51 protein-coding genes, 1 tRNA gene and 1 pseudogene are annotated in these 57,311 nt (G+C 62.8%); 19 read left to right on the top strand and 34 right to left on the bottom strand.

The annotated features are described in order from the left end of the window. Window positions 1–66 precede the first annotated feature (66 nt). The 3 genes from mraZ to dinB all read right to left on the bottom strand — a co-directional run bounded on the left by mraZ (window position 67) and on the right by dinB (window position 2,899). Complete coding sequence (gene mraZ / locus AC1RJY_RS22565) at window positions 67–498, bottom strand: division/cell wall cluster transcriptional repressor MraZ (RefSeq protein ID WP_011774407.1); 432 nt, start codon at window positions 496–498, stop codon at window positions 67–69. 531 nt (window positions 499–1,029) lie between these two features. Beyond that, entirely contained in the window at window positions 1,030–1,398 is a 369-nt protein-coding gene (locus AC1RJY_RS22560) for an SCO2097 family morphological protein (RefSeq protein ID WP_011774406.1), read from the bottom strand. A 238-nt stretch (window positions 1,399–1,636) separates the two neighbouring features. Then, on the bottom strand, window positions 1,637–2,899 hold the full coding sequence (dinB, locus tag AC1RJY_RS22555; protein ID WP_014921364.1) for a DNA polymerase IV: 1,263 nt from the start codon (window positions 2,897–2,899) through the stop codon (window positions 1,637–1,639). A gap of 72 nt (window positions 2,900–2,971) precedes the next feature. Here dinB and AC1RJY_RS22550 point away from each other — a divergent pair, with 72 nt between their 5' ends. Both AC1RJY_RS22550 and AC1RJY_RS22545 read left to right on the top strand, forming a co-directional pair. Next, a complete protein-coding gene (locus tag AC1RJY_RS22550) occupies window positions 2,972–3,547 on the top strand; it encodes a hypothetical protein (protein WP_014921363.1) in 576 nt (191 codons plus the stop codon). Further along, complete coding sequence (locus AC1RJY_RS22545; RefSeq protein WP_011774403.1) at window positions 3,544–4,638, top strand: polyprenyl synthetase family protein; 1,095 nt, start codon at window positions 3,544–3,546, stop codon at window positions 4,636–4,638. The genes AC1RJY_RS22550 and AC1RJY_RS22545 overlap by 4 nt, the downstream gene beginning before the upstream one ends. A 137-nt stretch (window positions 4,639–4,775) precedes the next feature. Here the strand turns inward: AC1RJY_RS22545 and AC1RJY_RS22540 are convergent, their stop codons facing one another. After that, window positions 4,776–5,129, bottom strand: coding sequence for an Rv2175c family DNA-binding protein (locus tag AC1RJY_RS22540; protein ID WP_011774402.1), 354 nt, complete (start codon window positions 5,127–5,129; stop codon window positions 4,776–4,778). A gap of 258 nt (window positions 5,130–5,387) precedes the next feature. On the opposite strand from AC1RJY_RS22540, the gene AC1RJY_RS22535 reads away from it, so the two are divergent. Together AC1RJY_RS22535 and pknB are read left to right on the top strand one after the other, a co-directional pair. Next, window positions 5,388–6,731 (top strand): LysM peptidoglycan-binding domain-containing protein, encoded by a 1,344-nt coding sequence (locus AC1RJY_RS22535; protein WP_014921360.1) that lies wholly within the window; start codon window positions 5,388–5,390, stop codon window positions 6,729–6,731. A gap of 75 nt (window positions 6,732–6,806) precedes the next feature. Next, window positions 6,807–8,873: a Stk1 family PASTA domain-containing Ser/Thr kinase gene (pknB, locus tag AC1RJY_RS22530; protein WP_210064217.1), complete on the top strand. Its 2,067-nt coding sequence runs from the start codon at window positions 6,807–6,809 to the stop codon at window positions 8,871–8,873. A gap of 71 nt (window positions 8,874–8,944) precedes the next feature. Here the strand turns inward: pknB and AC1RJY_RS22525 are convergent, their stop codons facing one another. Together AC1RJY_RS22525 and AC1RJY_RS22520 are read right to left on the bottom strand one after the other, a co-directional pair. After that, a complete protein-coding gene (locus AC1RJY_RS22525; RefSeq protein WP_011774399.1) occupies window positions 8,945–10,348 on the bottom strand; it encodes a class II 3-deoxy-7-phosphoheptulonate synthase in 1,404 nt (467 codons plus the stop codon). A 66-nt stretch (window positions 10,349–10,414) separates the two neighbouring features. Beyond that, on the bottom strand, window positions 10,415–11,206 hold the full coding sequence (locus AC1RJY_RS22520; RefSeq protein WP_210064218.1) for a lysophospholipid acyltransferase family protein: 792 nt from the start codon (window positions 11,204–11,206) through the stop codon (window positions 10,415–10,417). 110 nt (window positions 11,207–11,316) lie between these two features. Between AC1RJY_RS22520 and AC1RJY_RS22515 the strand changes: the two genes are divergently transcribed. Genes AC1RJY_RS22515 through AC1RJY_RS22505 form a run of 3 tightly spaced genes read left to right on the top strand, consistent with a single transcriptional unit; the run spans window position 11,317 to window position 13,446 of the window. Continuing rightward, complete coding sequence (locus AC1RJY_RS22515) at window positions 11,317–12,105, top strand: alpha/beta hydrolase (RefSeq protein WP_210064219.1); 789 nt, start codon at window positions 11,317–11,319, stop codon at window positions 12,103–12,105. Continuing rightward, window positions 12,102–12,905 (top strand): alpha/beta hydrolase, encoded by an 804-nt coding sequence (locus AC1RJY_RS22510; RefSeq protein ID WP_498603578.1) that lies wholly within the window; start codon window positions 12,102–12,104, stop codon window positions 12,903–12,905. Before AC1RJY_RS22515 ends, AC1RJY_RS22510 begins: the two co-directional genes overlap by 4 nt. Continuing rightward, window positions 12,892–13,446: a hypothetical protein gene (locus tag AC1RJY_RS22505; protein ID WP_498603576.1), complete on the top strand. Its 555-nt coding sequence runs from the start codon at window positions 12,892–12,894 to the stop codon at window positions 13,444–13,446. The genes AC1RJY_RS22510 and AC1RJY_RS22505 overlap by 14 nt, the downstream gene beginning before the upstream one ends. A 29-nt stretch (window positions 13,447–13,475) precedes the next feature. On the opposite strand, the gene AC1RJY_RS22500 is transcribed toward AC1RJY_RS22505, so the two are convergent. Then, window positions 13,476–14,534, bottom strand: coding sequence for an ROK family protein (locus AC1RJY_RS22500; RefSeq protein WP_011774395.1), 1,059 nt, complete (start codon window positions 14,532–14,534; stop codon window positions 13,476–13,478). Between the two features lie 187 nt (window positions 14,535–14,721). On the opposite strand from AC1RJY_RS22500, the gene AC1RJY_RS22495 reads away from it, so the two are divergent. Then, window positions 14,722–16,533: an AMP-dependent synthetase/ligase gene (locus tag AC1RJY_RS22495; protein ID WP_043470017.1), complete on the top strand. Its 1,812-nt coding sequence runs from the start codon at window positions 14,722–14,724 to the stop codon at window positions 16,531–16,533. A 68-nt stretch (window positions 16,534–16,601) separates the two neighbouring features. Here the strand turns inward: AC1RJY_RS22495 and AC1RJY_RS22490 are convergent, their stop codons facing one another. After that, window positions 16,602–19,997, bottom strand: coding sequence for a pyruvate carboxylase (locus tag AC1RJY_RS22490; RefSeq protein WP_014921352.1), 3,396 nt, complete (start codon window positions 19,995–19,997; stop codon window positions 16,602–16,604). Window positions 19,998–20,300: 303 nt separating this feature from the next. Here AC1RJY_RS22490 and AC1RJY_RS22485 point away from each other — a divergent pair, with 303 nt between their 5' ends. Then, complete coding sequence (locus AC1RJY_RS22485; RefSeq protein ID WP_014921351.1) at window positions 20,301–21,110, top strand: ParA family protein; 810 nt, start codon at window positions 20,301–20,303, stop codon at window positions 21,108–21,110. Window positions 21,111–21,232: 122 nt separating this feature from the next. Here AC1RJY_RS22485 and AC1RJY_RS22480 read toward each other — a convergent pair whose 3' ends face one another. The 6 genes from AC1RJY_RS22480 to AC1RJY_RS22455 all read right to left on the bottom strand — a co-directional run bounded on the left by AC1RJY_RS22480 (window position 21,233) and on the right by AC1RJY_RS22455 (window position 26,041). Further along, on the bottom strand, window positions 21,233–21,826 hold the full coding sequence (locus AC1RJY_RS22480; RefSeq protein WP_011774391.1) for a MerR family transcriptional regulator: 594 nt from the start codon (window positions 21,824–21,826) through the stop codon (window positions 21,233–21,235). 235 nt (window positions 21,827–22,061) lie between these two features. After that, window positions 22,062–22,565 carry a bifunctional nuclease family protein gene (locus AC1RJY_RS22475; RefSeq protein ID WP_011774390.1) on the bottom strand — a complete coding sequence of 168 codons (504 nt, stop codon included), beginning with the start codon at window positions 22,563–22,565 and terminating at the stop codon, window positions 22,062–22,064. Next, window positions 22,565–23,281 (bottom strand): transcriptional regulator FtsR, encoded by a 717-nt coding sequence (gene ftsR, locus AC1RJY_RS22470; RefSeq protein WP_011774389.1) that lies wholly within the window; start codon window positions 23,279–23,281, stop codon window positions 22,565–22,567. The genes AC1RJY_RS22475 and ftsR overlap by 1 nt, the downstream gene beginning before the upstream one ends. Before the next feature lie 20 nt (window positions 23,282–23,301). Continuing rightward, a complete protein-coding gene (locus AC1RJY_RS22465) occupies window positions 23,302–23,778 on the bottom strand; it encodes an FHA domain-containing protein (protein ID WP_011774388.1) in 477 nt (158 codons plus the stop codon). Window positions 23,779–23,915: 137 nt separating this feature from the next. Continuing rightward, window positions 23,916–24,302, bottom strand: a complete 387-nt coding sequence (gcvH, locus tag AC1RJY_RS22460; RefSeq protein WP_011774387.1) for a glycine cleavage system protein GcvH — start codon at window positions 24,300–24,302, stop codon at window positions 23,916–23,918. Between the two features lie 311 nt (window positions 24,303–24,613). After that, a complete protein-coding gene (locus AC1RJY_RS22455) occupies window positions 24,614–26,041 on the bottom strand; it encodes an MFS transporter (protein WP_498603572.1) in 1,428 nt (475 codons plus the stop codon). A 167-nt stretch (window positions 26,042–26,208) separates the two neighbouring features. Here AC1RJY_RS22455 and AC1RJY_RS22450 point away from each other — a divergent pair, with 167 nt between their 5' ends. Then, window positions 26,209–26,655 (top strand): MarR family winged helix-turn-helix transcriptional regulator, encoded by a 447-nt coding sequence (locus AC1RJY_RS22450; protein WP_014921349.1) that lies wholly within the window; start codon window positions 26,209–26,211, stop codon window positions 26,653–26,655. A gap of 126 nt (window positions 26,656–26,781) precedes the next feature. On the opposite strand, the gene AC1RJY_RS22445 is transcribed toward AC1RJY_RS22450, so the two are convergent. The 10 genes from AC1RJY_RS22445 to AC1RJY_RS22400 form a co-directional block, all read right to left on the bottom strand. Further along, window positions 26,782–26,858 (bottom strand) — tRNA-Pro (locus tag AC1RJY_RS22445). 141 nt (window positions 26,859–26,999) lie between these two features. Beyond that, window positions 27,000–28,550 carry a ribosome biogenesis GTPase Der gene (gene der / locus AC1RJY_RS22440; RefSeq protein WP_014921348.1) on the bottom strand — a complete coding sequence of 517 codons (1,551 nt, stop codon included), beginning with the start codon at window positions 28,548–28,550 and terminating at the stop codon, window positions 27,000–27,002. A 10-nt stretch (window positions 28,551–28,560) separates the two neighbouring features. Further along, window positions 28,561–29,256 (bottom strand): lysophospholipid acyltransferase family protein, encoded by a 696-nt coding sequence (locus AC1RJY_RS22435; protein ID WP_498603597.1) that lies wholly within the window; start codon window positions 29,254–29,256, stop codon window positions 28,561–28,563. Between the two features lie 28 nt (window positions 29,257–29,284). Continuing rightward, entirely contained in the window at window positions 29,285–29,998 is a 714-nt protein-coding gene (cmk, locus tag AC1RJY_RS22430) for a (d)CMP kinase (RefSeq protein ID WP_011774383.1), read from the bottom strand. Next, complete coding sequence (locus AC1RJY_RS22425; RefSeq protein WP_014921345.1) at window positions 29,998–31,104, bottom strand: prephenate dehydrogenase; 1,107 nt, start codon at window positions 31,102–31,104, stop codon at window positions 29,998–30,000. The genes cmk and AC1RJY_RS22425 overlap by 1 nt, the downstream gene beginning before the upstream one ends. A 3-nt stretch (window positions 31,105–31,107) precedes the next feature. Next, complete coding sequence (locus tag AC1RJY_RS22420) at window positions 31,108–32,322, bottom strand: pseudouridine synthase (RefSeq protein WP_498603570.1); 1,215 nt, start codon at window positions 32,320–32,322, stop codon at window positions 31,108–31,110. Window positions 32,323–32,473: 151 nt separating this feature from the next. Further along, window positions 32,474–33,130 (bottom strand): SMC-Scp complex subunit ScpB, encoded by a 657-nt coding sequence (gene scpB, locus AC1RJY_RS22415; protein WP_011774380.1) that lies wholly within the window; start codon window positions 33,128–33,130, stop codon window positions 32,474–32,476. Beyond that, on the bottom strand, window positions 33,123–34,046 hold the full coding sequence (locus AC1RJY_RS22410) for a segregation and condensation protein A (RefSeq protein ID WP_011774378.1): 924 nt from the start codon (window positions 34,044–34,046) through the stop codon (window positions 33,123–33,125). The genes scpB and AC1RJY_RS22410 overlap by 8 nt, the downstream gene beginning before the upstream one ends. Before the next feature lie 6 nt (window positions 34,047–34,052). Further along, on the bottom strand, window positions 34,053–34,952 hold the full coding sequence (locus AC1RJY_RS22405; RefSeq protein WP_011774377.1) for a ParA family protein: 900 nt from the start codon (window positions 34,950–34,952) through the stop codon (window positions 34,053–34,055). Window positions 34,953–35,205: 253 nt separating this feature from the next. Further along, window positions 35,206–36,552, bottom strand: coding sequence for a C4-dicarboxylate transporter DctA (locus AC1RJY_RS22400; RefSeq protein ID WP_011774376.1), 1,347 nt, complete (start codon window positions 36,550–36,552; stop codon window positions 35,206–35,208). A 139-nt stretch (window positions 36,553–36,691) separates the two neighbouring features. Between AC1RJY_RS22400 and AC1RJY_RS22395 the strand changes: the two genes are divergently transcribed. The 8 genes from AC1RJY_RS22395 (at window position 36,692) to AC1RJY_RS22360 (ending at window position 46,356) form a co-directional block, all read left to right on the top strand. Beyond that, window positions 36,692–38,338, top strand: coding sequence for a sensor histidine kinase (locus AC1RJY_RS22395; protein ID WP_210064224.1), 1,647 nt, complete (start codon window positions 36,692–36,694; stop codon window positions 38,336–38,338). Beyond that, window positions 38,335–39,048, top strand: a complete 714-nt coding sequence (locus AC1RJY_RS22390) for a response regulator (RefSeq protein ID WP_011774374.1) — start codon at window positions 38,335–38,337, stop codon at window positions 39,046–39,048. Before AC1RJY_RS22395 ends, AC1RJY_RS22390 begins: the two co-directional genes overlap by 4 nt. A gap of 57 nt (window positions 39,049–39,105) precedes the next feature. Continuing rightward, window positions 39,106–40,761: a LuxR C-terminal-related transcriptional regulator gene (locus AC1RJY_RS22385; RefSeq protein ID WP_498603569.1), complete on the top strand. Its 1,656-nt coding sequence runs from the start codon at window positions 39,106–39,108 to the stop codon at window positions 40,759–40,761. Window positions 40,762–40,903: 142 nt separating this feature from the next. Further along, window positions 40,904–41,992 carry a class I SAM-dependent methyltransferase gene (locus AC1RJY_RS22380; RefSeq protein WP_210064226.1) on the top strand — a complete coding sequence of 363 codons (1,089 nt, stop codon included), beginning with the start codon at window positions 40,904–40,906 and terminating at the stop codon, window positions 41,990–41,992. A gap of 68 nt (window positions 41,993–42,060) precedes the next feature. Beyond that, window positions 42,061–42,702, top strand: a complete 642-nt coding sequence (locus tag AC1RJY_RS22375; RefSeq protein ID WP_014921338.1) for a GntR family transcriptional regulator — start codon at window positions 42,061–42,063, stop codon at window positions 42,700–42,702. 10 nt (window positions 42,703–42,712) lie between these two features. Beyond that, complete coding sequence (locus tag AC1RJY_RS22370) at window positions 42,713–44,233, top strand: MmgE/PrpD family protein (RefSeq protein WP_210064227.1); 1,521 nt, start codon at window positions 42,713–42,715, stop codon at window positions 44,231–44,233. Next, window positions 44,234–45,139, top strand: a complete 906-nt coding sequence (gene prpB / locus AC1RJY_RS22365; RefSeq protein ID WP_498603568.1) for a methylisocitrate lyase — start codon at window positions 44,234–44,236, stop codon at window positions 45,137–45,139. 77 nt (window positions 45,140–45,216) lie between these two features. Next, window positions 45,217–46,356 (top strand): bifunctional 2-methylcitrate synthase/citrate synthase, encoded by a 1,140-nt coding sequence (locus AC1RJY_RS22360; protein WP_498603567.1) that lies wholly within the window; start codon window positions 45,217–45,219, stop codon window positions 46,354–46,356. Between the two features lie 73 nt (window positions 46,357–46,429). Here AC1RJY_RS22360 and AC1RJY_RS22355 read toward each other — a convergent pair whose 3' ends face one another. Further along, the gene (locus AC1RJY_RS22355) at window positions 46,430–46,927 is read right to left on the bottom strand and encodes an 8-oxo-dGTP diphosphatase (RefSeq protein WP_014921334.1); all 498 of its coding nucleotides are present in this window, start codon (window positions 46,925–46,927) and stop codon (window positions 46,430–46,432) included. 56 nt (window positions 46,928–46,983) lie between these two features. Here AC1RJY_RS22355 and AC1RJY_RS22350 point away from each other — a divergent pair, with 56 nt between their 5' ends. Then, window positions 46,984–47,742, top strand: a complete 759-nt coding sequence (locus AC1RJY_RS22350) for a hypothetical protein (protein WP_014921333.1) — start codon at window positions 46,984–46,986, stop codon at window positions 47,740–47,742. A gap of 23 nt (window positions 47,743–47,765) precedes the next feature. Here the strand turns inward: AC1RJY_RS22350 and xerD are convergent, their stop codons facing one another. The 9 genes and pseudogenes from xerD to AC1RJY_RS22305 all read right to left on the bottom strand — a co-directional run. Further along, on the bottom strand, window positions 47,766–48,725 hold the full coding sequence (xerD, locus tag AC1RJY_RS22345) for a site-specific tyrosine recombinase XerD (RefSeq protein WP_011774365.1): 960 nt from the start codon (window positions 48,723–48,725) through the stop codon (window positions 47,766–47,768). Between the two features lie 2 nt (window positions 48,726–48,727). After that, window positions 48,728–49,390: an NUDIX domain-containing protein gene (locus tag AC1RJY_RS22340; protein ID WP_043805979.1), complete on the bottom strand. Its 663-nt coding sequence runs from the start codon at window positions 49,388–49,390 to the stop codon at window positions 48,728–48,730. A gap of 27 nt (window positions 49,391–49,417) precedes the next feature. Beyond that, window positions 49,418–51,163: a CTP synthase gene (pyrG, locus tag AC1RJY_RS22335; RefSeq protein ID WP_011774363.1), complete on the bottom strand. Its 1,746-nt coding sequence runs from the start codon at window positions 51,161–51,163 to the stop codon at window positions 49,418–49,420. Between the two features lie 127 nt (window positions 51,164–51,290). Beyond that, window positions 51,291–53,030, bottom strand: a complete 1,740-nt coding sequence (recN, locus tag AC1RJY_RS22330; protein ID WP_210064229.1) for a DNA repair protein RecN — start codon at window positions 53,028–53,030, stop codon at window positions 51,291–51,293. Between the two features lie 3 nt (window positions 53,031–53,033). Beyond that, entirely contained in the window at window positions 53,034–54,074 is a 1,041-nt protein-coding gene (locus AC1RJY_RS22325; protein WP_498603565.1) for an NAD kinase, read from the bottom strand. A gap of 13 nt (window positions 54,075–54,087) precedes the next feature. Further along, on the bottom strand, window positions 54,088–54,900 hold the full coding sequence (locus tag AC1RJY_RS22320; protein ID WP_011774360.1) for a TlyA family RNA methyltransferase: 813 nt from the start codon (window positions 54,898–54,900) through the stop codon (window positions 54,088–54,090). 3 nt (window positions 54,901–54,903) lie between these two features. Continuing rightward, window positions 54,904–55,164 carry a hypothetical protein gene (locus AC1RJY_RS22315; RefSeq protein WP_498603564.1) on the bottom strand — a complete coding sequence of 87 codons (261 nt, stop codon included), beginning with the start codon at window positions 55,162–55,164 and terminating at the stop codon, window positions 54,904–54,906. Window positions 55,165–55,173: 9 nt separating this feature from the next. After that, entirely contained in the window at window positions 55,174–56,160 is a 987-nt protein-coding gene (locus AC1RJY_RS22310; RefSeq protein WP_210064231.1) for an HAD-IIA family hydrolase, read from the bottom strand. Further along, a pseudogene (locus AC1RJY_RS22305) lies at window positions 56,153–57,311 on the bottom strand (hypothetical protein); the annotation flags it as partial. The pseudogene AC1RJY_RS22305 and the gene AC1RJY_RS22310, both read right to left, overlap by 8 nt.

Here is a 57,311-nt window from a genome sequence, read left to right as displayed (position 1 = left end):
AGACAGTTCGATGGGCGGCTGGAGATCCCATTCAAGAAGCTGGACTGCCGCTTCCTCCAACCGGGGTCAGATGAACCCCGGAAGATTGTCGTCATCCGTTTCAGAGAAGGCTGCTTCCTTCTCATTGAGGTACTCGTTCCAAGCGTCGGCGTCCCAGATCTCTGCCCGGGTACCGGCGCCGATGACCGCCAGTTCCCGGCCAAGCCCTGCGTAAGCGCGGAGCGCCGGCGGAATCGTCACGCGCCCCTGCTTGTCCGGTACCTCATCAGAGGCTCCAGACAGGAAAACCCGAATGTAGTCACGTGCCTGCTTGGAGGACAGTGGTGCCTCCCGCATCGACTCGTGAATGCGCTCGAATTCCTTCTGACTAAAGACGTAGATGCAGCGTTCCTGGCCTCTGGTGAGAACCAATCCGTCGGCAAGTTCCTCGCGGAACTTGGCGGGAAGGATGATCCGGCCCTTTTCATCGAGACGCGGAGAGTGAGTACCCAGAAACACTGGCCCACCGCCCCTCAATCAAGGTGCCCGCACATGCCCAACACTGCCACTACCCTCTTATGCTCTCCACTTTACTCCACAACGCACCACAGTCAACGCACTGCGGGGCGTTTCTCCACCACTTTGAGAATCACCAAGCCTGAAATCACGCGGTTTTCTGGGTGTAGCGGAAAGTGGAGGGCGCATACCAAAGAGCCACGGCTCCGGGGCGTGGGATGCCAGTTTCTGGCCCCTGCACCTGAAACGCCAGGCATGATCCGGGCTAATGGGGGTGAAAAATGCCGGCAAGGGTGGAAAGTGGGGCTAGTGGTGCGAAGTGGAGCAAGCTCCCTTACTTGAGGATCGCTCCGTTGTTGAGGACGGCTTCCTCGTTGAGGACGGCTTCCTTGTTGAGGACGGCTTCCTTGTTGAGGACGGCCCTTAAATGCGAAAAGACCCGCATCGCGGGTCTTTCGATGCCCCTAAGAATCTCCGGGGCGTGGATGATTCAGGAGAGGCCTCGGCTGACGTCCTCGAACCCGGAAGGGTCTGTCAATTGTCGTCGCGACGCCGTTCGTCCCAGCGTTCTTCCAAGCTGCTCATGAACGAACTCTTTGGCTTGGCCTTGCCGGGTTTCCCCTTGCTTGCCTTGCCGAAGGCCGCGCCACGCAACGTAGCGAAGTACACGCCGGCGCCCATGACGACGAAGCCAAGGACACCCACAGGTATCGCCTGCAGTGATACGCCAACGAGAAGAAGGAGGATTCCGGCGATGGCGCCAAGCACACCGATAATGACGTGCCGGGTGGACCAGCTGCGGATGGGATCCGAACCCATGGTGTTGGCGAACTTCGGATCGTCCTCATGAAGTTGCTTCTCGAGTTGCTCAAGCAGCTTCTGTTCGTGCTCCGAGAGGGGCATCGCGACCTCCTTTAGTCAGCCAGCGTCCGGACATGACGCGTTCTGTGCGTCTGTTTCCAAAACGATCGGACCAAGAAAATCGTTCCCCAAAATTCCCTTTTGGTTCAGCGGGCATCTCGGGGCCGACTGTTCAGGAAACAGTTTGTCCAGACGATCTAAATCTCTGTAATAAATAGGATAGTTTGTCCGACGCCGTTCTGAAAGACGCCCGGAGTGCCGCCGGGCAACCGGGTGGGCCTCATGCGTCCGCCGGGGGCTTCCCAGGCTCCAGGAGCCGGGCCGGCAGAAGCGTTTTGGACCCGAAGCGCTCGGAGACACGATCCAAGGCCTGTTCGGCTGCCCGCCAGTTGTCGTCCCGCCGGTCAAGGCTCAACTGCAGCGACGTCTGGCCCGCTGGTTCCAATTGCTCAGCCCGCACCCCTACCAACCGCACACTCATGGATCGGGTGCCCAAGGACTCAAGCAGCTGCACGGCTACCTGGTAAATCAGCTGCGCGCTGTCCACAGGGGTCTGCACGGTGCGGCTGCGCGTGACCGTAGAGAAATCCGAGTACCGCAGCTTCAATGCCACAGTCCTTGCCAGCATGCCTGAGCTCCTGAGCCGGATGGCGGTGCGGTGTGAAAGACGCAGCAATTCCCGGTGCAGCAAGGCCTGGTCCGCGGTATCCACGGAGAAGGTCTCCTCCGCCCCTATGCTCTTCTCAAGCCTGGTTGGAGTTACCGGCCGCGGGTCTATACCCATGGACAACCGGTGAACGTGCTCGCCACTGGCTCCCAGAACCTTTTTAAGCGACGCCAAGGGGGTTGCTGCGACATCCGCCACAGTGCGAATGCCCAAACGGGACAACACTTCGGCAGTCTTTCCACCCACACCCCACAGGGCTCCGACAGGAAGGCTGTGGAGATAAGGGACGGAGTCCTCGGCATCGATTTGGAGGATGCCGTCAGGCTTGCACCGAGTGGATGCGATCTTAGCCACAAACTTGGTGCTTGCGATCCCCACGGAGGCCGTGATTCCAAGTTCCGAATGGACCCTGCGGCGGATGAGGTGGCCGATGTCCATCGGCGACCCAAGACGACGAATCGCGCCGCCCACGTCCAGGAAGGCTTCGTCCACGCTCAGCGGCTCCACGAGATCGGTAATGGAGGCGAAAATCTCCATGAGCCGGCCGGAAACCTCGTAGTACTCGGTATGCCGGGGATTAATGATCACCGCAGATGGGCACCGCCTCATGGCAATGGACATCGGCATGGCGGACTTCACACCCGTGGCCCGCGCCTCGTAGGAAGCGGAAAGCACCACGGACCGTTCTGCAGGGAATCCAACAATGACCGGCTTTCCCCGAAGTTCGGGACGGGTCCGCAGTTCCACGGAGACGAAAAAAGCATCCATATCCACGTGAAGTATGCTGGTTCGCCGCTGTTCCCGCAGGGCATCTCCGGCGCTGCGGGCGGGCTTGCTGCCGGCACTTGGGGCGCCACCGAATGCTTCCTGCCTCACAACGGCAATACTATGCCCCACCACTGACTAAACTGGAGGCACAGTCCGGCTCAGCCCCAGGAAGGATACCCTGTGAAGCTCTTTGGAACTCCTCAATCGCGAGGGTTTGCCCTGCTCGCAGTCAGTGTCGCTTTGGCGGCCTCGGCATGCACACCATCCCCCGGCGGCACGGCAGCGCCGTCCGAAACAAGCGCTTCCTCGGCATCGTCCACGGCGGTGCCAACCCCGTCATCGCCTTCCGGCTCCACAGCCTCGCCTGAAACCACCGCATTCACGGAGACACCCCAACCGGCACCGGACGCCACGGCAACGGTGAATGCTCTTGTTCCTGGTTTTCCTGAGCAACTCATTCCGGTCATGCCCAAGACCTCCGTGCGCTCGAGCAGCGTGGACAAGAGCGATTCAGTAGCCACGGTGGCGCTCGTCGGGACAATCAAAGCTCCACCGGAGGGTGTTGTGGACTACTACAAGACCTCCATGGAGGCGCAGGGCTTTAAGCTTGTCCCCGGCCCGTCGGCTGTTGGCAATGTCACCTCCCTGGACTTCATCCGCGGTGATGGCGAAACGGTGAACGTATCGGTCAGGCAAAAGGAGGGCGTCTCAACGTTCACCATTGGCGCCAACGTGGCGGCCGGGTCCGTCAAGTGACGGCAACTTCCCACGTCACCGCGGAGCAGACGCAGTTCATTAATGGTGTTGCCGGCAAATTGAGCGGGTTCCTGTCAGAGCAGCAGGACCTCATGGCTACGGTTTCTCCCGACGTCGAGCCGCTCATTGGATCGATTTCGAATCTTGTCACCGGAGGCAAACGCCTCCGGGCCCTCATGTGCTACTGGGGCTGGAGGGGCGCTGGCGGCCCTGCCGGCGACCCGGACATCATCACCGCCGGGTGTGCTCTTGAGCTTTTCCAGGCAGCGGCCCTGATCCACGATGACATTATTGATCGGTCTGACACCCGTCGCGGCGGCCCAAGCGTGCACAAACGGTTCAACCAGCTCCATGAAATGAACGGCTGGGCACTGGACAGCGGGCGTTTTGGCGATGCGGCAGCGATCCTGACCGGCGACCTCTGCCTTTCCTTCAGCGAGGAGTCCTTTACGGAGATCGGCCACCGGGCAGCAGCGGGAAGTCCAGCACGGCGAATTTTCAACGTGATGCGCGCAGAAGTAATGGCAGGTCAGTACCTCGACATTCTGGAAGAGGTGGCTGGTCCCGTACGTGACCGGGCCGGATCTGTGGAGCGTGCAAAATCCATCATTCGGTACAAATCCGCAAAATACTCCACTGAGCATCCACTGGCGTTGGGTGGGGCACTGGCCGGAGCCCCCGAAGGGTTGCTTAAGGGTTACTCGGAGTTCTCGTTGCCCCTGGGCGAGGCATTCCAAATGCGGGATGACGTCCTGGGGGTCTTTGGCGATCCCGAAACGACCGGCAAACCCGCTGGCGATGACCTTCGGGAAGGCAAACGTACGGTTCTGGTGGGCTTTGCCATCAACCAAGCACCCCCGGCGGAGGCAGACTACCTAGACCGTATGCTCGGCAATCCCGGCCTCGGCGAAGTCGAGGTAGCCGAAATACGGCGCGTCATTGTTGAATGCGGCGCCTTGGACGCCACGGAATCGCTGATCGCTGAGCTCAGCAACAGAGCTTTCGAAGCTCTTGAACGCCTACCCCTTGAGGACCTGCCGCTGGTGGCATTACGTCAGCTGGCCGAAGCCGCTGTGAGCCGGGCGGCCTGACTCAAGGGAATTTGTGCAGCCCACAATCCTTGAGGCCGGCATAAAGACGACATGCAGAGACGACGGCGGTGAATCACCGCCGTCGTCCGCGTTTATGCCGGTCTCCTGCTGAGGCGTCCCAGTTAGAGGAGGGGCAGTTACCAGGCCAAAGACTGGGCGCGACGCCTGATCTCTGTCTTACGCCCCTCGCGAAGTGCGTCTATGGGGCGCCCGCGCAAAGACTCATCCGCGGTGAAAAGCCAGATGATCAGTTCTTCGTCGTTGTAGCCGGCGTCGCTGAGAACCGCAATGGTTCCCTTCAAGCTGTCTACAACATGCCCGTCCTGGACAAAAAGGGCCGGGATTGAGCGGATGTTCCGTTCTCCCCGCCTGATGGCGACAAGCGCACGCTCATCCAGAAGTCCGTGGACTTTGGTGATGGAAACTTCCAACATTTCGGCAACATCCGGCAGCGGCAGCCAGTCGGAAACAAGGCTTTCTACATTACTCACGGATCAAGGTTGCCACGCCGCCCCGCCCGGCGCCTAGCCGGAGTCCCCCGCCGGTTCCCGCAGACCGCTCTTCAGTAGCGATTTCCTGCGCATCAATTGTGGTCTTTTGCCCGGTTTGACAGGAATTGTTGTGTGGATCGACTAAGTATGAGAGATTCACACTGATCACATTTGCATCATTGATAACATCAGCACCACTGGTAACACTGACAACAGCGTCAACAATCACTCCCGCTGTTCGAGATGAGGACAAATTTCATGACGACGCCCCGTTCGCCGAAACGAACCATGAGCATGCCGGTAATCGCGGCAACCACGGCCGCGCTTCCCGCCGTGGTTTTGTCCTCGCTTGCTTTGGCCCAACCGTCCATGGCAACACCGGCACCGCAAGCTCGAAAAATCCCCGCAACACTCGCGGCGGCCATGAAAGCCCAGCCGGTCAACGTGGGCTCCGTCATTCCCGCACAGGCGGTCGCAGCCACGATCCCTGCAGCGCTGAGGCCCATGGCCCCGTCCGTCCCGGACAGCTACACGGTGGTCCGCGGCGATACCATCAGCGCCATCGCGCGCCGCTTCAACCTGGACACTGCGGCAGTTCTTCAGCTGAACAAGCTCTCTCCCACCACGCTGATCTACCCGGGACAGACCATCAAGCTCACGGGCACAGCCGCAGCAGCGCCCTCGCAGCCGGCTCCGGCCGCACCCACCACGCCCAGTGCCCCCGGCACCGCAAAGATCTACACCGTGGTTCCCGGGGATACCCTGGGCGCCATCGCAGCCAAACATGGGGTAGCGCTGTCCAGCATTTTCAGCTGGAACGGGCTCAACGGAAGCTCCATCATCTATCCCGGACAGAAGATCAAGGTCAGTGGCGGATCCGCCCCATCAGCACCAACAGCACCGGCACCTGCACCTGCTCCCGCACCACTGGCCGGCACAGGTTCCTACACCATCAAGGCAGGCGACACCCTCAGTTCCATCGCTTCCCGCCACGGAGTTTCCCTTGCTGCGTTGATGGCCGCCAACAACAACGTGACAGCCACCACTGTCATCTATCCCGGCCAGAAGCTCACCATTCCCGGTGCCGGCCTTCAGCCTGTGGGCGATACCAAGCCACTGGTCCCCAGCACTTTCCTGGGCTTCACATATCCGCCTGCAGTTGTCAGTTCGGCCAACGAGAACAAGGCCTTGCTCAACGCTTCACCGGTGCCCAGCCGGGCCGAAATGAAGAGCATCGTGGCTGACACAGCTCGGCGCATGGGCGTCAGCCCGTCCTTGGCTTTGGCCTTCGCCGAACAAGAATCGGGCTTTGACCAGCGGGCAGTCTCGCCCGCCAATGCCATCGGCACCATGCAGGTTATTCCTTCTTCAGGCCAGTGGGCGTCCGACTTGGTGGGCAGGAAGCTCAATCTCCTGGACCCGTACGATAACGCCACGGCAGGTGTCGCTATCATTCGGACCCTCATTGCTACCAGCAAGGACCTGGACACGGCGATTGCCGGCTACTACCAGGGCCAGTACTCGGTCAGCAAGTACGGCATGTACGACGACACCAAGCGGTACGTCGAATCGATCAAGGCCCGCCAGCGCACCTTTGGCTAGGCCCTCAACTGCACCTCTGAAGGGGCCCGGATCCTGCACGGATTCGGGCCCCTTCCCTGCCTCGTTTAGGATCGTATGGTGCAAGAACCAACGCAGGACCACCTCATCGGGACCACCGTGGACGGCCGATACACGGTTCGTTCCCGCCTTGCGAGTGGCGGAATGTCCACTGTTTACCTTGCCACGGACCAGCGTTTGGAGCGCGACGTGGCCCTCAAAGTCCTGCACCCGCATCTGGCCAACGATCCCACCTTCCTGGAGCGCCTGAGCCGTGAAGCAAAGGCGGCCGCGAGTCTCTCGCACCCGCACATCGTTGGCGTGCTCGACCAAGGCGAGGACGGCCCCATCGCCTATCTGGTCATGGAATACGTCAAGGGGCACACCCTTCGTGACACCCTGAACGAACAGGGTGCCTTGCCGCCACGCCTTGCCCTGGCGCTGATCGATCCTGTCATTGAGGGCTTGGCCGCCGCCCACCGCTCAGGCCTGATCCACCGTGACGTCAAGCCGGAGAACGTCCTCATTGCGGACGACGGACGCATCAAGGTGGGCGATTTTGGATTGGCCCGGGCCATCTCGGCCAACACCAGCACCGGCGCCCTCATTGGCACAGTGGCTTATTTAGCTCCCGAACTGGTGCTTGGCCAGCCTGCGGATGCCCGCAGCGACATCTACTCGGCCGGCATCATGCTCTACGAGATGCTGACGGGCAAACAGCCCTACGCGGGAGACTCCCCCATCCAAGTTGCTTACCAGCACGTCAATGCAGCGGTGGGACGCCCCTCGGACGCCGCTCCCGGCCTCGCAGAGGACCTGGATGAGCTGGTGCAGTGGTGCACCGCGGTAGATGCGGAGAACAGGCCCGTCGACGGCACTGCTTTGCTGACCGAACTCCGCCACATCCGCACCACGCTGACTGACGAAGACCTGGACCGCAGGCAAGCGCCGTCCCAACCCCCTGGCTCCCCTGCGGCAGCGACGTCCGCCGCAGCTCTTGGCGGCCCGGGCGGGAACCCCACAGAGGCCATCCCTGCCACGGCCTCACCCACGGAAATGATCTCCCACCAGAGCAACCCCACCACCATCATGGCGGCAGCTGGTTCGGGCAGACCGCAAACCGCCGCTGTTGGTGCAGTCAACCATGAGGTCGTGCGCCAGCCCGGCAAGCGGGAGCTGAAGAGACTCGAACGACAAGAGATCAAAGACCGCGCCCGAGCCGCAGCCACGCCAAGTCGCCCGCTACGCGAGGGCAATCCCCGACGCCGTGGCATCATCTGGACCATCGTGATCGTCATCCTTGCAACGCTTGCGGCATCGGCAGGTTGGTTCTTCGGAATGGGACCCGGATCGCCGGGGACCGTGCCCGACGTCAAAAACAAGACCGTTGCGGAAGCGCAGCAGCTTCTCCGCACCGCCGGCTTCCAGTCTGAGCCTAAAGACGTTTTTGACGACGACATCCTGGCAGGGCTGGCCGTTGGGACCGAGCCGGAGTCCGGCGCCGAGGTTCGCAAGTTTCAACCCATCACGCTCTTCGTCTCCAAGGGTGCCCAGCTTTTCGCCCTGCCAACTTTGACCGGCGGCAGCCTGGATGAGGCAAAAACAGCGCTCAACGCAGCCGAAATGGCTCTCGGCAACGTCACGCAGGCTTTCGACGAAAAGGTTCCTGCCGGCGTCGTGATCTCCCAGGATCCGGCCAAAGGCACTGAAGTCAGGCATGGCACGCCGGTGTCGCTGGTGGTCTCCAAAGGACCCCAACCCATCCCCGTTCCCGATGTGCGCGGACTGGCGCAGGACGCAGCCGTCAAGGCCCTCCAAGACGCCGGTCTGACAGCTGTGATCGCTCCGGAGACCGTCAACGACAAGACTGTCCCCAAGGGTGCCGTTGTCTCCCAAGTACCGGCGAACGGCACACTTGTCCGGGGCGAAGCGGTGACACTCACTGTGTCCAAGGGACCCAAGTTGGTGAAGGTCCCCAGTTTCATCGGCAAGCAAGCCGACGAGGCCGAAAAGGAACTGAAGAAGCTCGGTTTCAAAGTTCAGGTCAACAAGGTTTTGGGTGGCTTTTTCGGCACCGTCCGGGACCAGAACCCGGTGAATACCGAGATACCGGAAGACTCAGTGGTCACACTGACTGTCGTCTAGCAATCGGATCCGGATCATTTCAACGACAACAAAGCGCGGTCCGGGAATCCGGACCGCGCTTTGTTGTATCTCTACCTCTTGGAGAGGGCTCCGGCTACCAGGAAGGCCATCTCAAGGGACTGCATGTGATTCAGGCGGGGATCGCACACTGACTCGTAACGGTCCAGGAAGGCATCCTGGTCGATCGGGTCAGCACCACCCAAGCACTCAGCAACGTCATCGCCGGTCATTTCAACGTGAAGTCCGCCCGGGACCGTGCCCAGGGCGTGGTGGACCTCGAAGAATCCACGTACTTCGTCAATGACGTCATCGAAGTTCCGCGTCTTGTAGCCGTTCGGCGACGTGACCGTGTTGCCGTGCATCGGGTCGGTCACCCACAGCACCTGCGCACCGGATGCAGTGACGCGCTCGACGACGGCCGGCAGCTTTTCGCGGATGTTGCCGGCGCCCATGCGGGTAATGAAAGTGAGACGGCCAGGTTCGCGGTTGGGGTCCAGTTTGTCGATCAGGCGCAGGGCGTCGTCGCCGCTGGTAGTGGGGCCGAGCTTGACGCCGATGGGGTTCCGCACGCGGGACAGGAAATCAACGTGGGCATGGTCCAGTTCACGGGTCCGCTCGCCGATCCACAGGAAGTGCGCGGAGGTGTCGTAGGGCAAGCCGGTCCGCGAATCGATGCGTGTCAGTGCGCGCTCGTAGTCAAGCAGCAGTGCTTCGTGGCTGGCAAAGAACTCCACGCGCTTGAGTGCCTCGAAGTCAGCGCCGCAGGAGTCCATGAAACTAATGGCACGGTCGATGTCCCGCGCCAGCGATTCGTAGCGCGCGTGTGCCGGGTTTTCGGTGAACCCCTTGTTCCACTGGTGAACCAGGCGGAGATCCGCGAAGCCGCCCTGGGTGAAGGCCCGGATAAGGTTCAGTGTGGATGCGGACGTGTGGTACGCCTGGAGCATCCGGCCGGCGTCATGAGCACGGGATTCCGGCGTGAAATCGTAGCCGTTCACGATGTCGCCGCGGTAAGCGGGAAGCGTCACGCCGTCGCGGGTCTCGTCGTTGGAGGAGCGTGGCTTCGCGAACTGGCCGGCCATCCGCCCCATCTTGATGACGGGCATGGCAGCGCCGTAGGTGAGGACCACTGCCATCTGGAGGATCGTTTTGACCCGGGCGCTGATCTTGTCCGCTGTTGCGGCCTCGAAGGTTTCAGCGCAGTCGCCGCCCTGCAGGAGGAAGGCCTTACCCTGGGCAGCAGCGGCGAGGCGCTCCCTCAGGACGTCCACTTCACCGGCGAAGACCAGGGGCGGCACGACGGAGAGTTCCTTGACCGAAGCCTTGAAGACATCAGAGTTCGACCACGTGGGCTGCTGGGAAATTGGCAGGTCCCGCCAAGCGTCGAGCCCGGGATAGTTTGCTGCCCCGCTCTGGGCGGTGCTGGCGAGAGGATCTGCTGCGGAGGGTGCGGTGTTCGCGGTTAGCTCAGTCACCCTTCAAGAGTAGTAGCCTGCGGCAAGGTTGCGGGACTGCAGCCGTAACCGATGCTGCCGCTTACGTCACAGTTTCTCCGCTGGTCCGTTCCCGTCACTCCGGGGTTCGTCCCTGTCCTCTGCAATGTCTGCTGTGGCGTCTTCAGCAACCTCGATCTTATGGACGGGCTCGGGGCCTTTGCCGGCCAACTGGGCCTTGACCACTGCTGCGTACTCGTCAACATATTCCTGGCCGGAGAGCCGCATCAACTCGTACATGATTTCGTCGGTCACTGCCCTTTGGATCAGGCGGTCGTCTTCCATCCCGTAGTAGCGGCTGAAGTCCAAAGGCTGCCCGAAAATAAGGCCGATCCTGCGGATGTTCGGCAGTCGCTTGCCGATAGGCTGGACCTTCTCCGTCCCGATCATGGCCACGGGCACCACGGGAACACGGGTTTGCAGCGCAAGCTTGGCCACGCCTACTTTGCCGCGGTAGAGCCGGGCATCCGGGCTCCGGGTGCCTTCCGGATAAATCCCCAGCAGGCCCCCCGAGTTCAGGACGTCTTTGCCCGCCTGCAGTGACATCTCCGATGCCGCGCCGCCGGACCGGTCCATCGGCAGTTGGTTGCTCAGCCTGAAGAACAGTGCAGTGAGCCGTCCCTTGAGACCTTTACCTGTGAAGTACTCGGACTTGGCCAGGAAGATCACAGGGCGATGGACCATCAGCGGCAGGAAAATGGAATCCGAGAAGGACAAATGATTGGAGGCCAAAATGGCGGCTCCGCTTTCAGGAACGTTGTCCAGCCCCTTCACCCAGGGGCGGAACAGGAGCTTGAGAATGGGACCGAGAAAGATCCTCTTCATGACCCAATAGAACACGTTTGTCCTCTCACGGCCGATTGGTTGGCATGCACCCGGGCAACCCGGTCGGCACTCAACAGCAACCCTACTCCAGTGAGATTTGTCAGGAACAGTGACACGATGGACGCATGACGGAACGCCTTATACCCGCCGCGCCGCTCGCATTCCACCATGCCGGACACGGAGCCAACGCATCCATAGGAGTGGCCATCTGCCACGGCTTCACCGGAAGCCCCCTCAGCGTCCTCCCCTGGGCCGAGTATCTCGCAAAGCAGGGCTTTGCGGTGTCCGTGCCCCTGCTCCCCGGACACGGCACCAGCTGGCAGGACCTCGCCACTACAAGGTGGCAGGACTGGTACCGGACCTTCGAGAGGAGCTACCTGGACCTGGCGGCGAACACCGAAACGTGTTTTGTGGCAGGCCTGTCCATGGGCGGAGCCGTGGCTCTGCGGGTGGCCTCCCGCCATGAAGTTCCCGGGCTGGTCCTGGTGAACCCGGGGCTGAGCTTCTATGACCGCCGCGTGAGGTATGTCGGAGCGCTGAAGTACGTCATGCGCACCACCACCCCCATAGTGGAGGACACTCCCGCGCCGGTAACAACCGAGGACGGAGACTACTCCAAGACACCGCTGAAGTCTGTCCACGAACTCAAGAAACTCTTCCGCGCTGCTACCCGGGGCCTCCCGCACGTTGAGGCTCCGGCCCTGGTCTTCAAATCCTCGGTTGACGACGTCATCCCTCCGAGCTCTGTGGCCACTATCAGTAAGTCAATCGGCTCTTCCCGCCTGAAAGTAGTGGCGCTTCCGCACAGCGGGCACGTAGCCACCCTGGATGTGGATGCACCCACCATTTTTGAAGAATCAGCCGGCTTTTTCCGCCAGCATGCCGGGGACAGAGTAGCCTCAGAGTCATCATGAAAATGTTCCCCGACTTTTCGCCGTTCCACAGCAGCTGGACGGGTGCCGGGCCGCGCGTCGGTGTTGTCATGTCCCACGGGTTCACTGGTAGCCCGCACAGTGTCAGGCCGTGGGCCCAACACCTTGCCGAGGCAGGCTATGCCGTCAGGCTACCGCTGCTACCCGGTCACGGCACCTCCTGGCAGGACATGGCCACCCGCTCGTGGAGGGAGTGGCACCGCGCGGTGGATGATGCTTACCTTGAGCTGGCTTCCGAGTGTGATTACGTTTTCTCTGCCGGGCTGTCCATGGGCGGAACCTTGGCGTTGCGGATAGCAGCCACGCGTCCTGTTGCCGGGACGGTGGTGGTTAACCCCGGGCTGGTCCTCGACGATCCCCGGGCCGTCATCGTCGCTGCCCTCAAGTATGTGGTGAGGACCACTCCGGCCATCGCCAACGACATCCTCAAGCCCGACCAGGATGAAGGTGCCTACGCCCGCACACCCGTTGCGGCAGCTCACCAACTCAAGAAGATGTACAAGGACACAGCGGCCATCCTGCCGCGCATCAGCTCACCGGTTCGGGTCTACAAGTCCACGGTGGACAACGTCATCTCGAACGCGAGCCTGGAGTTCCTCCGTTCCAGGGTCCAGGCACCGGTGGATGTCAGATACCTCCACAACAGCCGCCACGTGGCCACCCTTGACAATGACGCGCCCGAGATTTTTTCCGGGACTGTCGACTTCATTCAAAAGACCGTAGCGGCCTTGGCCGGGCACGGGCTTTCTCCCGAAAAGGACACAGCCCATGAACAGGCCTGATCCCAATTCCGCTGATCAAAGCGCCAACAAGGACGACGACGCCGTGTGGCTGGATCTGGTGGCCAGGCTGGAGGCCACACAGTCGGCCCCGGAAAGGGAGCTGCCGCAGGACGCCGACAAGGACCCGGACGGTGAAGCCGGACATTTGCAGGCAGAGCCCGGCAGGACCTTCAAGGATTTCGATCCACTGGGGTTGTCCGCCCCGGCCCGGGAACCGGTTGGTGATGCGGCGGCAGTCCCTGCGGACGCCGAAGCCGCTGGCCGGCCTGTCGGTCCGCGTGACTTCGACGTCGAGGACGAGGACCACACGTTCGTCCCCGAAGAGCCACCAAGCCTGGCGGGAACTGAGCCGCTGATCATGCTCGCGTGGGTGGGCGCTGTCGGTGGACCACTCGCGCTCCTCTTCACCGCCATGTTTTGGCGGTCCGCGCCGTTGACGGCAATTCTGGGCATTGTGGCCGCTTTCGTCGCATCCGTGGTGTACCTCATCATGCGGCTTCCGCAGGAAAAGAATGAGGACGACGACGGCGCACGCATCTAGGTGCCGGCGCCCCGTTTGGCAAGGAAAACTCAGCTGCGCGCCCGGCCGCTGACCCGTGAAAGGTCGGCGGCGCCGATCATGCCGGCTCGCGGGCCCAAGGCCGCGAGTTCTATCCTCGCCATGGGGCGGAACCCCCTGCCCGTCAGGTTCTTGGCGAACGACTCCCGTGCTGGTGCGGCGAGCAACTCCCCCGCATCACACAGGCCCCCGCCGATCACGAACATTCCAGGGTCCAACGCCGCTGCGAGGTTGGCCAACCCCAGCCCCAACCAGTCACCTTGGTCGGCAAGGAGTTCACGGGAGGTGGCATCTCCCGCAAGCGCCAGCGAGGTCACGGCCGCCCCGGACAGGTTCTCCGCGGTCCCGCCTGCCTTCTCCAGCAAAGCGCGGCCAGCCGGGGAATTGGTCCGCACCAACTGCCGGGCTTCACGCCCCAGCGCATTGCCGGAGGCGTACTGCTCCCAGCACCCGCGGTTACCGCATTCGCAACGGTGTCCACCGGGAAAGATGATCTGGTGCCCGAACTCCCCGGCGACGCCAAAGCGTCCCCGCTCCACCCGGCCATCCATGACCATGGCGCCGCCTATGCCCGTGCCCAGTGTGATGCAGACCAGGCGGCTTTCACCCTGTCCTGCGCCAAAGCGCCACTCCGCCCAGGCCGCGGCATCGGCGTCATTGGTGAGCAGCACGGGACGCCTCAGTAACTTCTGCAGGCTCTCCCTCAGGGGCTCGTTACGCCAGGCAAGGTGTGGGCTGAACAGGACCGTGCCGCCGTCGAGGTCCATCCATCCTGCGGCACCAATCCCTACCGATGCGATGCGGTGTCCTGCGCTCAGCTCGTCCACGAGTTCCACGATGGTCTGCTCGACAGCCCTGGGGTCGGCACCGGGTGTGGACCTGCGGGCCTCGGCGAGGACCCGCCCGTCGGCATCCACCACACCGGCGGCCACTTTGGTGCCGCCGATGTCGATCCCTATTGCCAGGCCCCTGCGGCCCAAATGGCTGCGGCGGGCAGCCCACGGGACCTCCTTCCAGGCAGAGGCCGGTGGCTTGGTTCTGACCAGGGAACTGGACCGTAGTGCAGGCATCCCATCATCCTATTCCGCAGGGCGGAGCAGCACCCGCATCGGACGGCACGGATGGAGCCGAGTTGCTTGAAATGACGGTGGATCCGTAAAGTTACTCGCCAGTAGGTGAAATAGAACACACCTCCGCGAGCGGGCATACTAGAGTGGAAGCAGCCCCTCGTGGCCCGTGGATATCAAAGGAGCTACCGTGCGTGAAATCAGTGTTCCTCCCCTCGTCAACATCGCCCCGGAAACCAACATCACGGACCTCGTGATCCGAGAGGCAGAAAAAGCATCCAACCCTGCGCTTTTCTCCAAGCTGGACGGAAATGGGCAGTGGCAGGACATCCGTGCCAAGGACTTCCTCGAGGACGTGAGGGCCTTGGCGAAGGGCCTCATTGCCAGTGGTGTTGCCGCCGGCGACCGCGTGGGCATCATGTCCCGCACGCGGTACGAATGGTCCCTTGTGGACTTTGCCATCTGGTTTGCCGGAGCCGTCTCCGTCCCGATCTACGAAACGTCGTCGCCTTCCCAGGTGGCATGGAACCTGGGTGACTCAGGTGCTGTGGCCGCCTTCGGCGAAGCAGCGCACCACGAAGACGTGATTCGGCAGGCTGTCGCCGCAGAGGACATCACGTCAGTTGCCAACGTCTGGCAGCTTGAGGGCGCCGGACTGGACGCCCTGCGGGCAGCAGGCGCCGGTGTCCCCGACGACGAGCTCGAGTCCCGCCGTTCCTCGGCCGGCCTGAAGGATCTCGCCACAATCATCTACACCTCCGGCACCACGGGCAGGCCCAAAGGCTGCGAACTGACCCACGGCAACTTCGTGGAACTCTCCGAAAACGCCCGCGCATCCTTGCCTGAGATCATCAACGAGTCCGGCAAGACCATCATGTTCCTCCCCCTGGCGCACGTTTTCGCACGCTTCATTTCCGTGCTGGCCGTGGCCGGCGGCGTCAAGGTGGCACACACCCCGGATATCAAGCATCTGTTGGCCGACCTCCAGAGCTTCCAGCCGACGTTCATTCTGGCCGTACCCCGGGTCTTCGAGAAGGTGTACAACTCTGCACTGACCAAGGCTGAGGACGGCGGCAAGGGCGCCATTTTCCACCGGGCAGTGGACACTGCGATCGCCTACTCCAAGGCACGCGAGTCCGGTTCCCTGGGGCTTGGCCTCAAGCTCAAGCATGCCGTGTTCGACAAACTTGTCTACGGGAAGCTCCGTGCGGCCATGGGCGGCCATGTTGCCCATGCCGTCTCCGGAGGCGGTCCGTTGGGCGAACGCCTGGGCCACTTCTTCCAAGGCATTGGCCTGCAGATTCTGGAGGGCTATGGCCTGACAGAGACCACAGCGCCCATTACCGTGAACACCCCGTCCATGATCAGGATCGGCACGGTAGGCGCCCCCCTTCCGGGAAACTCAGTCAAGATTGCCGACGACGGAGAAATCCTCGCCAAGGGTGTCTGCGTCATGCGTGGCTACTACAAGCGGGAAGACCTCACAGACGAAACGTTCGTTGACGGATGGTTCCGCACGGGGGATATCGGCGAACTCGACAGCAACGGATTCCTCAAGATCACTGGCCGCAAGAAGGAAATCATCGTCACCGCAGGCGGAAAGAATGTGGTTCCTGCCCTGTTGGAGGACCAGATCCGCGCGGATGCGTTGGTTTCCCAGGTGCTGGTGGTGGGCGATAACCGTCCGTTTATCGGCGCCCTGGTCACGCTGGACGAAGAAGCGCTTCCGGGCTGGCTGGACCGCCACGGACTGCCCGCCAGCACAACGCTTGCCGAGGCCACGGACCATGCCGTGGTCAAGGCTGCAGTCCAGGAGCTCATCAGCAAGGCCAACCAGACCGTGTCCCAGGCGGAGGCCATCAAGTCCTTCAGGATTGTCCCTGCGGACTTTACTGAAGCCTCCGGTCATCTGACGCCATCCCTCAAGGTCAAGCGTGCACAAGTCATGAAGGACTTCGACGCAGTCATCGAGGAAATGTACTCCGCACCCCGCGCTTCGTAGCCACCAATAATCACAAAAAAGTACCCCGTCCGGATTCTTCCGGACGGGGTACTTCTTTATGTGGATGGCTAGCCGATCACCAGCAGCAAATCGCCGCCCTGGACCTGCTCTACCGAGGAAATGGCGAGGCGCGAAACCGTGCCCGCAACCGGCGTCGTGATGGAAGCTTCCATCTTCATCGCCTCAATGGTGGCAACGGTATCGCCGGCGTTGACGGTATCGCCCACCTTGACCGTGACGGTAACTGCGCCGGCAAACGGCGCGGCAACCTGGCCAGGCTGTGCCGGGTCTGCCTTCTCCGCTGCCTTGACGTTGCTGACCACCGAGCGATCACGGACAACCACGGGCCGGGACTGCCCGTTGAGCGTGCACATGACCGTGCGCATGCCCTTCTCGTCGGCTTCCGAGACAGCCTCAAGCTGGGCAATGAGGCGGACGCCCTTCTCCAACTCGATGACGTGCTCTGCGCCCTGCTGCAGGCCGTAGAGGTAGTCACGGGTGTCCAGCACGGAAATGTTGCCGTACGTATCAACGCTCTTCAGGTAGTCCTTGGTGGGTCCGGCGAACAGCAAACGGTTCAGCGTGTGCTGTCGTGTCTTGGAGTCACCCTTGAGCGCTGCGCTGTCCTCGGCGCTGATGTCGACGTCGCGCACCTTGACGCTGCGGCCCTGAAGGGCCTTAGTGCGGAACGGCTCGGGCCAGCCTCCGGGAGGATCTCCGAGTTCGCCGGAGAGGAAGCCGATGACGGAGTCCGGGATGTCATAGTTCTGCGGGTTCTCGTTGAAGTCCGCGGGATCAGCGTTAAGTCCCACCAGGTGCAAAGCGAGATCGCCCACCACCTTGGAGGACGGCGTGACCTTCACCAGGCGACCCAGGATGCGGTCAGCCGCGGTGTACATGTCCTCGATGGCCTCGAACTGCTCCCCGAGTCCCAAGGCGATGGCCTGCTGGCGAAGGTTCGACAACTGGCCGCCCGGGATTTCGTGCTGGTAGACGCGCCCTGTGGGGCCCGGCAGACCGGATTCGAAGGGAGCGTAGACACGCCGCACAGCTTCCCAGTAAGGCTCCAGTGCGCCAACGTTGGCCAAGCTAAGGCCGGTATCGCGGGGCGTGTTGGCCAAGGCTGCGACCAATGCAGACGCGGCAGGTTGGCTTGTGGTGCCGGCCAGGGACGCGGCTGCCACGTCAACGGCGTCCACCCCGGCGTCAACAGCTGCCAGCAAGGTGGCCAGCTGCCCACCCGCGGTGTCGTGCGTGTGCAGGTGCACGGGCAGGTCGAAGCGCTCGCGCAGGGCAGCCACCAGCTTCGCAGCAGCAGCCGGACGCAGGAGGCCAGCCATGTCCTTGATGGCAAGGATGTGGGCACCGGCGTCGACGATCTTCTGGGCCAGGTCCAGGTAGTAGTCGAGGGTGTACAGGTCCTCGTTCGGATCCAGGAGGTTGCCCGTGTAGCAGAGGGCCACTTCTGCGACGGCAGTCCCGGTTGCACGCACGGCCCGAATGGCGGGGGCCATCTGGTTGACGTCGTTGAGGGCGTCGAAAATACGGAAGATGTCGATGCCCGTAGCGGCGGCCTCGTTGACGAAGGCCTCCGTCACTTCTTCCGGGTATGGGGTGTATCCGACGGTGTTGCGTCCGCGGAGCAGCATCTGGATACAGGTATTCGGCAGGGCCTTGCGAAGGGCAGCCAGACGGTCCCACGGGTCCTCACCGAGGAAGCGGAGCGCGACGTCGTACGTTGCACCGCCCCAGGCCTCCACGGAAAGCAGCTCCGGCATCAGCGCCGTCACTGCCGGGCCTGCTGCTACGAGATCGCGGGTACGGACGCGCGTTGCCAGCAGTGACTGGTGGGCGTCGCGGAACGTGGTGTCAGTGACTGCCAGTGCCTGCTGCTCCCGCAGCGCCTTGGCGAAGCCCTCCGGCCCCAGTTCGATCAGCTTCTGGCGCGAACCCGAGGTGGGAACCGGGCCATCGATCGCGGGCAGCTTGCTGGCAGGGTCCGAATGAACTGTGAGTTCGCCGTTTGGCTTGTTCACGGTGACCTCGGCCAACCATGTGAGCAACTTGGTGCCGCGGTCTGCAGAGATGTGCGATTTCAGCAGTTCAGGGCGCTTGTCGATGAAGTCCGTGGCCACGTTGCCGGCATTGAAGTCCGGATCCGCAAGAACCGCCTGCAGGAAGGGGATGTTGGTGGACACGCCACGGATACGGAACTCAGCCAAACCACGACGTGCGCGGGCTACGGCTGCAGGGTAGTCACGGCCACGGCAGGTCAGCTTCACCAGCATGGAGTCGAAGTGCGGGCTGATCTCGGCACCCGAGTAGACCGTACCGCCGTCGAGCCTGACACCGGCGCCGCCGGCAGAACGGTAGCCGGTGATCTTTCCAACGTCAGGGCGGAAGCCGTTGGAGGGGTCCTCGGTGGTGATACGGCACTGCAGCGCAGCACCCTTAATGAACACCGAGTCCTGGCTCAGCCCCAAGTCCGCGAGGGTTTCCCCTGAAGCGATGCGCATCTGTGCCTGCACGAGGTCGACATCGGTGATTTCCTCCGTGACGGTGTGCTCGACCTGGATGCGGGGGTTCATTTCGATGAAGACGTGCTGTCCGGCCCGCTCCCCTTCCGTGTCCACCAGGAACTCCACGGTTCCGGCGTTGACATAGTTCAAGGCCTTGGCGAACGCAACGGCATCGCGGTAAAGAGCCTGGCGGATGTTCTCATCCAGGTTCGGCGCGGGAGCGATCTCCACCACTTTCTGGTGGCGGCGCTGCAGTGAACAGTCACGCTCGAAGAGATGCATGACGTTCCCTTCGGCGTCCGCCAGGATCTGCACTTCGATGTGACGGGGACGCAGCACTGCCTGCTCAAGGAACATGGTGGGATCGCCGAAGGCAGCATCAGCTTCGCGCATGGCGGACTGCAACGCCTCGGGGAGGGCTTCGCGCGTCTCCACGCGCCGCATACCGCGACCGCCACCGCCGGCGACGGCCTTGGCGAAGATCGGGAAGCCGATCTCGTCGGCTGCTGCGATGAGCTCGTCAAGATCCTTGGAAGGCTTGCTCGACTTCAGGACAGGAACGCCGGCCTTGCGGGCAGCTTCCAAGGCGGCAACCTTGTTTCCTGCCAGCTCCAGGACCTCAGCGGGCGGTCCCACAAAGGTAATGCCTGCTGCCTTGGCTGCACGGGCCAGGTCCGGGTTCTCGGAGAGGAAGCCATAGCCGGGGTAGATGGCGTCAGCGCCGGCTTCTTTGGCGACGCGGACAACCTCCTCTACGTCCAGGTAGGCGCGGACGGGATGGCCCACCTCGCCGATCAGGTAAGCTTCGTCGGCCTTCTGCCGGTGGATCGAGTTACGGTCCTCATGCGGAAAGACGGCTACGGTCTTGGCGCCCAGTTCATAACCAGCGCGAAACGCCCTGATCGCGATTTCGCCGCGATTGGCCACCAGAATTTTCGAAAACATACTTCTCCTGCATCATTGCGGGTGGATCGGTCGGTGGTCACAGTGTGTAGTGCCGCCAGCATCAAACACAAATCTTTGTGGCAACCATCACAAAGGAATCGTCATCTGCACTGTATATACGTGCGCGCGATCCGACGGCATGCTATTGCCCGGGGCTTATCCTCAGCGGTCGGGCGCGTAGAAAGCGGGAATCGACCGCGATGCACCATATGATGTTGAGGGGGCTTCGGCAAGCCCCGGCTCCGGCGCTTCCGGAGCGAATCAGCGCGATACGGCAACCGGCGTTAGGTTTTGGGTTTTCAAGTGCAAGTAGTCAGCATCAGCAGCCTCAAGGGTGGAGTGGGAAAGACGTCCGTGACCACCGGTCTGGCGTCCGCGGCCCTCGCAGCCGGTATTTCCACGTTGGTAGTGGACCTCGATCCTCACGCCGACGCCACCACGGCACTCGGCGTTCAGCCAGGCGGGAAACTCGACATCGGCCGGATGCTGAAAAGCCCCCGGAAAGCCAACCTGGCGGGCAATGTGGCCGGCAGCAGCTGGGTTTCCAACGGCTCAAGCAACGGCACCCTGGACGTCGCGGTGGGTTCGGCCTTCACCGGAATCTATGACCGCCCGGATTTGGGCCGGCGTGACCTTCGCCGGCTTTCAGCCGTATTGTCAGGCACCACTAACTACGAGCTCGTCCTGGTGGACTGCCCACCGTCCTTGAACGGACTAACGCGCATGGCGTGGAGCGCAAGCGACCGCGTTGTCCTCGTAGCCGAGCCCGGCCTCTTCTCCGTAGCCGGCACTGAACGCACCATGCGGGCCATCCAGCTGTTTCGGCAGGAGTTCGCCCCTAACCTGGCTCCGGCAGGGATCGTGGCCAACCGGGTACGCACCGGGTCTGCGGAGCACACCTTCCGTTTGGCTGAAATGGAGTCCATGTTCGGCGAACTACTGCTCACACCGCACATTCCGGAGCAGGCCAACTGGCAGCAGATCCAAGGTGCAGCGCACTCGGTCCACCACTGGCCCGGAGACTCGGCCAAGAACGCAGCCAAACTCTTTGATGCCCTGCTCGAGAGCCTCTTGGCTGGACAGTCCTCGTTGCGGGACCGCCGCCAGCGCTGAAAGACTCAACAACCGGGAGCCTCAACAGCCTGCGCGTAAGCACGGATAGAAGAAGAGGAAAGGCTTCGACCCCTGGAGGGTCGAAGCCTTTCCTCTTTGGTTCAGATTCCGTGGTGCGGCGTTTAGCCGATGCGGCGCGCAACGCGCCGTTTGCTCAGTTCGTCGTCGGGAAAGGACTGCTCCGCGGCATGCTCGCTCGGAAGCGCGGCCAGGCTCCCCTCCACTTCCCGCCATACGCGTCCGACAGCGATGCCGAAGACGCCTTGTCCGCCTTGAACGAGGTCGATGACCTCGTCCGCGGATGTACATTCGTAGACACTGGCGCCATCGCTCATCAGCGTGATCTGTGCCAGGTCTTCGACGCCCCGCTCGCGTAGATGTTCCACGGCCGTGCGGATCTGCTGGAGGGATACGCCGGTATCAAGGAGCCGCTTGACGACTTTCAGAACCAGGATGTCACGGAAGCCGTAGAGACGCTGGGAGCCGGAGCCGGCAGCGCCACGGACAGCAGGCTCAACCAAGCCTGTACGTGCCCAGTAGTCGAGCTGGCGATAGGTGATGCCCGCAGCCTTGCATGCGGTGGGACCGCGGTAGCCCGCGTCCTCGTCCAGCACAGGAAGGTCCTCCGTGAAGAGCAAACCTTGGGCGCCGGATGCGGGCGCAGCAATGCCGGCAGAGGACTGCTTCAGCTCGCCTGCTTCGCCTTTCGGACTCACGTGACCTCCTTGTTCTCAGTTCCCTTGGGGACGGTGCATACCCTGATACAACGGCGAAATGCAGCAGTGTAATTCCCGCAAGTCCGCACCTTCCAGTGTGACTTGCGCAGGCAGTGTATGCAACGGGAACTTGATAACTTCGACGTTAGGCCCGTGAGGCTCCGAGGTCAAAGACCTTGGCCCCAAAATACAGCCGTGTCGAAAGTTTCACCCTCAACTTTAGGCTTAGGGTGCCTCAGCCTTCGAAATCTTCCGGTTCAACGTCGTCCAGGAACTCACGGAACCGGCGCATCTCGCGCTCTTCGTCCACGGCGGGATCCGGCTCCGAGTCTTCGCCTTCATCATGCTCGGTAATGCGAACGCCGGCCTCCTCCATGACAGCGTCGGCACACCAGATGCGGCACTTGGCGCGCAATGCCAGCGCCAACGCGTCCGAGGCGCGCGAACTTACTACCGTGCCGTCGTCCAACTGCAGCTGCCCGTAAAAGATGTTGTCCTCCACAGCGACGATGTTCACGCTGATGATGGAATGGCCCAGGGATTCAACAACATCCACCAGGAGGTCGTGCGTCATGGGCCGGGGCGGGACAACGCCCTGCTGTGCCAAGGCGATGGCGCTGGCTTCAGGAGTGCCGATCCAGATCGGAACATGCCGCTCGCCGTTGATCTCCCGAAGGAGTACCAGCGGTTGATTGGACGGCAGTTCAATCCGGACACCGACGATTTCAACTTCGATCATCAGCTGTCCATCCGGGAGATACGGTCGTGCACCAAGGCCCTGTGCAGGGTGAGGCAGAGGTCGCTGATCTCACGGGCAGCTTCCGCGGCCCGCGCCTGCGACGCTGCATCCCGACGCGATGTCAACGGCGCAACGGCCCTCTCCACCAGGCCGAACTCCCGCTCAGCTGCAGCTTGGAACGGGCGAAGATGCCGGGGCTCAAGGCCGTGGCCTTCCAACTGAACACAGGCCCGCGCCACCTGGAGGGCGTGTTCGTCGAACTTGCCGCCCACGTGGCTGATCAGCCCGAAACTCAGCAGTGATTCGAGCAAAGGAACGCTGGCACCCGATTCGGCACGAAGTTGGTCTTCGGTGAGTGCGCGGGCACGCCCTTGCACCTCTGCTGCCATTTCCGCCGAGACCACCCTGGGTGACACCGTGACACCCGGAGGGAGATTTTCAGGCCTCTCACCGCGGTCGATGGCATCCAGATAGTCCTTGATGACCTTCAGCGGCAGGTACTGATCGCGCTGGAGCGCAAGGACGAAACGGAGCCGCTCGACATCACCGTCTGCGTACTGCCTGTAGCCGGCAGGAGTCCTCTTGGGGTTGATGAGTCCTTTTTCCTCAAGGAAACGGATCTTGGACGCCGTCATACCTGGGAAGTCGTCGCTCAGCTGGGCAAGGACCTCCCCGATATTCAGGACCTGCGGTCCGCGACGGTCCTGCTGGGCCATAGCCACAGGCAGATACCCCGTCAGACTTGGCCTGCTGCGCGAACAGGGCTCAGGTAGTAGGTCAACCGGAACTTGCCGATCTGTACCTCGTTGCCGCTCTTCAGCTGCACGCGGTCGACGCGGTCGTGGTTGACGTACGTTCCGTTGAGGCTCCCCATGTCCACCAGCTCGAAGCCCGAGGCAGTCCGGATGAACTGAACATGCTTGCGGGACACTGTGACGTCATCCAGGAAGATGTCGGCATCCGGGTGCCGCCCAGCTGTTGTGGTGTCCGCGTCCAGCAGGAAACGAGCTCCGGCGTTGGGACCGCTGTGCGCAATGAGCAACGCTGAGTTCGGCGGAAGGGCGTCTACGGATGCACGTTCTTCAGGAGCCAACTTGGGAGCAATGCTCGGCTCGTCCCACGTTGGCGTGATGCTGATCGAGGTGGTCTCCGACGTCGGCTGTTCCTCCGCGCCGTTCCCGACATTGGCTTGATTCTGTTCGCCGCCAACCATGGAATTTCCTCCTCATCCGCCGGCAGTTCCAAACCCTGCCGGCCACTTCCGCCTCCCGGTACCGCCGGGCAAATCGGTTGCTGGCCCGCCGTCCCGCTTTCCGGTTTAAGGAAAGCAGCCTGACGGGCCAGATAACTTTAGCCTACCTGTTGTTCGTACTCCGATGCACTGAGCAGGGAATCCACTGCATCAGCTTCTGCAAGCTTTACTTCAATGAGCCATCCCTCGCCGTACGGGTCGGAGTTAATCAAAGCCGGATCAGTGTCCAGGGCGTCATTTCGATTGGTGACTTCACCGGTCACCGGAGCGTAGATGTCACTGACGCTTTTGGTGGATTCCACTTCGCCGACAACCTCGTTGCCCGTGATTTTTGTGCCAGGCTCGGGCATCTGGGCGTAGACGACGTCGCCCAAGGCGTCCTGGGCGAAGTCGGTGATGCCAATGCGCACTACGCCGTCGGCATCTGGAGCGGTCACCCATTCGTGTTCTGCGGTGTAGGAAAGTTCTTCCGGAATATTGCTCACTGGTGGCCTTTCATCGGGACATTTACGAACCTCGACGGCGGCCTGTGCTGATGGCCACCGCTGAAAGTATAGGCACATTTCCCCTGCACCTGATGGGGTCTCTGCCATGATTGACCCATGACCGAACAAGTACAAGTACCAGCTCAGAAAAAGCGCAATTGGGGCGTAAAAATAATCCTGATCCTGGTGGCAGTACTTGTCGCTGTGGCCGCATACTTCATTCTCGGGGCCATCCTCCCCCGCTGGTGGTCCGATGTCATCGCCGGACAGATCCGGCGCGACCTTGGAGCCAGCGTCCTGGTGGGTATGTTTTACGGCTTCGTCTTCACGTTCGTTCCGCTCCTCGTAGCGTGGCAAGCCACCCGCAAAGCAGTGTCCTGGCCCTGGAAAATTGTTATCGTCCTGGTGGCCGTCGCCATCGCCGTGCCCAACCTGCTCACGGCCGGGATCGCCTTCGGCAGCACGGAGTCAGCCCACGCAGGCCAGCGGACCTTGAGCGTGGATGCGGGATTCTTCACCACGTGGACGGCTATTTCCGCCGTCGCCGCCGTGGTGGTCTTCATTGCGGTCACTATTCTCTGGGCCCTGTGGCGACGCAGGGGCAAGCAAATGAAAGTGCTCAGGCAAGCAGAGAACCAACGCGTCAGAGCTGCCAAGAGCGCCGAAGCGGCAAAGCAGGACACTGCACCCAACGCATAAGGCGCGAAGAAGCCCGCCACGGAAAATCCGTGGCGGGCTTCTTCGATTTTGAAGACCGGCTTGTAGCCCGGCCTCAGGCGACGGTCGCCTCGCGCGGTTCGCGTTCGACGTCGGGAGTTACAGCAGGTGCCGCCACTCCCCCACGTTTGGCCGCTGCGGCCGCCGGATGCCAGCGTTGGAGCTGTGGAGGCAAAGTGCATCACGCGCAGCTGGAGTCCCGGAACGGTGGCAAAGCCGAAGCCGCCCATGAGCGCCAGTGACACCAGGGTGGCGACGCTGTTCGAAGTTGTGAGGGCGAAGAAGATCAGCACCGCCACCAGCCCGACAAGGATGACGATGAGTGACTTGTCCAGGGCTTTGTCGGCGGCTTTTCCCCCGAGGCATTTGCCAACGAACATGCCGCCAAACCCCAGGATGGTCACGATGATGGAGAGCCAGACTTGACCGGATGTGAAGGCTCCCAGCCCGCTGCGAAGGCCCTTGGCGGCCCCAGTGGCGGCTTTGGGAACCATCAGGGCAATACCCAACAGCGCCACAACTCCGAGGGCAGTGATCGCCCAGAAGGTTGACCGCCAGCCGAAATGCTGGCCCAGCAGCGTTCCGAAGGGAACGCCCAGAACGTTGGCCGCCGTGAGTCCGGTGAACATGATGGCGATGGCCCCGGCTTTCTTGTGGGCAGGCACAAGGCGCGCTGCCACCACGGAACCGATACCGAAGAACGCGCCGTGGCAGAGCGCTGCAATGATCCGGCCGATCATCATGGCCATGTAACTGTCAGCAACCGCAGACAAGAAGTTGCCGGCGATGAACAGGACGAGCAGACCAATGAGGACGGGTTTGCGCGGCAGCCTGGTGACTGCTGCCGTCACCAGGAGTGCGCCGACGGTAACGCTGAGGGCATAGCCGGAGATAAACCAGCCGGCCGAAGCCTCGCTGACCTGGAAGTCGGCGGCAACTTCCGGCAAGAGGCACATGATCACGAATTCGGTCAGTCCGATGCCGAATCCGCCGAGGGCAAGGGCAATCAACCCTGCGGGCATGTGGAGCTCCTTCAATGGGCGGTTCCGACTGGAAGTGCGTCGTCGGGAACCGTAGAATAATAGTTGCAGACGCTCTATATATAGTTGCCCACGCTAGATACTTGCGCGAGTAACTACTTTGCAGTGCGTCGCGTTTCACACGACATCAAGGCAGGAGCACAGCAGACATGGGCATCAAGGATGACGCCGTAGAAGTACGGGCACAGGGTTGGCGAACCCTTGCCGCCCTGCACGGAAGCATCGAGGCGGAGCTGGAGAAGGCACTCCAGGCCTCGAGTGACCTGTCGGTAGTGGAGTACACGGTGCTGGATGCGCTGAGCCGACAGGATGGCTGGCACATGCGGATGCAGCAGCTGGCCCGCGCCACGGCGCTATCCAGCAGTGCCACCACTCGCTTGGTCAATCGCCTCGAGGATCGGGGTTTGCTCACGCGCATCCTGTGCGCCGACGACCGCCGAGGCATTTACACCGAGCTGACACTGGCCGGCCAGAAGCTTCTCGAGGCGGCAACGCCGGTCCACGACGAGACTCTGGCCTCCGCCCTTGAGGCCGCGGAGTCGGTGCCTGAGCTTGAACCGCTGGTGAGGGCACTCGGCGCGCTGCAGAAGATCTAACCAGTTCCCGGTCTTGTACGTATCCCCCGGGCTTCAACGGCGGGCACAGCGAACGAGACCGGGAGCTGGTCAGGCGTTAACGACCAAAGGCCGGAATCCCGTGTTTCCACGTGATTCCGGCCTTTATGGTCGGGCTGACAGGATTTGAACCTGCGACCCCTTGACCCCCAGTCAAGTGCGCTACCAAGCTGCGCTACAGCCCGCTGGTTCCACCGTTCTCCGCCTAAGTTTTCCTCCGAGGAGTCCCACCTAAGCAGTCCGGCCGAACCACCTCCAAAAGCTTACACGAAGTTGGAGGTCGGAGACGCCATCACAGCCAAAGTGGGCTGTGATGCCCGTCTCACTTAGCGCTTCTTGCCACGCTTCTCACGTACGCGCATGTTGACCTCGATGGGCGTGCCCTCAAAGCCGAACGTTTCGCGGAGGCGACGCGTGATGAAGCGACGGTATCCGGGATCCAGGAAGCCGGTGGTGAACAGCACGAACTTCGGCGGGCGGCTGGATGCCTGCGTGCCGAACAGGATACGCGGCTGCTTTCCGCCACGGACCGGGTGCGGGTGCGCTGCCACGAGTTCGCCCAGGAACGCGTTGAGGCGTCCTGTGGGGATGCGACGGTCCCAGCTCTCCAGCGCGATGTCCAAGGCGGGGACCAGGCGGTCTTTGTGCCAGCCGGTCTTTGCCGAGATGTTCACGCGCGGAGCCCACTCCACGTGGGCAAGGTCCTGCTCGATTTCACGCTCCAGGTAACGGCGGCGTTCGTCGTCCAGCAGGTCCCACTTATTGAACGCGAGCACCAGCGCACGGCCGGACTCAATGGCCAGCTGCAGGATGCGGACATCCTGCTCGCTGAGGACCTCGTCCACGGCAAGAAGAACGACGGCGACCTCCGCCTTTTCGAGCGCGGCCTGCGTACGCAGCGACGCGTAGAAGTCGGCACCCTGTGCCATGTGCTGGCGGCGGCGGATACCTGCGGTATCCACGAAGCGCCACGTGCGGTCGCCAAGTTCGATGAACTCGTCAACCGGGTCACGCGTGGTGCCGGCCAGCGGATCCACCACAACTCGCTCGGAGCCGGCGAGCTTGTTCAGCAACGAGGACTTACCCACATTCGGGCGACCGATCAGGGCGATACGGCGCGGGCCGCCTGAACGCTCCACACCGTCCACCAAGGAGTACTCGGGCAGGGTGTCCATGACGTGGTCCAAGAGGTCCGCGACGCCGCGACCGTGGAGGGCAGAAACCGGGTACGGTTCGCCGAAGCCCAGGCCCCAAAGGGTTGCGGAATCGGCCTCCTGGGCGAAGTCATCCACCTTGTTGGCCACCATGATGACCGGCTTCTTGCTCTTGCGGAGCATTTTCATGACGCCCTCGTCAGTGGCGGTCGCGCCGACGGCGGAGTCCACTACAAAGAGAACGGCGTCAGCAAGCTCAACGGCCATCTCAGCCTGCTCGGCAACCCGTGCGTGAATGCCCTTGGCGTCGTGCTCCCAACCACCGGTGTCCACCAGGGTGAAGTTGCGGCCATTCCACCGGGCCGAGTACATGACGCGGTCGCGGGTAACACCAGGGGTGTCCTCCACTACGGCTTCACGGCGGCCCAAGATGCGGTTCACCAACGTGGACTTGCCCACATTGGGGCGGCCGATGATGGCCAGAACCGGATCCAGCTTCAGGGGACCTTCGTCGCCTTCGTCGCCGTACTCGCCACTAAGCAGCGCGGCATCTTCTTCGTCGAGATCGTAATCGTCCAGGCCGGCCCGGAGGGTGGCCGCGCGGAGCTCGGCCTCGTCATCGTCCAGGGCCGCCAGGTTTTCCGCCACCTGGTCGGTGCCGGTGGGCGTGTATTCGTCGTCGCCGGCTCCGTGGAGGCCGGATTTTTGAGTCGTATCGCTCATTGCACTTTCCTTAGTGGTGGTCTGCCGGCGTCCCGGCTACTGCTGAATGGCGGTGCTGCGAAGTGGTTTCTCCGGGCGCAGGTTCCAGGGGAAGGCCCTGGCCTGTGGCCCGGATGGCGTCCTGGACGTGTTCGGCCAGGGCATCACGGATCTCCGCAGCCGCCCTGTCCATTGAAACACGCCCGGGTTCGCCCCTCCGGCGCTTCACCGTGATGGGTTCACCGAAGCTGACATGGAGCTTGCGGCGGGGTTTGGGGATATGGTCGCGATGCTCATCACCTTGGCGGGTTCCGAGGATGGCCACCGGGATGACTGTGGCTCCCGAGCTAAGGGCCAGCCAGGCAACTCCGTTGCTGATGTTTTCGGCCGAGCCGCTCCCCCGGGTTCCCTCAGGGAGGATCCCTACACAGCGACCGGCGTCGAGCAGTTTCTTGCCGATATGCAGGGCGGTGCGGTCACCGGCGCGATCCACCGGAATCTGTCCGGATCCCCTCAGGACGGCGCCCAACAAACCTTTGAACATCTCTTTCTTGACCAGGATATGCATAGGGCGCGGCGACGCGCCGAACATCACAGGCCCGTCCAGGAAGCTGATGTGGTTCGCCGCAAAAATCACCGGTCCGGCAGCGGGCACGTTGCTCTTGCCCACCACGACGGTCCGATAGAGCACGTGATCCAGGAACCAACCAACCGGCCGGCTCCACATCCTGCTCTGTGCGGAGGGGAGCTGATACTCAGTCACCATAGATAACCTTGCTCACGATCGCCAAGGCTGTCTCGACAGTTTCCTCAAAGTTCAGATCAGAGGAATCGAGCGTCACCACGCCGTCCGCCGCTTGGGTGAAGTTCACAACGGTGGAGTCCTTGGCGTCACGCTGGATCACCTGGGTGTTGAGCTGTTCTTTTGTCTGCGTGCCGCCCAGCTGGATCCCGCGACGCCGCAGCCTGGCTTCCTCGCTGGCGGTCAGCAGCATGCGAACCTCGGCGTTGGGTACGACGACGGTGGTGATGTCGCGTCCTTCCACCACCATGCGGCGGTGGTGCTGATCGATCAGCTCGCGCTGGCGGCGGATCAGCTCAGTGCGGGCACCGAGCGTCGTGGCGACAGCACTGACGGACGAAGAGATCAAAGGATCCCGGATTTCGTCCGTGATGTCCGTGCCGTCAACCGCCACGTACTCGGTGGCAGTACTGGTGCTGATCTCCAGCGGCATGATTTTGGAAGCCTGTTCCACCGCTGCGCCATCCTGAAGGTCAACGCCGGTCTTAAGGCAGTACCACGTCAGCGCCCGGTACATGGCACCGGTATCGAGGTACGCCAATTTCAAGCGCCGGGCAACTTCCTTGCTGACGCTGGATTTACCGGATCCCGATGGTCCGTCGATCGCGATCACGAGCGGCTTGCCGGGACGGGCAACTGTCTCCGGGCCAAAAAATTCACGCGTCATTACTGGAGTACCCGCCATCCACGGTCAGTCAAAGCTTCAACAAGGAGGTCATGCTTGCTCGGAAGCACGGAAAGCTCCACCATGCCCACGTTTTGTCCCGACGAATGGTCGAGCCGAAGGTCTTCAAGGTTCACGCCGATCTCGCCGATCTCCGTGAGGAGGTGCGCGATCTGGCCAGGCTTATCGTCCACCAGGATGGTCAGCCATGAGTACGCCTGAGGAGGCCCACCGTGCTTTCCGGGGATCCGTGCCTGGCCTGCGTTACCCTCACTGATCAGTTGCGCAAGGTCCAGCCGGGCCCCCGGAGCAAGAGGAGCTTCCAAGGTACCGATCAAACGGTTCAGGTCCTCGCGCACACCATGCAGGATGGAAACCAACTTCTCGGCATTGCCACCCAGGATCTGGACCCAGAGGGTGGGATCGCTGGCTGCGATACGGGTGGTGTCCCGAAGCCCGTTTCCTGCCAAGGAGAGGGCATGCAGCGGCGTGCCTTGCAGACGGCTCGCCAGAAGCGACGACATGATCTGTGGCAAATGGGACACCAAGGCCACGGCCTCATCGTGCTCGTCCGCGGTGAAGCGGGAAACAATCGCTCCCAGATCCCCCGCAAGCGAACCCGCAGCATGAAGTGCCGCATCCGAAGTTTCTTCAGAGGGGCACAGAACCCAGGGCATGGAGGTGAAAAGCTCTCCCCTGGCCGCAACCGGGCCGGATTTCTCCCTGCCTGCCATGGGATGCGTACCCACATAGCGGGTCAGGTCCACGCCACGTTCCCGCAGCTGCGCCTGGATGGCTGCCTTGACGCTGGCAATATCAACCACGACGGCGGACGGGTAGTCCTCCAGTGCCTTCTGCACGACGTCGGCGGTTACGTCCGGCGGGGCCGCGACAACTACCAGCTGGGGTTCTTCATCCAACTCGCCTAACGGCCGTCCCGCACCAATATCCACCGCGACCGCCTGGTTGGTGGGCGAAGGATCGAAAAGGAAAACAGGGACACCCCGTCCGCGCAAGCCGAGGCCAATACTGGCCCCAAGCAAGCCTGTGCCGAGAACGACGACCGGGCCATCGAGATGGCCCCGGCCGTGCGTACCGAATGCCGACATGCCTTAGAGCCCCACAGATGCCAGGAGGTGTCCGACTTCCTGCCTGCCGAGGTTGCGGATGCTGCCCTGGCGCTGGTCGCCCAAGCCAATGGGTCCTACCTTGACGCGGACAAGACGCTCCACCGGGAACCCGACGGCGTCGAACATGCGGCGCACAATGCGGTTCTTGCCCGAGTGCAGGACGACCTCGATCAGGACGTGGCCCGGGGTGGAATCAACCAAGCGGAAGGAGTCAACTGCAGCTACGCCGTCTTCGAGCTCGACGCCGTTCTTCAGCTTTGCGCCCACCCCTTGCGGGAACGGGCCACGCACCTGGACCAGGTACGTCTTGGGTACCTCATAGGAAGGGTGCGTCAGGCGGTTGGCGAGTTCGCCGTCGTTCGTCAGCAGCAGCAGTCCCTCAGTGGCGACATCGAGACGGCCGACGTGGAACAGGCGCTCACCCTTGTTCTTGTTGTTCTTGAGGAAGTCGCTGATGCAGGGGCGGCCTTCGGGGTCCTCCATGGTGGAAACGACGCCCTTGGGCTTGTTGAAGACCATGTACACGAGCGTTTCGTCGAGCTGGATGCGGATGCCATCAACGTGGATCACTGCGGACGTAGGGTCCACGCGCATACCAAGTTCGGTGGTCACCACACCGTCAACCTCAACGCGTCCTTCGAGGATCATTTCCTCACACACGCGACGCGAAGCCACGCCAGCCTGTGCCATGACCTTTTGCAGGCGCACGCCGTCAACATCGTGAAGGTCGGACTGGGGGACTTCCTGGCGGGGGCCCCGGTTGCGGCCCGGCTTCCGGATGGGGCCCAGGTTCTGGCCGAAGCGTTCGCTGCCGAAGGCCTTCGATCCGTACTGCCTTGCCGGCTTCGCCTTGGGCTTGATGGCGCCCGGCGTGCCGGGTGCCTTGCCAAAGCCAGGCTTGTTGGAGCCGGGCTTGCGGAAGGGCTTCGCGGGCCTGGCTGCCTGGCCGCGGTCGTAATCGCCCGCTGTCGTGGGGTTGTCAGGATCGAAGGGTGCCGCTTCGCGCGGCTTCGAAGCCTTGAAGGGGCGGCCTTCGCGCTGGGTGAAGTTGCGCTTTCCAGCGCCGGCGCTGCCGCCGCGGCCGGAGAAGCCGCCGGCGTTGGAGCGGCCCGTGCCGCTGCCCTTGGCCTCATTGCGTCCGGTGCTGTTGCGCCCCGAACCGTTACGTGGTGAACTCTGGCGTCCCGCCTGTGTCATGACCCGTCCTTGTGTAGTAATGGCCGGCAGTTGGTGTTGAAATCAACACTAGCCAGCCGGGCAGACATCGTCTGCCCTTTGTCGCTGTGCACCTTGGTAAGGCGCCGTGAATCAGTATTAAGTTGCATTGCTGTGCCGGTGTGGGCCGTGGCTACATCCGGCTTGCGTCGTAGTACTCGTCGATCCCTTCCAAACCCGGGAGGTGCGGCGAGAGCTGTGGCAGTTCAGCCACCGAGCCAATGCCCATCCGTTCCAGGAAGTACGAGGTTGTCCGATAAAGGACGGCCCCCGACTCGGGATCGTTTCCGGAGTCCTCGATCAAACCACGTTGGGTAAGAGTCCGGACCACGGAATCGACGTTGACGCCGCGAATGGCAGACACCCGGGCCCGTGAGACCGGTTGCCGGTAGGCAATGACCGCCAGGGTCTCAAGCGCTGCCTGAGTAAGCCTGGTGGTCTGCCCTTCAAGGACGAATCTCCCCACGATGTCGGCGAAATCCGACCGTGAATAGATCCGCCACCCACCGGCGACGTTCCGCAATTCAAAACCCCGGGGTGCAGTACTGGCAACGGCAAAGCCGACAGCATCCACGTCCGGGGCTTTAACAGTATAGCCGCTATACTCCCGCTGCAGGTCCTGCAGCAAATCCTCGACGACGGCGACGGTCACGTTGAGCCCGGCCGCCAGCTCTTCCGAGGTGGCTGGCTCATCAATGACCATGAGGACTGCCTCCAACGCTGCTCGTGCACCGCCGGGCAGCGCTTCCAGTTCAGCCAGGCCATCCTGGACCGTTTCCTGTTCACTCACTGGCGCCACCCCCACTTCCCCCGGCTTCTGCCCCGGCTTCGTACTCCTCGCTCAGGCTGGAACTGTCCCAGCCGGCATCATCACCTGTCCACCGCACCGTCAGCTCAGCCAACGGCCCGGGTTGCTCGAAGGCAACCACGCGGTCACGGAACATCTCCAGCAATGCCAGGAATCGTGCAACCACCACCAAGGTGGTTTCGGCGTCGGCAATCAACGTCTGGAACGACAACGGCGCGCCCAGCTTCAAGCGGTAGCCCATGATTTCAGCTTGTTCCTTGACGCTGACCGGCGGAGCATGGAGGTGGTCCAAGCCAACCTCGGCAGGAGCGGAGTCCTTCGGTTTGAGTGCTTTGGCAGCAAGTTCCGCGAACTGCTCCGGAGTGTGCCGCCACACCAGTTCCGGAAGCAGCGCGGCGAAATGGCCTTCCAGTGCAACCTGCCGCGGATACCGACGGGCTTCCTGCTCCAGTTTCTCGCCCAGGATTCCGGCGATCTGCTTGAACGCCTTGTACTGCAAGAGCCGGGCGAACAGCAGATCCCTCGCTTCGAGGAGCGCTATGTCCTCGGCATCCTCTACCTCACCGGCCGGCAGGAGGCGGGCTGCCTTCAAGTCCAGCAGCGTTGCCGCGATCACCAAAAATTCGCTGGCTTCATCCAGGGCCCAGTCCTCCCCCAGCTCCTGGAGGCGCCTGATGTACTTGATGAATTCATCGGTGACGGTGGCCAACGCCACCTCGGTGATATCCAGCTTGTGCTTGGAAATGAGGCCGAGCAAAAGGTCAAAGGGACCCGTGAAGTTAGCCAGCCGTACCTCGAAGCCGGCCTTACGGGCTTCGGAAGTACCGGCGTCGGGCGCTACCGCCGGGACGGCTAAGGCCGGATCCGCTTCAACGGTGGGGGCGATTGACGGTCCCACCGTCCGCTAGGGCGCGCCGCCGCGCGAGATCAGTTCCTTGGCAAGGCGGCGGTACGCGTCAGCGCCGATGTGGTTGCCGGCGTAGCTGGTGATGGGCTCGGCGGCCACGGTGGCATCAGCAAACTTGATGGAACGCTTGATGACAGTCTCAAAGACCTTGTCCCCGAAGGCCTCCACCAGGCGCGAAATTACTTCACGGCTGTGCAGGGTGCGGGCGTCATACATGGTGGCCAGGACACCGTCCACCTGAAGGCGCGGATTGAGGCGGTCCTGTACTTTCTCGATGGTTTCCACCAGGAGCGCCACGGCGCGCAAGGCGAAGAATTCGCAGATCAGCGGGATGATGACGCCGTGGGCTGCAGTCAGAGCATTGACGGTCAGCAGGCCCAACGAGGGCTGGCAATCGATCAATACGACGTCGTAGTCGTCCTCAACGCTCTTGAGGGCGCGATCCAGGACTTGCTCGCGGGCTACCTCGTTGACGAGCTGGACTTCGGCAGCGGAGAGGTCAATGTTGGCGGGCAGGAGGTCAACGCCTTCAACACCGGTCTGCTGGATGGCATCGCGGATGTTCACCTTACGGTCCATCAGGACGTTGTAGACGGTGAGGTCGAGCTCGTGCGGATTTGCCCCGAGGCCGGCGGAAAGCGCCCCTTGGGGGTCAAAGTCCACCAACAGGACACGTCGGCCGTACTCGGCGAGTGCAGCCGCCAGATTGATGGTGGAGGTGGTTTTACCCACGCCACCCTTTTGATTAACCATGGCGATGACTCTCGCCGGACCGTGGGAGGCCAGTGGAGCGGGTTCCGGGAATTCGCGGTGAGGGCGGCCCGTGGGCCCCATGATGGCGTCTTCCAGATCGAGCTCGGTGCCTTCCAGCGTAGCTGTTCCCCGTTCGATGCTCACGTATCTAACCACTCTTTCGACGACGATCTTCCCTGCCGCTGCGCCCCCGGCGACAGCGCTGCTACCCCCTTAGGCTACAGCGCCCGACACGGTTATTTTGGGAACTTGACATTGGCCGATTCCTGAGCCTTGACCCTCTGGTTGAGGTCGAAGGTTTATATCGCTGGCATCGTCCTGCCGCGGAAACAGCGGAGGCCGGCACCCTGTGGGTGCCGGCCTCCGCCTCACTGCATAGCGTGTGGGGCGGGTCCTCTTAGACCGTAACCTTTTCGCGGTTTTCAGTTTCGGGAGCAGCCTCTTCTTCGCCCCCGTGGGCAATCATGGTCTGCTCATCGAAGGGCTCGCTGCCGGAAAGGACACGCTCTACCTGGCCATTGTCGATCTCCTTCACCCAAGTGCCTATCAGAACCGTGGCAACTGCGTTGCCTGTGAAGTTGGTCAGTGCACGTGCCTCGGACATGAAGCGGTCGATTCCTACGATCATGCCCACGCCTCCCAAAAGCTCCGGCTTGTGTGCCTGGAGGCCGGCGGCGAGGGTTGCAAGCCCGGCACCGGTGACGCCTGCAGCACCCTTGGAAGCGATGATCATGAAGACCAAGAGGGAGATCTGGGCACCGAGATCCAACGGCGTGCCCATGGCGTTGGCCACGAACAGCGATGCCATGGTCAGGTAGATAGCCGTGCCGTCGAGGTTGAAGGAGTAGCCCGTGGGAACAGTGACACCGACAACCGGCTTGGACACACCCAGATGCTCCATCTTGGCAATCAGGCGGGGCAGCGCAGCCTCGGAGGATGAGGTGGAGAAGATCAGGAGGTACTCGCGGGCCAAGTACTTCATGAGCTTGAAGATGTTCACGCCGGCAACTGCGCGGAGCAGTGTGCCCAGGATCACCACGATAAACAAGGCGCAGGTGACGTAGAAGGCCAGCATCAGGGTGAACATGCTGAGGATCGCCTGGGCGCCGGTGGCACCAACGACGGCGGCGATGGCACCGAATGCGCCCACCGGAGCCAGCCACATGATCATGATGAGGATACGGAAGACGAGGCGCTGCCCGTGACCGATAGCGGTGAGGATGGGTGCACCCTGCTTGCCCATCTTCTGCAGTGCGAAGCCAACCAGGATGGCAGCCAGAAGGGTGGGCAGGACCGGAATGTCACCGGGGATGATTCCCAAGAGGAAGTCAACGGTGCTGTTGGTATCGGCCTTCTTGGTGGGATCGTACGGGGTCAGCTTGAGACCCTCTCCCGGGTGGATCAGGTTGCCGACCACCAGGCCGATGGCGAGGGCAAAGGTGGACATTGCCACGAAGTAGCCCAGCGCCAGCCCTCCCACCTTGCCAACGGTTGCGGCTTTGGCGATGGAGCCGATGCCCAGGACGATGGTGCAGAAGATGACCGGAGCAATCATCATCTTGATGAGCTTGATGAAGCCGTCACCGAGCGGCTTGAGGGATTTGCCGACTTCGGGGAACATCAGGCCGACCACGGCGCCGAGCACTACGGCCAGGATGACCGCGATGTACAGGTAATGCGACTTGTCGAGCCCCTTGCGTCCACCTTTGGCGGCTACTGCCGACTCTCCTCGTTGAGAGGTCATGGGATTCTCCTTCTGGATACTGTGTAAGGCGCTGCGGTCCTGCACTGATGTCCAATCCGCTGCCCTTGTGTGATATCCATCATTGAGCTGTTGGTGACACACATCACCGTTGCGGTCATATTGGTCATGGGAGGCCCACGTGTTTCACAGCTGGAGCATCGCCCGCCGCTTGTTCGTGGCGAACCTGCTGTTCGTCCTGGTACTGACGGCGGTCTTCGGTGCGTTCTCCGTGGTGGAAGCCAGGGACCGGGCCTACGACGAGGCCGGCGGCAGGATGCAGGCAATCGCCACCTCCCTCGCCAACAATCCCCTGGTCCTGGAGGCGGCGTCGACGACTGATCCTTCTGCCATCCTCCAGCCATATGCGCGGGAAGTCATGGACGACGCCGACGCCGACTTCATCACCATCATGGCGCCGGACAGGACACGCTGGACCCATCCCCGGACCGAGGAACTGGGCAAGCCCTATATCGGGACGATTGAGCCCGCTCTCGGCGGCGAAACCTTCACGGAAGTGACCGCAGGAACCCTGGGCCCCTCAGTCCGAACCATCGCTCCCGTCAAGGACATCGGCGGAAACGTCAAGGCCTTGGTGGCTGCCGGAGTCACGGTCCGCACAGTGGACACCGACGTTACCGAAAGGCTGGGGGTGATTGGCGGAATCGCCTTGGTGGTCCTGTTCTTCGGATCGGTCGCCTCGTGGCTGTTAGGCCGATACCTTCGCTCGGTCACCCGCGGATGGGGCCCGGAGCAATTGGCGCAGCTGTTCGCATACTACGAGTCGGTCCTGCACTCTGTCCGCGAAGGCGTGATTCTGATTGACACTCACGGCAAGGCGGTGATGTACAACGACCAAGCCGCCGAGCTACTGGGCGTGGAGCCTTCCGACGCCGACCGGTCCCCCGATGACGCCCCGAAACTCGCCGATCTTCCCTTCGACGGCAGCCTGCGAGCGCTGTTCGAATCCGGCAGGCCCGCTCACGACGAAATCCACCTGACCGGTTCCCGGATCCTTGTAGTCAATCAGGCCCCCGCAGTGGGGCCGGTGCCTGAGCGCAGCCGACAGAAACCCGCTGTCTACGGCACGGTAGCTACCATCCGCGACCGTACTGAGATCGAGTCCCTGGGCACGGAACTGCAGACGATGAAGACTCTCTCCGATGCCCTGCGCGCCCAGACACATGAGCATGCAAACCGGCTGCACATGATCGTGTCCCTGTTGGAACTGGGCCGCACGCCGCAAGCCCTGGACTTTGCCACCAAGGACCTTGAACTCAGCCAGCAACTCACCGACGACATGGTGGCGTCCGTGGATGAGCCAGTGATGAGCGCGCTGGTGATGGGGAAGGCGGCAGAAGCCCACGAACGCGGGGTGGAATTGGTGGTGCGGACCTCGGGGAGCTCCGGCGTCCTGGGCTTGGAAATACAGGACCTGGTGACCATCCTTGGGAACCTGCTGGACAATGCAATTGATGCTGCGGCCGCCGGGGACTTCCCACGGAAGGTGGAGCTGGATGTGGAAGCCGGACCTGCCGCCGTCGAATTTACGGTGCGGGACACGGGCAGTGGCATCAATCCCGACTCCATTGATGACGTCCTGCAGTACGGCTTCAGCACAAAGTCCCCGGAAGAAAACCCGCGCGGCGCCCATGGCCGGGGCGTTGGCCTCGCTTTGGTGCGTCAGGCTGTGGAGCGGCTCAACGGTACGATGACCATCAGCAATCCCGGTGGAGCACAGTTCCATGTTCTGCTCCCGGCGCCGGTTCCCGAGGAAGAGAAGGCATGACAGACATCCGCGTCCTGGTGGTGGAAGACGAGCCGATAGCCTCGGACGCCCACTCTGTCTACGTTGGCCGCCTGGACGGCTTCACCCTGGTGGGGACGGCACCGGATGGACAGTCGGCCTTGCGCATCCTGGGCGAATTCGCGGCGTCGGGCTCCCCGGTGGACCTTGTCCTGCTGGATATGAATTTGCCGGACCTCCACGGCCTGGACGTCGCCCGCCGAATGCGTTCCGCGGGCGTCTTTGCCGACATCATCGCCATCACTGCCGTCCGGGAACTGACCATCGTGCGCAGCGCCGTGTCCATCGGCGTCGTGCAGTACCTCATCAAGCCCTTCACGTACGCCACGTTTGCGGACAAGCTCAGCAGCTACCGGACCTTCCGCGAACAGCTGGCGGGCTCGATGTCCGGGATCTCCAAAGCCGGAGCGTCGCAGAGTGACGTTGACCAGGCGTTTGCCAGCCTTCGCGCTCCCACCGATCTGCCACTGCCCAAGGGGCTCTCCGGCTCGACGTTGGAATCGGTGAAGGACCTGGTGCGGGCGGGCCGGCAGCCGGTGTCGGCAAGTGAGGTGATGGACGCGCTGGGGATGTCCCGCGTCACCGCCCGCCGGTACTTGGAATACCTTGCCGACGCCGGTACGGTCACCCGGGCGCCCCGGTACGGCACTCCTGGCCGGCCGGAGAACGAGTACGGCTGGAACCGGGGCTAGGGTCCTCCCGTTCCCTGCGCCTCCGGCAGTAAGCTGGTGCCGACCCATGGAGAGCCCATGTCCCCAACGCCAATGTCCCCAGCGCCAATGTTTCCAGTGCAGCACCAGCTGATGGCAGCCCGCGAGGCGTTTGCCCGCGGAGACTGGGACGCTGCGCGTCGGGCCATGGAACGTGCTGCGAACGAAGCGGCCCTCGGTGTGGAAGACCAGGAAATCCTGGCACGCTCCAAATGGTGGCTCGGCGATGTCCAGGGCTCCATGGCCCTGTCCGAAGACATCTTTCACAGCAGGGTTGCGGATGGGCACGCCCAATCCGCCGCAAGAGCTGCCCTGATGCTTTCCCTGCAGTGGGGACTTCGCGGAAATATCGCCGTGTCCTCTGCATGGCTGAACCGTGCCCGCCTCCTGCTGGAGAGTCTTCCGGAGTCCGTTGAGCACGGCTATCTCCTTTACCTCGAGGGAAACGACGCGATCTACCTCGAAGGGGACGCCGGACCGGCGTTGTCGGCCTCCGTGCAGTTGAAAGAGTTGTCGCGCAGGCTGGTGGCCCCGGAATTGGCGAGCTTCGCCTCGATGTTGTCCGGCCTGGCTGCCGTACGCAGCGGTGACGCAAGCAATGGCTTCCGGGACCTTGACGAAGCGATGCTTCCCGTCCTGGCCGGGCAGGTGCCCGCTGAATGGGGTGGCGATATCTATTGCTCCGTCATCCACCTGTGCTACGAAATGGCTGATTATTCGCGGATGAGGGCTTGGACGGATGCCTTGGCGACGTGGTGCGCAGGGCTCTCCACGTCCTTCATGTACGCGGGCATCGCTCGCGTTCACGAACTCCAGTTGCTGAGCGCCGAAGGCAACTGGGCACAGGTGGAATCGGAGATCGCTGAGCTCGGCGAGCGCCTGAGAAATGCCCACGGGTGGATTGCCGCGGACTGCTTCTGCGAGCTGGGTGAGATCCGCCGACGGCGCGGTGATACGGCGGGTGCGGCCGCAGCTTTCGCGTCGGCCCGCGAGCTGGGAGTGGACGCGCAGCCTGGCCCCGCACTCCTCCTTGCACAGGCAGGCCGGACCGAGGCCGCCACGGACGCACTCAGGGCAGCCTTGGCCGAACGCGGACCGTTGGGACGGGCATGGCTCCTGCTGCCGATGGTGGAGCTGCTCGCGCCCGGAAATCCAGCAGCGGCCGAGATTTACTGCCGGGAGCTTGAGCTGACGGCGTCTCGCTACGGCAGCCCGGGCTTCCTGGGCCGCGCCCACCATGCCCGCGGCTCCGTCCTGATGGCTGAGCGCCGATGGCCTGAGGCGATGACCGCGCTGGAGGCCGCCGCGCAGGCATACAGATCGCAACGTCTGAGGTATGAGCTGGCAGAAATCCACGATCGTCTTGCCTCCGTCAACGCGGCCATGGGCGAGCACCGTGCTGCGGACGCGGAGCGGGCCACTGCCGCCGCTATCCGCGCACAGCTTGGCGCTGCCAACATCTCCTGGCTAAAGACCTCCGGGGAACCGGGTGGGTTGACGTCCCGTGAGGTGGAAGTGCTCAGTTGCGTACTCTCCGGTTCCAGCAATCGCCAGATCGCAGACTCGTTGACGATCTCCGAAAAGACAGCCGGACGGCACTTGGCGAACATCTTTACCAAGATCGGCGTCACGTCCAGAACCGCTGCCGCTGCCTGGGCTCGCCAGCACGGCATCCCGGAGCGTCCGAAGCTTTGATGCCCGGTACCTGCATCATTCGCCTCATGGCCCCGCAAAAGATGCAGAAATCCCCCGACGCCGTGACCGCGGTCCCAAACATAACGTGAAGTTGCGGGCAACTGGCCGGGCGAGTCGGCCACCGGAACACAAAGGACTGGCCATGAACAACATCCAGACTGAACAGCACCAAAGCCCCACGCCCACCCGGGACAGCGTGGAACAGGCCGCGGGCCGGATGATCGGAATCCTCAACGACTCCTCCATTGCCCTGCTCATCGGCGTTGGACATCAAACGGGCTTGTTCGAGACCTTGGCGGCTCTGCCGGCAGCCGGGAGCGATCTGATCGCCGATGCTGCCGGCCTTAACGAGCGCTATGTCCGGGAATGGTTGGGCGGGATGACCTCGGCTGGGTTTGTCGACTACCAACCGGACCGTGGAACCTACAGCCTTCGTCCGGAATTCGTGCCCGTCGTTACCGGGCCCGGAACCGAAAATCTGGCGCGAACGCTGCAGTATGTCCCGCTGATGGGAGAAGTTGCCCCGAAGGTGGCGCAGGCATTCCGGACGGGTGGCGGAACGAGCTACGACGACTACCCGCGGTTCCATCACATCATGGCTTCCGAAAGCGCCGCGGTGAACGACGCATCACTTGTTGAGACGATCCTTCCCCTGACGGGCTGCGTGGATGCACTGCGCCGTGGAATTTCAGTGGCCGACATCGGTTGTGGCGAGGGGCATGCCATGAATCTGCTGGCGGCCACTTTCCCTGCCAGCACTTTTACCGGTTACGACTTCTCAGGGGAGGCATTGGCTACTGCCTCCGACGAAGCCTCAGCAGCGGGACTGTCCAACGTCCGGTTTGAACTCCAGGATGTAAGCCGCCTGGAAACCGAGGAGCCGTTCGATTTGGTGACAGCTTTTGACGCCATTCACGACCAAGCCCGCCCGGCTGAGGTCCTGAAGAACATCCGGGCTGCGCTCAAGCCGGAAGGAACATTCCTCATGGTGGACATCAACGCTTCAAGCCGCTTGGAGGACAACGTGGAGCTCCCGTGGGCAGCGTTCCTGTACACCATCTCAACCTTCCATTGCATGGCAGTTTCGTTGGGGCAGGGCGGCGATGGTTTGGGTACGGTGTGGGGCAAACAGCGGGCAACGGACATGCTTCTGGATGCGGGTTTCCGCGCGGTGGAGGTGAAGGAACTGGAAGAAGACCCCTTCAATGCGTACTACGTTGCAAGGCCGTGATGTATACACAGAACGAATTTTTCGGGCCTTTAGTGCCATAAAGCTGCCGATATGTATACAATGGGGATATGCGCGCCAGTGATCGGGCTTACAACGCCCTTCGTGAAGACATCATTGAGTGGCGTCTCCGTCCGGGCACCGTCCTCGCCGAAGTGGAGCAGTCCGAACGCCTCGGAGTGTCCCGGACCCCGGTCCGGGAGGCGCTGAGCCGGCTGACCGCGGAAGGACTGACGACGGCGGCAGGCGGCCGCGGCGTCGTCGTCACCGATATTTCGCTGGACAGCATCGACGAACTGTTCGAACTGCGCGAAACCCTCGAGGTCAGGGCGGCCGCCTTGGCCGCCCAGCGCGGCGAACCAGGTATCTTCGCCGAACTGCACGCCCAACTGGTGCTGGCACCTGAGCTGCTGAGCGACAACGACCCCGCGCGCCACGAGTACTACGCCTTGGTAGGCCGCTTGGACGACGCCATCGATTCGGCCATCTCCAACACTTACCTGGCCAATGCCATGCGCAGCCTCCGCGTCCACTTGGTCCGCGTCCGCCGCCTGGCAGCCGACGACGCCGCCCGGCTTCATGCCGCAGCTGCAGAACATGCCGCGATCGCCGAGGCCATCGCCGCAGGCAACCCCCGGCTCGCCGAAGCCGCCACCACGCTTCACCTGCACCGCAGCCTCACCCACGTCAAAGCCACCCACACCCCTCATTAGAAGGAGCACCATGGTCAAGAACAATCACGTCCGCGTCTACAAGAGCGAAGAGAACCTCCCTCGCGAGGAGCAGCTGGCACACAAGATCGCCGTAGTCGCCGCCGACGCAGTCGAGGTGACCCCGGAGGTCACCGATATGGTGATCAACCGGATCATCGACAACGCCTCCGTGGCCATCGCCTCGCTGAACCGGGCACCCATCGTCGCGGCCCGCGCTCAGGCACTGACCCACGCCCCGTCCGCCAATGGCAAGGGCGCCTCAGTGTTCGGCATCGAAGAGCAGGTCTCCCCCGAGTGGGCCGCCTGGGCCAACGGCGTGGCCGTCCGCGAACTCGACTACCACGACACGTTCCTGGCCGCGGATTACTCCCACCCGGGGGATAACATCCCGCCGATCCTGGCCGTCGCCCAGCACGTTGGCTCCAACGGCGCCGACCTTGTCCGTGCCATCGCCACCGGCTACGAGATCCAGGTGAACCTGGTTAAGGCCATCTGCCTGCACAAGCACAAGATCGACCACGTCGCCCACCTCGGCCCGTCCGCCGCCGCCGGCATCGGCACCCTTCTTGGCCTGGATGTTGAGACGATCTTCCAGTCCGTGGGCCAGGCCCTGCACACCACCACCGCCACCCGGCAGTCCCGCAAGGGCGAGATCTCCACGTGGAAGGCCCACGCCCCGGCGTTCGCGGGCAAGATGGCGGTTGAAGCGGTGGACCGTTCGATGCGCGGACAGACCTCCCCGGTGCCGATCTACGAAGGCGAAGACGGCGTGATCGCCTGGATGCTCGACGGCCCGGATGCCTCCTACGAGGTTCCGCTGCCGCTGCCCGGTGAAGCGAAGCGCGCCATCCTGGACACTTACACCAAGGAACACTCCGCCGAGTACCAGGCCCAGGCGTGGATCGACCTCGCCCGCAAACTCCACAAGGAGCACCCGGAAACCACGGACCCGGCCAACGTCGCCTCCGTGCTGATCAAGACCAGCCACCACACGCACTACGTGATCGGTTCCGGCGCGAACGATCCCCAGAAGTACTCCCCGACCGCGTCCCGCGAAACCCTGGACCACTCCATCCCATACATCTTCACCGTCGCCCTGCAGGACGGCGCCTGGCACCACGTGGACTCCTACGCCCCCGAACGCGCAGCACGCCCGGACACCGTGGAACTCTGGCACAAGGTCACCACCGTCGAAGACCCCGAATGGACCCGCCGCTACCACTCCCTGGACATCGCAGAGAAAGCCTTCGGCGGCACTGTTGTCATCACACTCACGGATGGGTCTGTTGTCACGGACGAAATCGCCGTGGCCGACGCCCACCCGCTCGGTGCCCGGCCGTTCGCCCGGGAGCAGTACATCAACAAGTTCCGCACCCTTGCTGCCGGTCTCGTGGAGGAAGCCGAGATCGAAAGGTTCCTCGCCGCCGTCGAACGCGTCACCGAACTCGGCGAAGGCGAACTGGACCAGCTGAACATCACCGCAGCACCCGGCGTGATCGACCTCGCAGCAGCTCCCAAGGGACTGTTCTAAATGCTGTACTCAAAAGTCACCCCCGAACAGAAACGCCTCAAGCTGCGGGAGTTGCTGGCTTCCGGGACCGTGCAGCAGTTCCCGGGAGCGTTCAACCCGCTCTCGGCACGGCTGATCGAGGAAAAAGGCTTCGCCGGGGTCTACATCTCCGGGGCCGTCCTGGCCAACGACCTCGGCCTGCCGGACATCGGCCTGACCACCCTCACCGAGGTAGCCACCCGGGCGGGGCAGATCGCCCGGATGACGGACCTGCCCTCCTTGGTGGACGCCGACACCGGCTTCGGTGAACCCATGAACGTCGCCCGGACCATCCAGGAACTCGAAAACGCAGGCCTGGCCGGCTGCCACATCGAGGACCAATTCAACCCCAAACGCTGCGGCCACCTGGACGGCAAAAACGTGGTGGACATCGACACCGCCACCCAGCGCATCCGCGCCGCAGCAGACGCCCGCCGCGACCCGAACTTCCTCATCATGGCCCGCACCGACATCCGCGCCGTCGAAGGAATCCAGGCCGCACAGGACCGCGCCAAAGCCCTCGTAGAGGCCGGCGCTGACGCGATCTTCCCCGAAGCCATGGCCACCCTGGACGAATTCCAAGCCATCCGAGACGCCGTGGACGTACCGATCCTGGCCAACATGACCGAGTTCGGCAAAAGCGATCTCTTCACTGTGGACCAGCTTCAAACCGTAGGCGTGAACATGGTCATCTACCCCGTCACGCTACTCCGCATTGCCATGGGAGCTGCAGAGCGTACTCTGGAATCGATTAAGGCTGCGGGGACCCAAGAAGCGCAAGTGGAAAACATGCTCACGCGTGCGCGCCTCTACGAACTCGTCGACTACGAGGCATACAACCAATTCGATACCGGCGTTTTCAACTTCCAGGTTCCTGGCATTCGCTAGGTCCCGGGATTCATACAGGGGAAAGCAGGTAGCCCGGGGCTTCCGGGCCGCTTGCATTATGAACGAAGGAGAGCAGCATGGTAGCTGTTGACATCAAAAAGGGCCTTGCCGGCGTCGTGGTGGATTACACCGCCGTATCAAAGGTCAACCCGGACACCAACTCGCTGCTGTATCGCGGCTACCCGGTCCAGGAACTGGCCGCCAAATGCAGCTTCGAAGAGGTCGCGTACCTGCTGTGGAACGGCGAACTGCCCACTGACGCAGAGCTTGCGGAATTCACTGCCCGCGAGCGTTCCGGTCGCGCCTTGGACCCCGTGGTCAAGTCCGTTGTGGATACCTTGCCCACCACTGCTCATCCCATGGACGTGTGCCGCACGGCAGCATCCGTGCTCGGTGCCCGGCACGAGTTGGCCGAGGATTCCACCCCCGAGGCGAACATGAAGAAGGCAATCGACCTCTGGGCTGCCATGCCCGCCGTCGTTGCCTACGACCAGCGCCGCCGCCGCGGCCAGGAGCCTGTGGAACCCCGCGAGGACCTGGACTACTCCGCCAACTTCCTCTGGATGACCTTCGGCGAAGAGCAGGTTCCCGAAGTGGTGGAGGCGTTCAACGTCTCCATGATCCTCTACGCCGAGCACTCCTTTAACGCATCAACCTTCACGGCACGTGTGGTCACCTCCACGCTCTCGGACCTGCACTCCGCTGTTACTGCCGCGATCGGCGCTCTCAAGGGTCCTCTGCACGGTGGAGCCAACGAAGCTGTGATGCACACGTTCGACGAGATCGGCATCCGCAGCGAAGAATCCCTCGAGGAAGCCGCCACCCGCGCCCGTGCCTGGATGGAAGACGCCCTGGCACAGAAGAAGAAGGTCATGGGCTTCGGACACCGCGTCTACAAGCACGGCGACTCCCGCGTGCCCACCATGAAAGCCGCCCTGGACAAGATGATCGCCCACTACGGACGGCCCGAACTCCTGGGGCTGTACAACGGCTTGGAACAGGCCATGGAGGAGGCCAAGGCGATCAAGCCCAACCTCGACTACCCTGCCGGCCCCACGTACCACCTCATGGGCTTCGACACCCACACGTTCACCCCACTGTTCGTCGCCAGCCGCATCACCGGCTGGACCGCGCACATCATGGAACAGGTGGCCTCCAACTCACTCATCCGCCCGCTCAGCGAATACAACGGACCCGAAGAACGGCACGTGCCGTAACGCTTCCGGACTAAAGCAGGAAGAACGACGGCGGGCCGGTCACCGAAAGGCGACCGGTCCGCCGTCGCTATTTCTACGACTCGGGGTCCACCCAAGCAACCGTGTGGACGTCAGCCACATTCTCGTTATCTGCCGCCAAGGCCACCGTTACGGCGATGCGCTGGCCGGAAATCATGGCCGGCAGCCAGTGTTCGGCGTCAGCCCACATCCGATTCACGGGAAGCTGTGCCACAGGGAACCACGCAGGGGCAATCTCGTCGCTTTCCGACGGTTCCCCGTCCCACTCGCGGGTCAGGAACACAGTAGTTGCCATGTTCCACTCCGGCCTGGCCGGGAACACAAAGTCCACAGTGCCCGCAGGAATCAGGTCCTTCGCCTGAACCACAACATTGATTTCCTCCATGACCTCACGGCATGCAGCCTCCGAGGCGGTCTCCCCCGCTTCAACATGCCCGCCGACACCCACTACCTTGCCCCTGCCGAAACCCGTCTTCTTGGTCCCGAGCAAAACATGTTCGCCGTCCGCGGCGTCGCGGAGGAGGAAGCACAAGGTCACATGGGCTGCAGTCATGCTGCCTACCTTAACCTGATCTCCCCTGCCACTGCCGCCATTGCTACAGTGAGCCCATGACTGAAGGTGGGGGTGACGCGCGCGCCAATGCGGCCGCCGTCGAAGACGATGCAGAACCGCCGTCGAAGCGAGGTATCGGTGCCGCAGAAATGGTCCCCAATGCTAAGGCTGAACGGGACTCCTGGCTACCCCGTTGGTTGGTGGCGCACCCGCTCTATGCAGGTTGGGCGTGGACTGTGGTGTGGGCAGGGCTGATCGTCTTGGACGAGGTGGTGGACCTTGCCGGATGGACCTGGTACCTGCTTGTCCTCGTAGCGGCGCTGCCCACGCTAATCTCCACGCTGGTGGTGCTGCATGCCACGCCACGAAGCCACCTGCGTGCGGTGGACGCGACAGTCCTGGGCCACTTCTTCGTCCGCTTCCTCGCATTAGTGGCAGCGTTCATGGTCTGGGCAGCGTCGGTGGTGATGAGTGCCTCGATCTCCACCACTGTCCAGTCCGTGATTGGCGATTCCGAAAAGGAAGTCACGGCTCTGGGTTTCAACCTCATGCTGGCCGCAGTTCCGCTGGTGCTCTCCATCCTGTGGATGGCCTTCATTGTGCGCTGTGCATGGTTCCTGCGGCGTTTGCGGGGCTGGCGGCAGATACCGCTGAAGACACGCGTACCGAAGAAGTTCCTGCGCGGGCGCCCAAGGCTCAAGCGTGTAGTAGTGGGGCTCGCGCACCCCGGGCTGTTGCTCGTAGCTGGCTTGGGGACGTCGCTGCTGGCGTTGTTCGTCGACGCCGTGGAGCTGACGCTGAACGTGCTCGAATAGCTCTGGTTATCCGAGCGCTCCGGTTATCCGAGCGCTCTGGGATGCGCGGCTGCGTAGACCTCACGCAAAGTGTCCGCTGTGACCAGGGTATAGACCTGCGTGGTGGTCACGGACGCATGTCCCAGCAACTCCTGGACCACCCTGACATCCGCACCGCCCTCCAGGAGGTGGGTGGCGAAGGAATGGCGCAGCGTGTGCGGCGAGACATCTTTGGTGATGTTGGCCTTCTCGGCCGCCGTCTTGAGGATGGTCCACGCACTCTGCCTGCTGATCCGGCCACCACGGGCGTTGAGGAACAGCGCCGGAGTGCCTTTGCCCTTGGACGCCAGCAGCGGCCTGCCGCGGACAACATAGGCCCCGACGGCGCGGGCACCAAAAGAGCCCAGAGGAACCAGACGTTCCTTGGAACCCTTGCCGAACAGCCTCACGATGGCAGGGTCACCGCCGGTGTCTTCGAGGGAGACGTCATCAACATCCAGTCCCACGGCCTCGCTGATGCGGGCCCCTGTGGAGTAGAGAAATTCAAGCAGTGCGCGGTCACGGAGACCGGTAGCGGTATCCGAGCCGGCAGCTTCCAGGATGCGCGTCACTTCACCAACGCTGATGGCTTTTGGAAGCCGTTTGCCTGGCATAGGCGGGTGGACATCGCTGGCGGGGTCCGCCGTCGTGGTTCCTTCGAGCGCCCAAAACTTGTGGAGTCCACGTACAGCCACCACGGTGCGGGCGGCGGAGCGGACGCCCAAAGCGGCGGCGCCATCGGAGCCGTCGGACAATGCCTGGACGAAGGCTGTCACGTGGTGCCGTGTGATACTTCCGGGCTGTTCCACACCTTGGGCCGCCAGGAAGTTGGAGTATCGGGCGAGGTCCCTACGGTACGCAGACAAAGTGTTTGCCGCCAAGCCGCGTTCCACACCAACGTGCTGGAGATAGTCGGTTATTGCGCGGTCAACGCCGTTGGCGGTTCGAGTGGCGGCCTCGGCCATGCTCAGCGCTGGCTCGGATGAGCCGGCCAAGGCGCATTGGCTGGCCGAAGGCTGGTGAAACCATCGGCCTTCGCGGCAGCGGCGGCAAGGATCCCCAGCACCGCAGAAGGATTGTGCAGCCGGCCTTCCAGCACTGCCTTCACGGCTTCGTCGAGCGGCACCCAGTGAAGTTCAATCTCGGCCTCTTCATCGGTGCGGACGTGGCGTTCCGCCACAGGGACGTCGCTGAGGCCCCGTGCCAGATAGATCCGGACTGCCTCGCTGGAAGAACCCGGCGAGTTGAAGAAGTCCACAAGGACGTTCCAGGTAGCGGCCACCAGGTCGGCTTCCTCTGCCAGCTCCCTGGCCGCGCCCACCACGAAATCCTCGCCTTCGACGTCCAGCAGGCCGGCGGGAATCTCCCACAGATCCATGGCCACGGGATGCCGGTACTGCTTCAGCAGCAGAATCTCACCGTCCACGTTCATGGGCAGCACTGCCACAGCGCCCGGGTGGTCGATGTAATCACGAACCAGGGTGTCCGTGCCGTCGCTGAGTTGGAACGAGTCGCTGACAACGTCCCAAATGCGGCCTTCGTACACCTTGCTGGTAGACAAAAGACGGCGCGGGCTCGGCATGTCCGAAACCTGCCTTGATGTGCGGGGGGTTTCAGAAATACCGGGCATCGCGCCGTCCTTCACTAGTACTTGCGTTTACTTGGCAGCTACCGCGCGGGCACCGGTCTTGGTGGCCACGGGCGCACCTTCGCGACGCTCCAAGGCAGCCTTGACCAAACCTGCGAACAGCGGATGGGGGCGCGTGGGGCGGGAGCTGAGCTCCGGGTGCGCCTGCGTTGCCACGTAGTACGGGTGGACTTCACGGGGAAGCTCCACATACTCCACCAGCTTGCCGTCAGGAGACGTACCGGAGAACACCAGGCCCTCGGCAGCGATCTGGTCACGGTACTTGTTGTTGACCTCGTAGCGGTGGCGGTGGCGTTCGCTGACGGTGGTGGTGCCATAAGTCTCGGCAATGACCGAGCCTTCATCCAGCTTGGCTTCGTAGAGGCCCAGGCGCATGGTGCCGCCAAGGTCTCCCTTGCCTTCCACGATGTCCAGCTGCTCTTCCATGGTGGCGATAACCGGGTACTTCGAATCCGGCTCGAACTCGCTGGAGGAAGCACCTTCAAGGCCAACTACGTTGCGTGCATACTCGATCACCATGCACTGCAGGCCCAAGCAAAGGCCCAGGACCGGGAGCTTGGTTTCACGGGCGAACTTCAACGCGCCAAGCTTGCCTTCGAGGCCGCGGATACCGAAGCCACCGGGAACGCAGATGGCGTCCACGCCGGCCAGGGACTTGGTTGCACCGGCCAGGGTTTCACACTCGTCCGACGGGACCCAGCGGATCTTGACCTTGGCTTCGTTGGCAAAACCGCCGGCGCGAAGTGCCTCGGTGACCGAGAGGTAGGCGTCCGGAAGGTCGATGTACTTGCCCACCAGGGCTACCTCGACCTCGTGCTTGGGGTTGTGCACAGCTTCAAGCAGCTTGTCCCACTTGCTCCAGTCAACGTCCTTGAACGGCAGATCCAGTGCACGGACGATGTAGGAGTCCAGGCCCTGCGAGTGAAGGGTCTTGGGGATGTCGTAGATGCTGGGTGCGTCAGCGGCGTTAACCACGGCGTCGATGTCGACGTCGCACATGCGGCCGATCTTCTCCCGCATGGCATCGGGCACTTCGCGGTCTGAGCGGATCACGATTGCTTCAGGCTGGATACCAATGGAGCGGAGAGCCGCCACGGAGTGCTGGGTGGGCTTGGTCTTCAGTTCCTGGGAAGGACCGATGTACGGGACCAGCGAAACGTGCAGGAAGAAGACGTTGTTCCGGCCCACGTCCTGGCGAACCTGCCGTGCAGACTCCAGGAACGGCTGCGACTCGATGTCGCCAACCGTGCCGCCGATTTCGGTGATGATGACGTCCGGAGCGTTTTTGCCTTCGGCAGGCAGGCGCATGCGGCGCTTGATTTCATCGGTGATGTGGGGAATGACCTGAACGGTGTCCCCGAGGTATTCGCCGCGACGTTCCTTGGCGATAACGGTGGAGTAGATCTGGCCCGTTGTGACGTTGGCCGAACCTTCGAGGTTCTCATCAAGGAAGCGCTCGTAGTGACCAATGTCGAGGTCTGTTTCGGCGCCGTCATCAGTTACGAATACTTCGCCGTGCTGGAAGGGGTTCATCGTGCCCGGATCCACGTTCAGATAAGGATCGAGCTTCTGCATAGTTACAGACAAACCACGTGCCCGCAGCAGGTGACCGAGGCTGGAAGCCGTCAGACCCTTACCGAGCGAGGACGCCACACCACCGGTGACGAAGATGTGTTTGGTCGTCTTGGACGAGCCCGGGAACCGGGAATTTACACGGGAATTTGATCGCTGCACCACGGAATTCGAGCTTATCATCAATTACGCCTTCCAAGCGTCCGTTCGGATTCCCCAAATGGTCAATAGTTGCTCACCACCGCGGTCCAAGCAAGACCCGGGCGGGATTAAGTGCACTGATGTGATTGTGCTCGCACTCCCCGCAGCACTAGGCGCGCTGCGGCAGGAGCTTTGCGTCGTCCAGCAATTCCTGGGCGTGCGCCTGCGCGCTCTCGGAGTCCTCCTGGCCGGCCAGCATGCGGGCAAGCTCCTTGACCCGCTCATCGTCGCTGAGAAGCTGCACGTCGCTGGACGTGAAGCCGGTGGTTGTTTTCCCGTCAGCGCCGCGCACGGAAGTTTTGGTCACGCGGATGTGTTGATCCGCGAAGGCCGCCACCTGCGGCAGGTGCGTCACCACCAGCACCTGGACGTGCCGGGCGAGCATGGCCAGCCTGCGTCCGATTTCGACGGCGGCCCGCCCACCCACGCCGGCGTCCACCTCATCGAACACGAACGTTGGGACGGGATCTACTGCGGCGAGCACTACCTCAATCGCCAACATGACCCTGGACAGTTCACCGCCGGAGGCTCCCTTGCCCAGGGGCCTCGCCGGGGCGCCTGAGTGAGGTTGGAGGAGGAAGGCGATTTCATCAGTGCCCCACGGGCCCAACGCGCCGCTCCCATCCACCTCGATGACCAAGGTGGCGTCAGCCATCGCCAAGGCCTTCAGCTCGGCACTGACCCGGCCTGAGAGGTCCTTCGCCGCCTTGAGCCGGGCCTTGGTGATGGCCGCCGCCAGCTTGCGCAGGGTCGCCTCCGCAGAAGCAACCTCGGCGTCCAAGGACTCGATCCGAGTGGAGTCATCCTGCAACTCATCAAGGCGGGTCCTCGCAGTCGCTGCCCACTCAAGCACTTCATCAATGCTCGGGGCATACTTGCGGATCAGCTTGGCAAGGGAAGCCCGGCGTTCCTCGATTTCGGAGAGCCGCTCAGGGCCTTCGCTGTCCAAGGCCGCCTGGTAACTGGAGAGCTCGGCGGCGATGTCATTAAGGAGGAAGCCGACCTCCGCCAGCCGGGTTGCTGCGGAACGAAGTTCCTCGTCATGCTCAGCCACATGCTCCAGGGTCCGCTTGGCCGCATCCACCATGGTGGTTGCGTCGCCGGCGTCCCCGAATTCCTCGGCGATGAGGGACTCATGGGCCGCAGCCGCCGCCAAACGCAGTTCTTCCACGTTGGCCAGTTTTACAGCCTCGGCTTTGAGTGTCTCGTCTTCACCCGGTTGGGGATCCACCTCGTCAATTTCCTTGAGGGCGGCGTCCAGCGACTCAGCCTCGCGCAAACGCTCGCGGGCTTCGCTGCGCAGCGTCTCCAGTTCGGCCTGGATGGCTTTCCAGTGGTTGAACAGCTCCTGGTACTCCCCCAGAGATTTGGCCAGGGGTGCTCCGGCAAATCTGTCCAAGGCGTGCCGCTGCGCGGTGGCACTCTTGAGCCGGATCTGGTCCGACTGGCCATGGACCACCACCAAACTCTCGCCCAGCTCTGCAAGAACCCCCACAGGTGCCGCGCGCCCGCCAACATAAGCCCGGCTGCGCCCATCGGCACCCACGGTGCGGGCAAGCAGGAGCTCAGCGACGCCGTCGAACTCTTCTGCCTCGCCGCCTGCCTCCTTGGCGCGTTCCACAGCGCTGTGCGCGGGATCGAGCTTAAGAACAGCCTCGGCCGAAGCGGACTTGGCACCGCTTCGCACCGCGCCGGCGTCCGAACGGGCACCGAGAAGAAGCCCGACGGCGGTCACCACCATGGTCTTGCCCGCACCGGTTTCACCGGTGACCACGCTGAGGCCAGGTCCAAGAGGAAGGGCGGCGTCGGTTATGACGCCAAGGTCACGGATTCGGAGTTCTTCGAGCATGTTTCACTTCGCATTCGTGGGGTCTGATGGCTCACCGTGCCCCAGGTCCTGGGACGTCTCGGAGTCCCGGGGGCTGGGCAACGGAGCCGGTGACAAGGTCCGGATGACGGGGATGGGACCGGTATGAACTTCACCGCTCCGAGGGGCCGGGCCGCGCCAACCGTGGATGGGAAGCTGGAACTTGCGGACAAGCCGGGCCGAGAACGGAGTCTTATGGGTCCGTGCGAGCCGCACCGGGGTGGCCGAACGGGTTACTTCAACGCGTGCTCCCGGCGGGAGGTCCACCGAACGCCGCCCATCACACCAAAGAACCCCCAAGGCGTCGGTCCGGTTCATGATTTCAACCGCCAACTTGGAGCGCGGAGACACCACCAAAGGCTTGGCAAAAAGCGCGTGGGCACTAATCGGGACAATGACCAAAGCTTCGACCTCCGGCCACACCACGGGCCCGCCTGAAGAGAAAGCGTAAGCCGTGGAACCCGTGGGCGTTGCGAGGACAACACCATCGCAGCCGAACGACGTCAGAGGACGCTCGTCCACCTCGGTGACAACCTCCAACATGCGTTCGCGGTTGGCCTTCTCAATGGCAGCCTCATTCAAAGCCCACGTGTGCCAAATCTTCTGACCCTTGACCCACACCTGGACATCGATGGTCATGCGTTCTTCCACCGTGTACTGGCGGCTGGCTATCCACTCCACTGTCTGGGCCAGATCGGCGCGTTCACTTTCCGCCAGGAAGCCCACATGCCCCAGGTTCACGCCCAGCAGCGGGACGTCCACCTCGCGCACCAGTTCGGCAGCCCTCAAGATGGTGCCGTCGCCGCCGAGGACCATCACCAGCTCCACCTCCTCAAGATTGACGTGATCGTTGAGGATCTCGATGGGCGTATCAAGGGCGCCGAAGAATCGTTCAATATCTGCAAGTTCGGATTTCTGCAGCACGGGAACCAAGCCTGAGGAATGCAGTTGCGTACAGGCATCCCACGCTGCGCGGAGCGATTCCTCCCGCCCTGTGTGGGCAAGGACAAGTACACGCCTGCTCATCGGGTTCTGCTTTCTAGTGGTTCGGCCAGAGTTTCTTGATCAACGCAGCAACGTCCTCGTCCCGCTCTTCGATCTTAGGCAACGCCGTGGACATCCTGCGCTTCATCCACAGGAAGTATTCAACATTTCCGTCCTGGCCCGGAAGCGGGCTGGGTGCGAGGTCCTGAAGTTCAAGGCCGGCATCCACTGCCGCCCGGGCAACCTGCGCCACGGCCCGGCGTCGTTCATTCTCCGACGACACCACGCCGGTTCGGCTCAGACGCTCCTTGCCCACCTCGAATTGCGGCTTGACCATGAGGACCAAATCACCGCCCGGCTCCGTGCACTGGGCAAGGGGTCCCACAACCAGTGTCAACGAAATGAAGGACAAATCGGCCACAGTCAGTTTCGCTGGACCGCCGATCTCCTCCGGCGTCATATACCGGACGTTGAGGCCCTCGTGGACCTCCACTCTGGGATCCTCCCGAAGGTGCGGCACCAGCTGGCCGTGCCCCACGTCCACCGCCACCACCTGGGCGGCACCTTGCCGGAGCAAAACGTCAGTGAAACCGCCCGTGGAGGCACCGGCGTCGAGACACCGCTTACCGGAAACCACGACGCCGGGAAACACCTTCAGCGCGCCGGCCAGCTTGTGCCCGGCGCGGCTTGCGTAGATGTCCTCCAGATGGGCCTCGACATCCAATTCCGTCCGGGCATCCACTTGATGGGCAGCTTTGACGAGAACGTGGCCGCCCGAGCTGACCTTGCCGTCGCTAATGAGCTTGGCGGCATGGGTACGAGACCTCGCCAGCCCGCGGGTGACGAGTTCCTGATCAAGTCTTGGCATGCGTTAGCTGTCGCTTTCCGGGCGGGGGGTGCTTTGTGGGACCGCCGGGAGCCCTGGTTCGGCATCCAAAGCTTCCAACAAAGCGTCATGGATGCCGGTGTACAGCTCCCCATGGTCCTGTACGGGTGACTCCGCCACGCCGTCCAGCAGGCCGAGGGCCTTGTCCACCAAGGGATCCCCCGTGGGGCTTGCCGTGTCAGGCCACTGAACTGCAGGTCGTTCCGGATCGGGATGTTCCGATTCGGAATGTTGGGGCTCGGTCATCGCACCAGTCTAGTGATTTCGCCACACCAGCTGCGGCGTTTGCGCCACGTCCGTGTCCGGAACAGCTGCCCACCACGCCGCGCATGCCGCCCGCCACGCGTCGAGGTCACCCTCGAGGCCAGTCACCGTGACAATCCCGTCCCCGGCAACTGCAGTGGCTGCGCCGCAACGGAACATACCGGCGTCGCTGACAACCTCCGGATACGGTGCGTACAAGCCCGCCAGGTCTGCCAGGAGGTAGTCCGGACGTTCATCCGTTCGTGCAGCAATGATGGTGTGGGTGGTGTCCACTCCGGTGAGGACGGCCGCCGTCGCAAATCCTGCACGGTTGCCGCCCAGGATGTCGGTGTCCAGACGGTCGCCCACAACCAGCGGACGGTCGGCCTTAAGCCGTTTGGCCGCTGCGTGGAAAAGAGGGGCCTCAGGCTTACCGGCCACCAGCGGCGTCTTTCCCGTGGCGGCCGCCACAGCGGCAACCAGCGTTCCATTCCCGGGGGCCATGCCGCGGGCCTGCGGGATGGACATGTCCGTGTTGGTGGCAAACCACATGGCTCCCCCGGCCACAACATACGACGCCTCCGCGAGATCCTTCCAGCCAATCTCCGGGTTGAACCCCTGGACAACGGCAACCGGGGATTCGGCGGCACTGTGCACGGGTTTCAGGCCCGCCAATTCGATCTCATGGGCCAAAGCCGCACTGCCCGTGATGAGGACATGCGCCCCCGCAGGCAGCATGGAAGCCAGAAGCTCCCCTGCTGCCTGGGAGGAACTGACCACTTGATGGTCCTCAGCCGGCGCGCCAAGCTCACGTAGATGCGCCGCGACCTGGGCCGGGGTGCGGGAGGCATTGTTGGTCACATAACCCAGGCCAACGCCTACGGTTTCGAGACGCTGCAATGACTCCACAGCCCCAGGGATGGCGTGGGGTCCTGCATAGACCACCCCGTCCAGATCTGAAAGGACAGCATCAAACAGTGAGATCAGTGAATCAGTCATGCTGGGAGTCGGAGCCCTCGTTCTCGGTGTCTTCGTCTTTTGCCTCTGCGTCTTCTTCCGCGGAATCGATGTCCGATTCCGCGTCATCCGACTCGAAGTAATCCGATTCGGCATCATCAAGCTCAACGTCATCACGCTCGACGTCAGCAGCTGCCGCCTCAACGATGACCGTCTCCGTCTCAGGCTTCACGACGTCGGCGTCCGGGGCCGGCTTCTCGAAACGCGGCTTACGCGCAGCTGCTTCTTCCTGCTCGTCCCAGCCAAGGTCAAGAATCTCGGGCTCCGCAAAATCGCCCACACCCAAAGCGTTCTCAGCAACCAGCGCCTGGCGGGCCCACTTGTCCGCTTCCTCGGTTCGACCCACCGCGCTCAAAGCCTCAGCGTATGCACGGAACAGACGCGGGCTGTACGAGAATGCCCGGTTGATGTCCAGTTGCGGGATCTCAAGCTCGCTGACAGCAGCATCCAACTGGTTGAGATCGGCACGAGCACCCGAGGCCACGATCGCAAGCTCAACCTTGCCCGGAGCGTCAAGATCCTGGGCTTCGGGAGAGCGGACCATGTCCAACGCGCGATCAGGGCGGCCAAGGCCACGCTCGCAGTCAGCCATCACCGGCAAATGCACGTTGGAGCCACTGATGCGGCGGTACGTGCGGAATTCACGCAGAGCCTCACCATAGTGACCGGCAGCGTAAGCAGTCAGGCCAACCGCTTCACGCACGGCCGAGAGTCGACCGCCGCGGCGGCTTGCAGCAAGGGCGTGCTGGAAGGCGAGCTCGGGCTCGATGTCGATCAAGCGTCCGGCCATGACCAAGTGCTTTGCGACCCACCCCGCGCTCTGCTCCTCGAGGGTCTTGATCTGGTGGCCCGTGGCGCGGTCGAGTTCCTTGCCCGTGACGTCTTCGTCAATTTCAGGAGAACGCTCGCGGTCGGGACGGTTGGCGCTGCGGATGTCCTTGGCGTTCGGCACCCTGGCCGGACGTTCTTCCCACGAGCCGCCACGCTCGGGGCGGTCGCCGCCGAAGGAACGACGTTCGCCGCCACGCTCGGGGCGGTCGCCGAAAGGCTTGCGGTCACGGTCGCCGAAAGGCTTGCGGTCACGGTCGTTGTTGAAGGGGCGACGCTCACCATCGCGTGCCGGACGATCCCCA

The organism is Arthrobacter sp. GW822-FHT05G07, from assembly GCF_058799755.1.
Note: the sequence above shows the minus strand (reverse complement) of the source record. Positions and strands in the feature narration are given on the sequence as shown.

What these genes read in the sequence shown, in the direction of transcription:
- AC1RJY_RS22315 (WP_498603564.1), bottom strand. Translation starts at nt 55,164, where the DNA reads ATGACCGAGCCCCAACATTCCGAATCGGAACATCCCGATCCGGAACGA.
- AC1RJY_RS22380 (WP_210064226.1), top strand. Translation starts at nt 40,904, where the DNA reads ATGAACAACATCCAGACTGAACAGCACCAAAGCCCCACGCCCACCCGG.
- AC1RJY_RS22370 (WP_210064227.1), top strand. Translation starts at nt 42,713, where the DNA reads ATGGTCAAGAACAATCACGTCCGCGTCTACAAGAGCGAAGAGAACCTC.
- AC1RJY_RS22375 (WP_014921338.1), top strand. Translation starts at nt 42,061, where the DNA reads ATGCGCGCCAGTGATCGGGCTTACAACGCCCTTCGTGAAGACATCATT.
- AC1RJY_RS22455 (WP_498603572.1), bottom strand. Translation starts at nt 26,041, where the DNA reads ATGCCCGCAGGGTTGATTGCCCTTGCCCTCGGCGGATTCGGCATCGGA.
- AC1RJY_RS22320 (WP_011774360.1), bottom strand. Translation starts at nt 54,900, where the DNA reads ATGCCAAGACTTGATCAGGAACTCGTCACCCGCGGGCTGGCGAGGTCT.
- AC1RJY_RS22425 (WP_014921345.1), bottom strand. Translation starts at nt 31,104, where the DNA reads ATGTCGGCATTCGGTACGCACGGCCGGGGCCATCTCGATGGCCCGGTC.
- xerD (WP_011774365.1), bottom strand. Translation starts at nt 48,725, where the DNA reads ATGGCCGAGGCCGCCACTCGAACCGCCAACGGCGTTGACCGCGCAATA.
- AC1RJY_RS22390 (WP_011774374.1), top strand. Translation starts at nt 38,335, where the DNA reads ATGACAGACATCCGCGTCCTGGTGGTGGAAGACGAGCCGATAGCCTCG.
- pknB (WP_210064217.1), top strand. Translation starts at nt 6,807, where the DNA reads ATGGTGCAAGAACCAACGCAGGACCACCTCATCGGGACCACCGTGGAC.
- ftsR (WP_011774389.1), bottom strand. Translation starts at nt 23,281, where the DNA reads ATGGCCCAGCAGGACCGTCGCGGACCGCAGGTCCTGAATATCGGGGAG.
- AC1RJY_RS22510 (WP_498603578.1), top strand. Translation starts at nt 12,102, where the DNA reads ATGAAAATGTTCCCCGACTTTTCGCCGTTCCACAGCAGCTGGACGGGT.
- AC1RJY_RS22325 (WP_498603565.1), bottom strand. Translation starts at nt 54,074, where the DNA reads ATGAGCAGGCGTGTACTTGTCCTTGCCCACACAGGGCGGGAGGAATCG.
- AC1RJY_RS22435 (WP_498603597.1), bottom strand. Translation starts at nt 29,256, where the DNA reads ATGTGGAGCCGGCCGGTTGGTTGGTTCCTGGATCACGTGCTCTATCGG.
- AC1RJY_RS22450 (WP_014921349.1), top strand. Translation starts at nt 26,209, where the DNA reads ATGGGCATCAAGGATGACGCCGTAGAAGTACGGGCACAGGGTTGGCGA.
- AC1RJY_RS22420 (WP_498603570.1), bottom strand. Translation starts at nt 32,322, where the DNA reads ATGACACAGGCGGGACGCCAGAGTTCACCACGTAACGGTTCGGGGCGC.
- AC1RJY_RS22355 (WP_014921334.1), bottom strand. Translation starts at nt 46,927, where the DNA reads ATGACTGCAGCCCATGTGACCTTGTGCTTCCTCCTCCGCGACGCCGCG.
- AC1RJY_RS22515 (WP_210064219.1), top strand. Translation starts at nt 11,317, where the DNA reads ATGACGGAACGCCTTATACCCGCCGCGCCGCTCGCATTCCACCATGCC.
- AC1RJY_RS22465 (WP_011774388.1), bottom strand. Translation starts at nt 23,778, where the DNA reads ATGGTTGGCGGCGAACAGAATCAAGCCAATGTCGGGAACGGCGCGGAG.
- der (WP_014921348.1), bottom strand. Translation starts at nt 28,550, where the DNA reads ATGAGCGATACGACTCAAAAATCCGGCCTCCACGGAGCCGGCGACGAC.
- AC1RJY_RS22310 (WP_210064231.1), bottom strand. Translation starts at nt 56,160, where the DNA reads ATGACTGATTCACTGATCTCACTGTTTGATGCTGTCCTTTCAGATCTG.
- AC1RJY_RS22475 (WP_011774390.1), bottom strand. Translation starts at nt 22,565, where the DNA reads ATGATCGAAGTTGAAATCGTCGGTGTCCGGATTGAACTGCCGTCCAAT.
- AC1RJY_RS22360 (WP_498603567.1), top strand. Translation starts at nt 45,217, where the DNA reads ATGGTAGCTGTTGACATCAAAAAGGGCCTTGCCGGCGTCGTGGTGGAT.
- AC1RJY_RS22505 (WP_498603576.1), top strand. Translation starts at nt 12,892, where the DNA reads ATGAACAGGCCTGATCCCAATTCCGCTGATCAAAGCGCCAACAAGGAC.
- recN (WP_210064229.1), bottom strand. Translation starts at nt 53,030, where the DNA reads ATGCTCGAAGAACTCCGAATCCGTGACCTTGGCGTCATAACCGACGCC.
- pyrG (WP_011774363.1), bottom strand. Translation starts at nt 51,163, where the DNA reads ATGATAAGCTCGAATTCCGTGGTGCAGCGATCAAATTCCCGTGTAAAT.
- prpB (WP_498603568.1), top strand. Translation starts at nt 44,234, where the DNA reads ATGCTGTACTCAAAAGTCACCCCCGAACAGAAACGCCTCAAGCTGCGG.
- AC1RJY_RS22340 (WP_043805979.1), bottom strand. Translation starts at nt 49,390, where the DNA reads ATGCCCGGTATTTCTGAAACCCCCCGCACATCAAGGCAGGTTTCGGAC.
- AC1RJY_RS22535 (WP_014921360.1), top strand. Translation starts at nt 5,388, where the DNA reads ATGACGACGCCCCGTTCGCCGAAACGAACCATGAGCATGCCGGTAATC.
- AC1RJY_RS22385 (WP_498603569.1), top strand. Translation starts at nt 39,106, where the DNA reads ATGTCCCCAACGCCAATGTCCCCAGCGCCAATGTTTCCAGTGCAGCAC.
- AC1RJY_RS22400 (WP_011774376.1), bottom strand. Translation starts at nt 36,552, where the DNA reads ATGACCTCTCAACGAGGAGAGTCGGCAGTAGCCGCCAAAGGTGGACGC.
- AC1RJY_RS22350 (WP_014921333.1), top strand. Translation starts at nt 46,984, where the DNA reads ATGACTGAAGGTGGGGGTGACGCGCGCGCCAATGCGGCCGCCGTCGAA.
- AC1RJY_RS22560 (WP_011774406.1), bottom strand. Translation starts at nt 1,398, where the DNA reads ATGCCCCTCTCGGAGCACGAACAGAAGCTGCTTGAGCAACTCGAGAAG.
- cmk (WP_011774383.1), bottom strand. Translation starts at nt 29,998, where the DNA reads ATGACGCGTGAATTTTTTGGCCCGGAGACAGTTGCCCGTCCCGGCAAG.
- AC1RJY_RS22490 (WP_014921352.1), bottom strand. Translation starts at nt 19,997, where the DNA reads ATGTTTTCGAAAATTCTGGTGGCCAATCGCGGCGAAATCGCGATCAGG.
- AC1RJY_RS22500 (WP_011774395.1), bottom strand. Translation starts at nt 14,534, where the DNA reads ATGCCTGCACTACGGTCCAGTTCCCTGGTCAGAACCAAGCCACCGGCC.